This window comes from Phyllobacterium sp. 22552 (assembly GCF_052044585.1).
Classification (GTDB): domain Bacteria; phylum Pseudomonadota; class Alphaproteobacteria; order Rhizobiales; family Rhizobiaceae; genus Phyllobacterium; species Phyllobacterium ifriqiyense.
This window is the reverse complement of the sequence record NZ_JBQENG010000008.1, coordinates 1-57,431: the sequence shown is the minus strand read 5'-3', so window position 1 is coordinate 57,431 and position 57,431 is coordinate 1. Positions and strand designations below refer to the sequence as shown.

Sequence of the window (57,431 nt, the reverse complement as noted above, 5' to 3'; positions counted from 1 at the left end):
CTGTTATATTCTATATATATATGAGTTTTATCATCATATACGAATGAAAGCGCGATAAGTGTCTCGCGCTATCATTTTATAGTTATCTATTCAACCGGCTTCCCGATTAAGGAGTGGGTATTGCTTCCCTGAAGGGACGTTGGTTTGCGAGAAACGCCAAAGCCACAATCGAAGCGCATGAACACGCTGCCGAAACGATTAGAACTGCGCTGCTACCAAAATTTGTCATTAATGATATCAGCAATGGTGGAGAGATCGCAGAGATCCAATTGAGTGGAAGTGCGATGCGTGAAAGAGCCTTTGCAAAGTCGCTTTTGTCGTAAAATACGAGGGGAATAGTTGATCGCGCTACGGCGAGTGCACCGCTTCCGAGGCCATAGAGTGCAAGAAAAGCAACAATAGCTAAAATCGAACCATGAGCCACAAGCAGAACGATAAGCGAGAGGAACAATATCGCAGATGATGCAATTCCCATAGTGAGACCATCCCATCGCTTGCCCACAACGATGTTCAATCCTCTCGCGCTAATTTGCAGTATTCCAAGCGCGGAGCCGAAAGCAATGGCATTTGACGCGCTTAGTCCCTCTGCCTTAAGCAATTCGATAAGGATCGCACTGAAACCAAACGTGACGAATGCGTTGAGAGCTATTGCTGTGACAATCAGAACGAACGTTCGATCATTCGGACGTACCAATTGACTATCTGGTGCTGGGTTAACTCGATCAATCTTGCTGCTTCGTGGCAGGCCGAAGATGTAAAGCGGGAGGCAAATTACGAGCAGAACTGCTGCATACGTTACGCAAGTTCCGCGCCACCCAAGTTGTGCAGTCAGAATAGAAGTTAGAGGCCAAAATACTGTGCCATACAGACCAGTAACCAACATCAGCGTTGCGATGGCGCGCCCCGCATCCCGCCCGGCAATTTCGTTAAGGAGTATATGTGCCGGAGTCGTAAGAGTGGCGCTCCCTGCAACCCCCAGGATAAGCCAGGCCAAGAAATAGGTAATAGGTGAGTGGCAAGACGACAACAATCCTAGCCCGCATGCTGCAATGACAGTACCGCAAATCATAACCTGCCGGGCTCCAAAACGTCGAAACGTGCCCGAAAGAAAAGGGGCGCAGGTTCCCATCGCTATGTAGAACACAGTAGTTCCCGCGAATATTGTCGAGATATCAAGCCCCAAATCCGCCCCGATTTCGTGGCTTATCACTGCCAAAAAGCTGACTGTTCCCCATCCAATAAGTTGGGCGATAGATAGTATAACCAGTGGCCGAAGAATCTTTTGTCCCGAACGGGTCATTTGTGTTGCCTTCTACAATGCAATCGCCGCATCGTTACCAATCATTTGCTATCAATTTTGTGACGTTCTCAGTCGCTCGCTTCCGGCCATTTCCTCCACGCCAAGACAAAACCTCTGGAAAGCCAAAGAGAGCGACTGAAGTGGTTCGGGAGGCCTGCCGAGTTGCCCCCCTTGGTCGGCGGAAATCCTTACTTCAACGAAGGACGGCGTACCCGTTGTGCTCACCCACTTAGTGGTGCTCAGTTCAGCGCCATTTGAGATTTGCAGCGCAGATCGATATCCAAGTGCTGCTGCCAAATTCTTTAGGTCCGTTTGTGGAGCACATGTTGCCGTACCGCCTACTGAGCCATGCACTCCATTGTTGAAAACCAAGTGAATCAGATTAGGCAACCTCAATGCCCCAATAAGGGCTGCTCCACCCAGATGCATGAGGAAAGCACCATCTCCATCGAAGCACCAAACCCGCCTATTCGGTTGTGCTAATGCGAGGCCAGCGGCAATTTGTGATGCATGCCCCATAGCGCCAACACAGAGGAATGACTGATCGGTATGTCCCCGGGATTGAAGTTGCCCATAGACCTCCCGGCCAATGTGACCGGTTGTTGCAATCAAGGCGTCTTCAGGACCCACCTGTTCCAAGAGCCCCGAGATCGCATCAGTGCGAGACCAAAGCGCTCTACGTAATGATATCTCTTTCTTTCGTGAAGTGAGAAACCCAGGAGGCACAAGTACAATTGTTGGAGCGGATTTCCTTCGGGCCGTTGTAACCGCTGCAGCAATTACGCCGGCCGCGGTCGATTCGTCCTCAAGTACGTAGACTTCAAAATTGCAAAGATCGGCTAACGCCACCGTGATCTCGCCCTTGATCCGATGCTGAGGCTCGTCTTTATGGCCTGGCATTCCTCGCCATCCCACAAGGAGCACCATAGGTATGGAATAAACCCCCACGTTCTCATTGCATTGCGATGCAGACGGTTTGTCGCCATATTCGGCATATGGAAAACGCGATGGATGAATTGCGCAGCATTGTCATGCGCGCCGGAGACAAATGGACCGCCACCGGAATTCCGCGTGTTGCAATGGTGCGAAGTGAAGCTTGCTCGGATCAGGTATATGAGCCGATGCTTCACTTCGTACTGCAGGGTTCGAAGACTCTTTCGATTGGGGACCACGTCCTGCGCTTTGAGCCGGAAACCTATTTTGTCGTCCCAGTCGACATTCCGGCGATAGGTCAGATCAGCTCGGACAGACCAGGGAGCCCCTATCTTGCGCTAAGTCTGACACTGGAGCCAGCGATCATCGCCTCCATGCTTGCAGACCACGGTAGAAGGAGTTCGCAGCAGCAAACCCCTGATTTTGTGGTTTCAACCGGCACGCCGGAACTTGTCGATGCATGGCTTCGCATGATGCGTCTAATCGATCACCCTGGAGACGTGGAGATGCTGGCACCCATGATTGAACGCGAAATTCTGTTTCGAGTCCTGCAGGGTCCGCAGGGCGACATGCTCCGTCAGATCGCATGTGCCGACGGCCGGTTGTCTCAGGTTCGTCGCGCGATCGACTGGATCCGCGCGCGATACACCGAACCCTTTCGCGTCGAACCGCTCGCGGCGATGACGGGGATGAGCGTCGCCGCATTCTATCGCCACTTCAAGGCTATTACTGCCATGACACCAATTCAGTATCAGAAGAGGCTTCGTCTGCTGGAGGCGCGGAGGCAGCTTTTGTTCGAGCCTCGCGATGCGGCCGCGATCGCCTTTTCCGTCGGCTACGAAAGCCCATCGCAGTTCAGCCGGGAATACGCGCGGATGTTCGGCTTGCCGCCAGCCCGCGACATTGCCCGCTTTAAGACGCCGGTCTCAAAACCTGCTGCCATTATCGCGCCTTTTCATGAAAGCCTCGAACTGGCCTAACGATCTGCGATGATCAGCGGGAGGAACGACGCCTGCTCATCATAAATTCAAAAACAATCTCACCCAGCCACAGGCCGCTTGTTAACTGTTTGCCAACGACCCGATCCACTCCGCCCCCGATATCTGATAGCGATTACCCAACCTGGAAGCAATTCTAACCGTCTGCGCCGCCGTGAATAGGCCCGTCAACGTAGTCATGGGGCTAAAAGGCCCAATTTTCTCCATCGCCGAACTGTCGGATGCGGACGTGCGCCGTGTGAGCGTGGGCGGATCGTTCGCGCGGGCTGCGCTCGGTGCGCTGAAGCGGGCTGCCGAAGAGGTCAGAACCACAAGCACATTCACCTATGCAGCCGATGCACTTCCTGCCAGCGTAATTACCAAGCTTATGTCACAGGGAAAGCGCAGCGCGAGGAAATGAGCGAGGTTCGCCGTTCCGTCGCGAAAATCGCGAAACCTGCGATGACTTTAGCGCCTGGCTCCTGCGACGGAACAGACATCGTTGGATCTCCTGATTCGTTTTCGGTCATCCGCCATTGGCAAAACACCCGTATGTGCAGTTCAAGCCGATATTTTTTCCAGAGAATGGACCGTACCTGCCGTATCGATCAGGCAGGTCGACCGTTGCCCCTTCGCCTCGACGATGATCTGATACTTTCCACCCTCGACGGCGCTTGAACTGACAGGAAGCGCATTGGCATGGTCGGCCCCGAACTTTGCCGTTGCCGCACTGGCGCAGGCGAGTTGCAGGTCTGCAGGTGCCGTCTGCATTGTATTGCGCGCCATGTTGTCCGGCGTCGGGCCCGAGACGCATCCGGCAAAAGCCGGAAAAAATGCCAGAACCGCGACGCCCAATATCGATTTTTTGAACATGATCCCCACCTTGTTTTCAAACGCCCTTGTAAAGCGACGCGCCCTGCATGAGCACGATTACCTTCGCACCGACATCGATCTGTGAATGGAGATCGACGATGTCCTCGTTGTTCATTCTGATGCAGCCGGATGAGACGTTGAGACCAATCGACCACGGTTCGGGTGTGCCATGGATGCGATAGATCGTGTCCTGGTCGCCGTCGTAGAGATAGAGCGCCCGAGCCCCCAGCGGATTGTCCGGACCACCCGGCATTCCGCCGGCAAACTTTAAGGCGTTGGGGTCGCGCGCCACCATTTCTGCTGGAGGCGTCCAGGTCGGCCACTCGGCCACTCGCCCGACGCGCACGATTCCTGCCCAGCCGAAGCCGTCACGCCCGACACCGATGCCGTACCGCACGGCTTGGCCGCCACCTTTGACGAGGTAGAGAAAGTGCTGGTTGCCGTCGATGATGATGGTTCCCGGCTTTTCTGCCGTCCTGAACGTCACGGCCTGCCTGCGGAAAGCTTCAGGCACCTGTCCGTTAGCGGCGTAGTATTTTCGCGCCTTCTTGTTGTCGTAGCTCACCCAGGTGCGGGTTTTGGCGTCGTAAATCTGCGTTTTCGGCACTTGGGCCAAGGCAACGGCCATTCCGCAAATAAGCAGTCCCACTGCGATTAGAGCCGCGATCAGTTTCATATTGGCGTGAGACGCGTATCCCTTGCTCATTTTGCCGATCCCTTCAGCCATTGTGCAACCCGATCGGCGTTCTTCCCAACCCAAGCCTTTGCGTAATCGGCGGGAGACTGGCGATCGACTTCGACCGCATAACTCATTTGCGTGATCTCGTCGGCGGTAAAATCGATACTCTCAAGGAACGAGGCCACCTCCGGCTTACTTGCTGTTAAAGCCTTCGAATACGCAATGTGGAAACGCGCCGCATCCCAACCGACGGGAGCGCTTGACTTGCGCAACCAGTCGGGGTCGTCGGCAGGCAGGACAACGTGCCATTTGGCAGGGTCGTAAGTGGGCTCCTCCAGCTTGACGATATCGTGCAACTTGAAAACGACGTGCGGGCTGTAGCAGGCGAAGACGATCGGCCTGTCAGTCGCCGCCGCTGCATCGACCGCAGCCATGCCCATGTCCTCCGGCATTTCAAGAAGGCGCATGGTCTTGGCGTAACCATAGCTGTTTGCCCGAATGCGCTCTATGGGAGTCGACGACCAGGATGGCGCGCCTATCCATAACTCGCCCTGTCCGTCGCCGTCCGTATCAAGGGCTGCGGTCTTCTTCACGTCCAGAAGGTCAGCAACCGCCTGTATTCCGGTTTTCTCCACAGTCTGTCTGGTGGTGCAAATTCCTTGCCACGCCGGAACACCAATTTCCGCGAGCTGGACCGGGCCATCTTTGCCAGCATATTTTTCGGTCAGCGACTTAAGATTTGGGAGCCAGACCTCGGGATGAATGTCCACATCTCCGCTGGCCAATCCGGCGAAGGCGGTCATGGTACCCATCTCTTTCACCTCGACGCTGAGACGCAGGTTTTTCTCCATGCTGTCCTTGATGATGTTTGCCGTCACCTGCCCCGAAGGCCAGTTCGGCATGGCAACCACCAGATCGGCAGCATGCGCGCAGGCGGCAGACGCGATGCCGTGCACCATGACCAGGCCCGCCATTGTTCGTGATAGATATGTCACACACCAACTCCTTCTCCTGGATTCAGTAGGCATCGGTTCAAATCCCGCTCAACAAAACGGAAGCACGAGAACAGTTGAAATGCGTGTCACCATCGGAGACCTGTCCTTTTTAGTCATGTCGAAAACTGAAATCGTCAGTCTCATTATCTCAGATATTTCACATGCATGTTCTCGATCTTGCCGTTGAACTTGAACGGCGCTCTGTCAAAATATGCCTCTGAGACCGGCGAATAGCTGTCCATGCCGACGTCGAATGCGTCGTTTGGGGTGAACCCGATGGAGGCCGAGCGCGGCACTGTGCCTGACGCAATATCTTCGCCATTCGCGCGGATTACGATGGCAAGCGGGCCGATCGGCCCCTTGCTTTTGCGCGTCTCGATCTCAAGTTTCACCTTGCCGGTTGGTAGTGGTTTTGTACTCTCGATGCGCGTGCGTTCGATCTGAAAAGCATTGTACTCATATGTCAGCTTTCCATTCTCTACCCAAACACTCATACCCCCTGAGTAAGCCCCGACAGCATAAAGAACGCCCTTACTTTCCGGTGTTAACTCCAAGTTGATCGTTGCGAGATTACTGAGTACACCCACTTTCGCAGCTGATGCCTCGGGCAAGCCGAAGACGTCCTTTGTGTAGAAAAACTCTGTCGCTGGATTGTGGGGGGCATCCTCGGGGTGGAAGACCATGGACCAAAGGCCACCGCCCACTGGATACACCTTGTTATCGTATGCAGCCGCGTCGAAGCTGGATACCAGTTCCTTCAACTTCTCGGGGTTCTCGTCGGCAATATTCCGCGCTTGGGAGAAGTCCTTACTCAGATCATAAAGCTCCCATTTATCATTATCTGGAGACCAGTTGACGATCTTGGGATCAATACCCGGCTTCCAAGGAATGCGAGGCCCGAACACTGACGCGAACCAGCCATCCTTGTAATAACCTCGACTGCCCATGACCTCGAAATACTGTTCTTTCTTGTTCGCAGGCACCTTCGGATCGTTGAACGAGGCTACCATGCTGACTCCGTCGATCGGCTCCTGCGATACACCTTCCACAACCTTCGGCGGCGTGATCTTGAGCACATCGTAGATGGTAGGAACGATATCGTTCACATGATAGAACTGCGAACGTGGTTCGATGTCGTGCTTGATTGCTTTCGGCCACGAAATCGCGAGGGGAGTTCGCGTACCTCCGAAATGAGCCGCTACGAGCTTTGTCGACTGGAATGGAGAGGACCCCGCCCATGCCCAGCCGGCGTGATACATGTTGTCTGTTTTTGGGCCGCCCAATACATCAAGACCGCCGAGTTCATTAAGCACGCGGATGTGGTCCTTGATATCACTCGGGATACCATTTTGCGCCAACAATTCACTGATGGTCCCGTTTTGGCCCTCGGAGCTAGAGCCGTTATCGCCCCATACGTAGAAAATCAGAGTGTTGTCGCGAACACCCATCCTGTCGAGTTCTTCAAGCAGCCGCCCCGCCTGCGTGTCGGCATGCTCAACGAATCCGGCATACACTTCCATCAGGCGACGTTGGAACGGCTTCTCGTCGTCTGGGATGCTGTCCCAGCCAGCCAGTGTTCCCGGTCGAGGTGTCAGCTCCGTACTGGCGGGAACCCATCCTTGCTTCTTCTGGTTGGCAAAGACCTCTTCTCGCATGACGTCCCAACCGGCATCAAACTTGCCTTTGTATTTATCCGCCCATTCCTTGAAAATATGGTGTGGCCCATGGGCCGCGCCCGGGGTCCAATACATCATGAATGGCTGGCCAGGGCTCACTGCCCGATGGTTGCGCAGCCATGAAATTGCCTTGTCCGTCATGTCCTGAGTGAAGTGGTAACCTTCACGGTCATGCTTGGGCTCGACGACGGAGGTGTTCTCCACAATCGCTGGCTCCCATTGGGAGGCTTCACCAGCAATAAAACCGTAAAAGTAGTCAAAGCCGACGAGCCTTCCCGTGGGCCAACGATCATAGGGTCCCATGCGGGATATGTCGGTTGAAGACGTATTGTGCCATTTACCGAAAGCAGACGTTGCATATCCGTAGTAGCCAAGGACTTTCGCTACCGAAGCGGTCGTGGCAGGCCACGATCCCGTGTACCCCTCCCAAGCATTTGCGAATTCGGCAATCTGGCCAAACCCAACACGGTGCTGGTTGCGACCAGTGAGCAGAGCAGCTCGTGTGGGTGAGCACATGGCCGCATTGTGAAATCGGTTGTAGGACACGCCAGCATTCGCCACAGCCGAAAGGGTCGGCGTGTTGATAGGTCCGCCGTAGGTTGCAGGCAATGCCGGTCCGGTGTCGTCAAGCATGACAATGAGAATATTGGGAGCGTCTGCAGGAAGGTGGTTCAGCGCTTCAGGTTTGGCATATGTAGACAGTTCCATCGTCCGCTCTGCCTTCGGGCGTGGTGTGGGTGGGAATGGCAACGATTCCTGCGCAAAGCTTGTACTCGACATCGTCATGCTCAAGATGAGCATTGAACAGCATGTCGACAGAGACCGCCTACAGTACTTCATAGACATGATGGCTTCCCCTAATTTTTCTTCGTGTCAGGAATGTACTTGGCATAGACTTTGTCGATGGTTCCGTTAAACGCAAACGGCGCGCGATCATAGTAAGTCTCGGAAACGGGCGAGTAGCTGTCCATCCCAACGTCGAAGGTGTCGTTGGTGGTAAAAAAGAGGCTGGGAGAACGCGGTACGCGGCCGTCCGCTACCACCTTGCCATTGATTCGCATCGTCACCTCTATCGGAGCGGCTGGCCCCTCGACACGATGCGATTCCACTTCAATCTGCACTTTGCCTGTTGGCAACGGCTCGGACGTTTCGATCCGGGTGCGCTCTACCTGGAAGTTGTTGAACTCATAAATAAGCTTGCCGTTGTCTATGAAGAGAGAGAGCCCTCCGGAATAACTACCTAAGGCATATAGAACCCCTTCCGAGTCTGGTGCCAATTCAATATCGACCTGCGCTATCGTGCTTGATGAGCCGAGCTTTGGAGCATTGAACTCGGGAACTTCGGTGACATCGGCGTTGTAATGAAACTCGTTGGCCGGATTTCTTGGGCTATACTCGGGATGGAAGACAGTGGACCACAATCCGCCGCCGATCGGAAAAGCTTTGTTTTCTTTGGCGGCGTCATTGAACGCCGAGATCATGTGCTTGAGCTTCTCGGGGTGTTCGGAAGCGACGTTGCGAGCCTGTGAGAAGTCCTCGTTGAGGTTGTAAAGTTCCCATGTGTCTTTCTCGGGGGACCAGTCGAAGATCGCTGGATCGAATCCTGGTTTCCAAGGGATTCGTGGCCCGAATACCGAGGCGAACCAGCCGTCTTCGTAATAGCCGCGACTACCCATCACCTCGAAATACTGGCCGGTCTTGTTTTCCGGGGCTTTTGCATCGGAAAGTGAGGCCATCATGCTTACCCCATCGAGCGGGTCCTGCGTCACGCCGTCCACCAGCTTTGGTGGGACGATATCGAGGATATCGTAGATGGTCGGCACGATATCGTTGACATGATAGAATTGCGAACGGGGCACTGCGTCAGCTTTGATCTTCGCCGGCCACGACACTGCAAGAGGCGTGCGCGTGCCACCGAAATAGCTCGCGAGTAGCTTGGTCCCTTGAAAAGGGGTAGAGCCTGCCCAGGCCCAGCCACCGTGGTACATATTATCGGTCTTTGGGCCGCCCAATGCGTCAAGGCCACCAAGACCTTCCAAAACCCGCAAATGATCCTTGATCTCGGTCGCGATACCGTTCTGAGCAAGGAATTCCGCCACCGTACCGCTCTGCCCCTCGGCGCTGGAACCGTTGTCGCTCCATACGTAGAAGATAAGGGTGTTCTCTCGGATACCGAGTTCATTTAGCGTATCCAGAAGTCGGCCCGCCTGCGTATCGGCATGCTCGGCAAAACCAGCAAAAACCTCCATCAGTCGTATCTGGAATTCACGCTCATCCTTGGGGATATCCTCCCATGCTGCCATCGATGGATGACGATCGGATAGTTTCGTCTCCTTAGGAGTCCATCCCAGCTCCTTCTGCTTTGCCAAGATATCTTCGCGAAGAACATCCCAGCCCTGGTCAAAGCGTCCCTTGTACTTGTCGGCCCATTCCTTGAATATCTGATGTGGGCCATGGACCGCGCCCGGAGCCCAGTACATGAAGAACGGTCGTTCAGGCGCGAGCGCGCTCTGGCTCCGGATCCACTTTACGGCCCTGTCTGTCATATCCTCGGTGAAGTGGTAGCCCTTACGGTGGTGCTGCGGGGTCAGACGGATCGTGTTCTCGACAACCGCCGGTTCCCACTGTGAAGACTCGCCTGCCAAGAATCCGTAGAAATGGTCAAACCCAACAAGCTGTCCCGTTGGCCAACGTTCGAACGGTCCTACGGCCGATGTGTCGGTGGCCGGAGTGTTGTGCCACTTTCCGAATGCCGACGTCGCATAGCCATAGTATCCCAGAACTTTAGCGATTGAAGCTGACGTTGCCGGCCATGCGCCGGTGTAACCGTCCCAGGCATTTGCGAATTCGGCGATCTGGCCGAAGCCCACCCTGTGATGATTTCGGCCTGTCAACAACGCGGCGCGGGTCGGTGAGCACATGGCAGCATTGTGGAAGCGGTTGTAGGACACACCGTCCCTGGCAACCCGGCTCAACGTCGGAGTGCTAATTGGCCCGCCATACGTTGAAGGCAATGCGGGTCCAGCATCGTCCAACATCATAATTATGATGTTGGGCGCATCTGCTGAAAGGCGGCGTTGCGGTAGCGGCTGTGTGTAGGCTGCAGCAGATTCGCCCATTGTAAGTGCCGTTGGTGGCCCAGCAAGGGTTGGAAACGGCAGAGATTCTTGCGCTGAGGCAAGCCCGGACGAAGCTAGAGTAATGGCAAGGCAAGAGCAGCAGGCCAAGAGGCCAATGGTAATCCGATTGCATCGCATATGTAACCTCCTAGGCATGTTCATTGAACTCGAACCACGCAGCGAAATCCAACGTGGTTGGTGGATGTGTCGATCGGTTGGGCATATCGCGCCGCCGGACGGTAGCGTTGGCAGTAGTTTGCAGCGCAGAGATGCGATCCGCCCTTCAACACCTTGCGTGGCACCCTGATTTCCGGTTGGCATGGATCGTAGCTCTCTCGCTCTGGACCGCCGCGAGGGTTTTCCGGAATGCAACAAGCCTTTTGGGTTGGAGCATCGTGCTTCGGTCGATAGAAATCGCCGGTCCACTCCCAGACATTGCCAATCATATCGTAGAGGCCGTAGCCATTTGGCGGGAACGATCCAACAGGAGACGTGCGCTCATATCCGTCCAAGGTAAGATTCTGATGTGGAAACTCGCCCTGCCAAGTATTGGCCATATGGTGTCCGCCTAGAGTAAATTCATCACCCCAGGCGAATTCCACTCCTTCCAATCCGCCTCGTGCAGCAAACTCCCACTCGGCTTCAGTCGGCAGTGACTTGCCCGCCCATTTCGCGTATGCTTCAGCATCACAGTGGGCGATGTGCACGACGGGATGATCTTCTTGGCCATCGGTCGAACTATCCGGGCCCAAAGGGTGCCGCCAGTTGGCACCGAAGCAGAACGACCACCACTGTCCCCAATCTTGCAGCGATAGAACGCGGACTGGCGGTCGGAACACCAAGGAACCTGCCTGAAGCATTTCCGGAAGAGCACCAGGATACTCAGCCAGATCAGGTGCTAGTTCGGCAAAGGTGATATATCCAGTAGCATCTACGAAGGCTTGGAATTGCCGATTTGTAACTGGTGTCTCGTCGATGAAGAAGCTATCGACCGCAACGGGATGAACCGGCGCTTCCTCCGGATAGTGGTTATTTGAACCCATCTGAAAGATGCCGCGTTCAATCCGAACCATTCCAGAATAAATAGGCACCTCTACGGACTGTGATGACCGCTCACCGCTTTGAATACTGATCATTGTCCCCCCTCTGTGCCGGCGGCACTGCTACGCGGATACTGCGCCATCGTGGAGTCCGATTGCCATTGGTAAAACACCCTATTCTGGTGAAGAGTTTTCCCGTGTGCGGTGTTTTTCCAGAAAATTGGGCACCAGGTGCCTTGCGCAAACTTTCGCTGAATTGCGAACCATGGCAAAACAGACAGTTCAACCGGCGAACTCGCTATAGGGCCACTTTTATAGATAACCGCCGACGTGAAGTGATCTTCAATTCACCTGCAACGACATGAAACGAAATTCCGGCGTCAGGTAGCCACCCTGTCCGGGCCTGCATCTAAATCAACAACGCCTGATGAATATCCCTATTCAGGCGTATAACGTTTTGCCTATCAACAGGAGCAAGCTCACGTGTGTGGTTAAACCTTCCAGAACCATATCCGTTGCGGTCGAACAGAAATACAAATCACTCTCACCGCGTAAAAAGTTATCGGTCGTTAGTTTCACCATACTTTGCGCATGCAGTGGTTATCACGACCAATACGAGATAACTAACACTCAAACGATTTTCATTTTTTCGCCCTGCTAACTGGATTGGGCAACAGGGGTGGCTGTTTGCAGATTTCCTTGAGCTCGAACGTCATCTAGTGTCATGATGTCAGCTCCTCGCTTACTGAACCCGAGCATTCTGTAAGTTTGAGAGTTTGAAAATCGAAGTCGGCCATTCGCCTCGCATCTGTCAAAAACGCATAACCATGCCAAGAATTGGCCCCTCTTGAACGACATCGAACACAAATCCATCTCTGTTATAGTCGACACCGAGAGCCCGATACCCCGCAACGGCTGAAAACCGATCGTTAAATTGGTAGCCGATGGTTGCGGCGACATCCCAATCGAGATCGGCCTGCCCAGCCCCAATCAGACCCCAACCGCTCACATAGAAATTCTCCGTCACGAAGTATTTGCTGCGAATGCCAGCCATACCGTCGACCCAAGTGGCACTATCACTGGCCGAGACACCATCGAGCAGGCCTCCAGTGAACGACACTTCTGAACTGGCGTGCCAGACCCGGAGCCCGGCCACCAGGTCAAGATTTCCTCGCTCATCCTGAAGAACGGAATATCCAACTCCAAAAAGGCCAGCAAAGGTCTCCGACGTGAGATCGACGCTCCCAGCGACGATGCCCCTCGGCGTGCCGGAGCCGCTCGAGAGTTTCGTGTAAATGATATCCCCGAAAATGCTGACCCGTTGATTGCGGGCCTCACCAGTGGCCATGAAAGCAAAATCCAGATCTTTGAGAATGTCCTCGAAATCGGTTTCCAAATGTACGGCGGGAAGATTGAACTGACCGACATTGCCGGACATACCCGCGCCCCAGAAGTACGGGCTGACAGCGAAAGTCCAACCGCTGTTCTCAACTTGTCTGGACTCAGGGACCATGATTGGTTGCGCGACATCAGCGGCATATGTGGGCGTTACTGTCGCAACACCAAGCAGCAATCCAATTGCTAATTCTTTACGGGTCATGGTTTTCCTGTTCGATTTGAATTCTGGTCGCTATTTGAGCTGTCCATCGTGCTGCCATCGTGTTGGAAACGGCAGCGTGTTCATCGCGATCGAGCCGGTGCTCGCCACGGTACCGACAAGAAATGCAATCTCAATGAATTGATGTGACGCATTTGAACCCTACCGCCTGACCCAGAACAATATCCTAAATGCGAACCTTATCAAACGCCCGCCCTGCTCGCACTATCCCCGATGAGATCAGAAAGTGTATTGGTAGAAGGCCCTATTTCCGGCCGTAATTTCCCTCACGGGAGCGGATTCCGGAATTGCATCGGTCCCAACACTCCAGCGCGGAGAAGCGAAGTAATGTGTGCCCACGTTAATTCGGACAGGTGGTTCCATCGAATAGGTCCGATCATGGCTCGAGCATCTTGTTTCGAATGGCGTATCGAACGAGCGCTGCGGTAGAGTTGATCTGCAACTTTCCCATGGCGGACGCCCGGTGGGCTTCAACCGTCTTGCTACTGATATTCAGAATTGTCCCGACCGCTCGGCTACTGTTGCCTTCGGCAATGAGCTGGATGACCTCCTTCTCGCGTGGCGTCAAAAGTCCAAGTTCCCCTGTGTCCGTGGGCTGGGACAAAAAAAGCGCCAGAAGTGCTTCGCTGACTTGGCCGGTGAAGAAGGGCTTCCGGTGGGCAAGGGCGTCGAGGGCGGCATATAGAAGTTTGTCGACATCCGACTTGAGCAGAAAACCGCGGGCGCCGGCCGTCAGAACCTCACGCAGAATGTTCTCACTTTCATGCATGGTAAAGATCAACACTTGAGTCTTCGGCGATTCAGCGCAAATTCTGCGTGTCACTTGCGCGCCGTTCATCATCGGAATGCTGTAATCGACAATCGCGATGTGGGGCTTGAGGGAAACAGCCAAATTCAGGGCTTCCCGCCCGTCACGAGCCTCTGCCACCACCTCCCATCCTGGCCGACTTTCCACAACAGAACGAAGTCCGCGGCGGACGATATCGTGATCGTCTGCAATCAATACTCGCCGGACACTTTTTCCGCTACCATCCTGGGCCCATAGATCATTTGATCCGGTCATCATGTTGGCGTACCACTTGCTCCTATGCAATCCAGCTAAGGATATATTCATCAAGACTAAAGTCGACAATCAGACAAAGCACCTAATCACGGCAAGGGAAACACCTAGTTGCAGAATTTGGAAGATTCAATGGCAACTGAAATCGCTCGGGTGAGTGCGAGTTATAGAAAAATAATACTTTAATGGTATAAACTTAATCTGGAAAGTCCAATATTCTTGCACATTTGATAGTAGTGAAATTAAGTGTAGACGATGTATTAGATGTTAAACTAGCGTTGCGAATGGAACAAGCAAAAGGTGCCAGCGTTTTACCAAAGATCAGTCCGGCAACCTATTGCCAACGAGATCAAACCTCGCATTAGGCGATTAACGGTCATCATTGCGAGTGTCCTGTTTGTCGCTTTTTCGATCGTATCGACCTTCGTGATTTTGAGAGCGCAGCAGGAGCGACACGCCGGTACTGAAAAGTTGATAGCGGCCTCGCATGGCCTTTCGCAAGCGCTGGATCGAGAGGTGGCTAGTTCCCATGCGCTGCTGGTCGGGCTCGGATCCTCACCTGCTCTGCACGCTGATGATCTCCGACTGTTTCACAAGCAGCTCACTGAAACGTCGCTCCCGGAAGGGGCTTGGCTGGTCCTGTCCAACAAGGAGAAAGTGCTCCTCCATTCACTTTACCCCTTCGGAACAAAGCTACCGTCCCTTAGCGATTTCGCGCCTCAACCAGCGTTTTTGGAACGCATCGATACTCTGGAGTTTAGCCTGACGGGTCGGGTGCGGGCCGTTATGCTCAATGCGACAATGGTCACCATCAATATGAAGGTTTCCGATCCTGATGGGGGTTGGCGTTACTTTCTGACAACAGTGTTGTCCGATCAGCGTTTTGCATCATTCCTTAAACAGCAGCGAAACCCTCCGAATTTTGAGGGGGCCATTTACGATCAAAATAACAACGGCATTGTCTCTGCCAGCGGGGAAGATGTTGTCGTTGCGCAGCAGATGGCTGAGCCGGTTCGGGTAGCACTTTTGGCAACGCCAACCCCGGGGGCCGTGACCGGGATAGTTTATGCTGACGATCCGCATGGCGTTCCAAGCCTTATTGCATTCAATCGCTCTGAGGTTACACAGTGGACTGCCACGATGTCGATGCCGCAGGCTAGCTTCGACGGCCAATTATTCGGGACGTTGAGGTTCCTTGCCGTCATGGCGGGTGCGTTGATGCTTGCAGGCGGGTGCGCATTGTTTTATTTGAGACACTTGATCGAAGCTCCGATAGGCCTTCTCGAAACGTCGATCACAGAAGCGGGTGAGACCGTTGAAATGCTGACCGGGCGATTACTGCAAGCGCAGGAAGATGAGCATCAGCGGATCGCACGGGAACTTCATGATTCTACCGCACAACATCTGGTTGCCGCGCTCCTGGGAATGATGAGCATGGAGAAAAAGGTGTCGTCGGACAAAACGGCCGTTCGGATTGTGAGTGACGTCAAGTCTTCAATTGAATTAGCTTTGACTGAGATGCGGACCTTCAGTTATCTGCTTCATCCGCGGGATCTCGGAAAGCGCGGTTTGGCGACCACGCTTACGAGCTTTGTGCATGGGTTTATCCAACGAAGCGGAATACGCGGTGAGGTATCAATTGATCCTGCCGCAGATGACCTTTCTATTGAGTTGCAACGTTCGCTGCTACGGATAGGCCAGGAAGCGCTTGCGAATGTACACCGTCACGCTAAAGCGACCTCTATCTCGGTGACGTTCAGGATCGAGCCGGAGCGCATAGTGCTCACAATCACGGATAACGGCCTTGGTAGCGGAGCGCCCGGGTTTGTAGAGAGAGATGCCGGGTACGGCGTCGGGATTCCAAGCATGAAAGGTCGTCTCAATCCCTTCGGTGGAGCCCTCGAAATTGAGAGTTCGACGGACGGAACCACCGTTCGCGCAATCATCCCTCGGACGAAGGCCGCCACCGATTGAACTCGCGGCAGAATGCCTTGCCGCATTCCACGACGGTGTTGATTTTTGCAACGAGTTGATCCCGCACTTGTCCATTCAACACGACGAGAAGCTTAAATTGATTCTTTCTTAACGGTGATCAATCACAGTTGGGTAACCGATGATCTGCCAGGTCTTGTCATCCAGCTATGATCATAGCCGGGACCGCGCGATAGTAATCATACTGGCGTGGGCCTTTGGCAACCGTATCCAGAGAGATGACCAGTACACTCGGTTACTGCAGTTCTTAAGTAAAGGCCACACACACACTGCCCCGCTTACCCAAATTTGCCAAATTTGAAATTCAACGAGGCTAAGCGCCACGACTTTAACATCCTGTTTACGTTAATAATTTTCTCCACACGGTACTTAAGTTGCACTTAGCTTCGTCTTATCGGACTAAAGAAAGTAAATCCGATACCGCCGTGTAAGGTATCGCCGGCCGAAACTGTAACCGAGGTGCAGCCGACCTTCTTAGTCATCTAGAATGCCTGATTTCCTTGTATTTCGGACATTTCATCGACTGTAGAGTCGCCGTTTCGCCTATTATCGGCATTTTCAAACGACCGTTTTCCCAGGACTATCTATTTTGTACAGACCCATTCGATAATGAGATTTTTGAATTAGGTCCACGTTCGTTTGCTGGTCAACATTTCATTTTCTCCGCTTGATCTTGTCATTTAGCTCAATCCACACCGGCGCGTGATCGCTGCTATGGGCCCAGCCGCGCACGTGTTTGTCGACTTCGGCCTTTGCCAATCGTCCTGCAAGATCGGCACTGAGGAGGAAATGGTCGAGTCTCAGGCCCGCGTCGCGTCCATAGGCGTTGCGGAAATAGTCCCAGAACGTATAGATCCGTTCTCCCGGATGCATCTGCCGCAGCGCATCAGTCCAGCCCTGATTGATCAAGTTTTGGTAGGCCTCCCGAACTTCTGTGCGAAACAGGGCGTCGTCCTTCCAGCGCTCCGGTTTATAGACGTCCAGTTCCGTGGGCATGACATTGTAGTCGCCCACCAGCACGACCGGAACCTCAAGTTCCAGGAGCTCCGCCGCATAGTCATGCAAACGCCGGAACCAGCGGAGCTTGTAGTCGAATTTCGGGCCGGGATAAGGATTGCCATTGGGAAGATAAAGGCCGCCAATCACAATACCGTCCACGATGGCCTCGATAAACCGGCTCTGCTCATCCTCGGGCTCTCCAGGGAGATCTTTTCGCGTAAGGTGCGGCTGTTTTCCCCGGGCAAGAATGGCGACGCCGTTCCAGGATTTTTGACCGTGCCAAACCGCGCCATAGCCCGAAGCCTCGATAGCCTTGGCGGGAAATCTGGCGTCCGGCGCTTTCAGCTCCTGAAGAACAACAACGTCCGGCTCCGCCTCGCCGAGCCAACGGAGAAGGACATCAAGACGGCCGTTCACGCCGTTGACATTGTAGGTGGCGATTTTCACGTGGATCTATGATCGTTCTGGTTACGCGAGCCAGGGGTGGCGTCGTTTTTTACCTTGTACTGGTCGGAGGATGGGAATTGACCAACATTGACAGACAAAGTGAACGGGCTCTCTTCATTTTTCCGCTCACCGTGTTTGTCGGTTCCAATGTGGATGAGCTTGCGCTTTGACATCATGATCTCCCGTTGCCTGTGCACACCAAACCCTTGTTCTTCGAGATGGAGAGGCGATTTGCCAGCCCATTGCTACAGTGGTTCCTATTACCGATTTTCCCACAGCCTATACCATACTCGCTCATTTGACCCAGTCGATATTGCGCTCCGGCATGACCTTGATCTGCCGCCTCGCGGTACAATCTAACCGCTTCTGTTGGATTTACATCACAGCCGCGCCGTCCTCTTTTTAACAATCCCCTCAGAATGTGCGCATCGGCATTGCCCGACCCGGCTTCCTGGCTATTACAGCCGCGGTGATGTCGATGTTGTCTTGATGCTCAGGCCTTTCCTCGCTCTCAGGTTTTCCACAACATCAGTTGACTGTCTACCGTCGGGTAAATTGATGCCGACATGTTGCGAGCCATACGGAGGAATTATCTGCGTGGCCTTCGAGCATTGACCGAGTCGTTGATGCGCTCACAGTCGCCATTAAATTTAATAATCAACTGTTGGGCAACATCCTTGTTTAGCTTAAACGCCTCCATCGGGTGATCGACGGTGTAAGTCTCTCCAACCTTGCCGGGACCTCGGCCCTTCCAATTCGATGTTGGCTTGGTTTGGACTATCTGTTTGTCTTCGTTATACCAGCCTTATGTTTAACGGGCTAAAGAGATTGCTCATGCTTTCTAGCTCTCAGCAATGAATCAATAGCCATTTGAATTTCCATCAGGTTTTTAATCGGTCCAGGATTTGCACCATTTTGAGCAATCTGGATAATTTCCAGCCGACGAGCAGCAATAAGTTCGTTTATTGCTTCATCGATCTCTTTGACATGTTGTGCCGCCATATCGAAATCAGCCCGCAGGCTTGCGAGTGTGCGAAAAACCGCCGCCCGAACGTCTGAGTATATTGGACAATTCGGTCCAATCCGTCGACGGTATAGGTTCAAGACCGTGAGCGGCCCTCACGTTCGTGCTCGAGGCGATTAGTTTTCCGGAGCTGGTTTCGCTTTCCCGGCGCGTCGTCCTTTTAGGAATTGGAATGTACTTCATCGCATCCTCCTCAAATTGAATAAATACTGGCTGTGTCACTATGCTTATGCAAACCGGATGTGGCCGTGGCTCAATGATAACATGTTTGATACTGATCTCTGTCTCTACGGCCCTTTGAGAGCCCTTGTGAGCAAGTCTTGGCGTATCATGGAGTGTGTGGCTGTTGACGAAAAATTTTAAATGCTTCGCAACGAATGGTTTGCATTATGTCCCACTCATCAGGTGGGACATGGCTATGCGAAAATCTACTTAAATGCACATAACGAGCTGCGCCAGGCGAAAGCTCAAAGCACTCTCGAGCGTCAGTGGTCATAAATGCCTGACGACAATTGACTGTCTGACAATTGAGGTAGGGAGTCAATGCGAACCTGAAATATCCAGTTTGTCGATTGGACCGTCACAATATTCAGGTCATGCACCGTTGACTGGGTCAAAAGGCGGGAGTCGATTCGTCTCCTACCGGGCAACTAGCCCGTGCATTCTACGAAGCCATGAGTTATCGGCACTGCAAAGGTGCCGATAACGTACTGCGCAAAAACTTCCAAGTTACAGATGGATTCATTCAGAACCGAAATGAGAGTAGTGCAATGTTCAAGAAAATAAATGACAGCGCTGCAGCAGCCGATGGCGGTTCGCTGGCGTTATTTGTCGAGCGTGACGACGGCGAAGTCGAGACCTTTATTATCCTTCGTTCAATTGCCAGCCGCGGAACTCCAGACTTCAATTTGGTCACTTCAAATCTGAGGAAGCTGACACCAGACCTGTGCGCCAAAATAGCCGAGGATTTTGATCGTCTTGTTTCTACGACAGATTCAATCCATTCTTTGACGCAGTTCGTTCAGGCACTAAAGGGCCAAAGCAGGCCGAAAGATTGAGCGGCAGCCCGAAGACTGCCGCTCGTGCACCGGCGTCCGAAATTTGGATTTCTACCAGTTCCTCACGCACAAACCACGCGGCGTCAGGTGGTAACCACGTGCGCACACGCGAGCAACCGGCCTTACCCTAACACATTCACCGTATCGGTTCAGTCGCCATCCCCGACCACAAACTGATGCCCGACGATTGGGAACACAATCGCCATACCTGTTCATCCGCCAGCCACGGCCACAACGCCATCCAACAGCTTCAACTGGCCCGGAAATTTCGGGACTACCGGAATTATACGATAATGGTGCAGCTCCCGCCGGAGGAGCAAATGAGAAGAAACCCAGCGCAAGAATTAGCGCATAAAACCCTGATCTAAGTGACATCGCAGAATCCTCATTCTAATGGACCCCCGTGCCTTAGAAAATAAATCGCCAAGATGAATAGAAGGTGAATGAGATTGGTTGTGGCAGATCGGATCAGAGCAACGATCTTCTGGTCACGATCCAGACGAGACAGACCACTTCCCCTGTATGCGGAGCAGAGTTTAGGCAATTGGTTTAAACGGCGACATGCTATGAAGTTTATTCAACTTGCGTCCCGAAGGCTAAAAGAACATTTATGTTTATTACATGGCCTATACTGAACGGACGGTAATGATAATAACTGGGTGACGCACCTTTACTTGTGATTGCTTTTGTTGGGATTTGCTTATCGAATCGCTGGCACGGACAACAGAACGAGCCGTCTTGTCGATTTTTTTCACGCAATCCCGTCGGCAACTTTTGCGTCGGCCGTCCGGCTTTTGGAGTTTCGTTAGAAGTCAGGTTCGATCAGTCTAGGGCGTTAGGCCGCAAACCTTCCTGGCGGCAAGCCGTGAAGATTATCCCATGTGCCCGGCAAGTGTTTCGGTGCAAGGTGCAACAATTTGCATGCGCGCACGCCCCTTATACAATCACAACTTATCCCGCTCTATCTCGTGGGCATTGACTCGACGGAGCAAACTAACTCCCTTGACAGGCTAAAGAGCACGAACATGCAATCAATGAACATCCGAAGGTAGGACCGAACGACGACATCGCATTTCGCGAGATGAACGTCGTGTTTGCTCGGGCTTTCGGTGATCCGGCTACCTACACAGGCGAACCACCAATTTCGGCCTACATTTCAAATCTGCTGTCGATGGACCACGTCATCGTTCTGGTCTGCATACAAGATAACCACGTCATCGGTGGCTTGGTCGCCTATGAGCTCCAGAAATTTGAACGCCAGCGCCGGGAGATCTATATCTATGACCTGGATCTATGACCTGGCTGTCGATGAAAAACACCGCCGTAGGGGCGTAGCAACTTCTCTCATTGAGCAGCTTCGCAGGATCTCCCGTGACCGCGGTGCCTGGGTGATCTATGTGCAGGCGGACTACGAAGATGATCCGGCAGTGACTCTCTATACCAAGATGGGCAGCCGTGAGGATGTCATGCACTTCAACATCCGTGTTTGAACTTAACGCGGTGGGAGATCAAAAGCATGCAATACGTGCGCTGATCCGCAACCTGCCACGCGGCTTTTCCGCAGCCGAGGCAATGGCGCTGGCTGTTTCGTCGAGCTCCGTCAGGAGCGCGGCTGTCTGCTCAAAAAGAGCGCGTCCTTCCTCGGTAAGTTTAAGATTGCGCGCGCCGCACTCGAACAGCCTGAGATCAAGGGCACCCTCCAGTTCCGCCACCCGGCGTGACAGGGTTGCCTTCGGCCGCCCGGTGGCTCGTGCGGCTTTGCCGAAGCCGCCGTGGCGGGCAACAAGGTTGAAGTCAGCAAGCGCGACGAGATCCATTTTCTGTTCCAACAGTGAGACGGAGTGTCTAGATTAGCGATCTATTGGATAGATATTGATCCGTCCATATTCGGGGTGTCAAGTAATATCAACCCCGGAGAAAATCCCATGACTATCCTCGTGACCGGCGCCACCGGCAATATCGGCAGCCAAGTCATTCAACACCTTGTCGATCGTGGCGCAGACGTTCGCGCTCTCGTCCGTGATCCCTCGAAAGCAAACTTCCCGGCCGAGGTTGCCGTCGCCAAAGGCGACTTCCTCGATGTCGACTCGCTTCGGAGGGCCTTCGAAGGCGTCTCAACGCTCTTCCTACTGAACGCCGTGGTATCCGATGAATTCACCCAAGCCTTGATCGCGCTCAATGTTGCCCGCTCGGCCGGCGTTGAGCGGATCGTCTACCTGTCGGTTATTCACTCCGACATCTACGTCAACGTCCCGCATTTTGCCGGCAAGTTCGGCGTGGAGCGGATGATCGAGCAGATGGGCATGAATGCCACTATCCTGCGCCCGGCCTACTTCATCCAGAACGATCTGACAATCAGAGACGTCATCACGGACTATGGCATCTACCCGATGCCCGTCGGTGACAAGGGTCTCGCCATGATCGATGTCCGCGATATCGCGGAGATTGCAGCAATTGAACTGCTGCGTCGCGAACAGGCTCCTCAAGTGCTTCCGACCAATCGCATCAATCTTGTCGGTCCTGTCACACTCACAGGAACAGATATCGCCGCCATCTGGTCCGACGTTCTTGGCCGCCAGATCAATTATGCAGGCGGTGACACTCTGGTCTTCGAGCAGAGCCTGAAGCAGTTCATGCCGCCGTGGATGGCCTACGACATGCGCATGATGGGCGAGCGCTTCCTGACCGACGGCATGCTGCCCGAGGGCGGCGACCTCGAGCGCCTGACAACACTTCTCGGCCGCCCGCTCCGCTCCTATCGCGACTTCGCCAAGGATACTGCTCCCTCTGCCTGAGGCTGCCGTCTACCGTTTCCAAACAAGGAACATCGTCATGATCTATTCAACCGCTACCATCCCCGTAAATCCCGAAGGCGAAATAAAGCTGACCCGCGAGCAAGTCTGGAAGGGCCTGGAACTGAAGGCACGCGATGCGCGCCTCTTTCTCCCGGCTGGCCTCTGCACCCGCTGTGATGTCATCGAGGAAAGTGCGACGCATTTCGTGCGCGAAGCCACCATCGCGCACTTCGACATCAGGGAGATCATCACCCTTGAACCCCATAGCAAAGTCACCTTCTTCCAAGCCACTGGTCCACGTGAGGGCGCGATCATCAACGAAATCTTCGAAGATGAAACAGGGGCCTTGCAGCTGAAATTCTACTGCTACATCGGCCTGCGCGGCAAAGTTCCAAATGGTCCGGAAGAACAGGCGGAACAGAGGCAATTCGACAGCGAAAAGGGATACAAATCGGCCCTGCTATCGACCCTGAAACGGACACGAGAGCTGCTTGCGGAGGGTAGCCTCTGACGGCACGCGTCAGCACCGCGCCAAGGCGCCGTGAGACATCTCGGCGCTCTGCCATTTGTGCAGAGCTTGCACCTCTTGATTATTCGGCAAGCCCGGCATCGTTACTCAAGAGGAACCTTATTACAATAAAGTTCGTCCAGACCGTTATGGATATTTCTTTGGAAGGATTCCCAGTCTCGTAGTCTCATTCTTCGAGACACGCGGGATTTGCGTCGTCCAGTCGATCGGGTGGCTGAAGAGCCACTTTTCAATTTCCCGGAACAAGCGTCGCCTTCACGAGATAGCGCATTGGACCGGACGTGATGCTGTCGAATGGCCAGCAGGTAGCAAGCACGAGATTTTTGCCGAATGCCTCGGCGTTGACCCCGGATTGATCCCACCGAACGATTGCCGTTTCCGTTACCCGGTAGTGGAAGGCTTGGGCATCCTTTCCTGTCACCATGATGTCATCGCCGATACCCACATTCTTCAGGAACGCAAAATGTGTATCGCGATGTGCGGCATAGACTGTCGTGCCATCGCCGCCGGGCTCAGCGCTTCGTTCGAGATGACCGGGGCCAAAAGCCAGGGCTTGACCACTTGCACCATGCAGCACGATAGCGCTCTCAGCCAGGCGGGGAACCTCTATGCGGGCAACAGGCCATGTGTCAGCCCAGGACCAAGGTTTTACAGTCTTGCCAGTTGCGAGCGTTTCGGCAAATGCGCGTTCCAGGAGTATCTGCGCGAGCTCAGCCTTCGCATGTATCCAAATGCCCTGGCCGAAAAGCAGGAAACCGGTAAGAGCAGCCATCATAGTTACGAGCCGAAAGGCCGGGCGCAAGACCGCCCAGCCCTTGGGCGTTTCTGGCGTCGCGATCATGATGACTTGCGTCCGGATTTACGGTTGAGCAACAGACCGGCACTGGCCAGGAGAAGCAGAAGGCCGCCGAGCATGCGTAGTTCAGCATCGGTTGCAGTTTGAGGCAGAGGTAGCTGTCCTTGCAAGTCTCCGGCCACCTCGGACGCTCTGTTCAAAGCGATCTGCTTGATATTTTGTATATCGATATCAGCTTTGCGGTCCGCGTGCTCTCCGAAGACCTTGTCGAAATCCCAGCCCGCCGGAAGATTCAGCGGAACGTCAGAGCGTGTCAAAGGCTGGTCTTGAGTGCGTGACGGTGTCTTGTCGATCGCAACCAGGCTGGTAAGACGGGTTACGAGACCATGGTCAAGAGCCAGCTTGAGAATGCGCTTGTTGGTTTCGTCGATGCCAGAGATGCCAAGCGTATTCTCGACTTCCGCATCGGAAATCCTGCGACGCGCCCAGAGCTTAGACAGGCCTTCACCGGTCGCAGCATTAGCTACTGGAACCGTCAGCTCCCAAGGCTGCCTGCCAATCGTTCCCTTTACAGTAAGAACTCCTGAAAGTGAGCCAAGCTTTGCTGCGATGACCAAAGGCTCGCCCTGATAAAGATCAGGCAATTGGGATGGTGTCATGTCCCCATTGCCGGACGAGAATGTTGCAACAAGGTTGGTTACGACGGGGTTTTCCAGTTTAACGAACAGATCACGCATACGGTCATTGACCTGTTCGCCCGAACCAATGAATGTAAAACTGCCACGACCGAGCTCAGCAGCGCGGTTCATCAGGTAGTTGTTCGGAGCCGAGCCGATGCCGACCATGAAAACCCGTGAGCGACCGCGTTTTGCGGCAATTGTATCCAGGAGTTGCTGTTCATTGCCAACAGCACCATCGGTGAGGAAAACAATCTGGCGAATAAAAGACTGATCAGCCGGACGTGGGTCATTCAACGCCGCCCGTAACGGCTCAAGCATTTCCGTACCGCCGGATGTCTGAAGGCTGCCAACAAATTCACGAGCCACGGAAACGTTCCTGGCATCGGCTTTGACGGTGTCAACAAAAAGAAGGTTCATTGTGTCATCAAAACGGATGATGTTAAATTGATCGGCGGGTTTTAAACGGCTCAATGCATAATCCAGGCTGGCCTTGGCTTGATCCATGGAAGGTCCGCCCATGGAGCCGGAGTTGTCGATGACGAAGACGATCTCGCGGGGACGTGCATCTTTCTGCTGCTGGATGGCGGGAGGTGTTACGTAGGCAATGGCATAATCTTCGTCGCCGACATGTTCCCGGAAAAGTCCAACTGCGGGAATCTTGCTGTCCTTCGGCCTCCAGGTCAGTTCAAAATCTCTATCGGCATGGGTGCCGTCAAGGAGAGTGATAAGCCGCGTCTGGGCATCGATGGTTTCCGTCTTTACAGAATGGAAATGGCTCTTGACTTCGTTAAGGTTAAATCCCGCCTGTAGACGAACCTTGATACTCACCGGATTTACTGGTGCATTGATACGGCGATCGAGCACAGGAGATGTAATCTTTTCGCGGTCAGGAACGGGATCAGCCACAACACTCCAACCCTTGCTGTTGGCGGAGACATCCGCTGATTGCGTTACTGGGGCGGGATTATAGCGAGGTGCAACAACCAGCGGCACGCGAAGGGAAAATACATCGTTGGAAAGGCGGACAGGCTCCTGTAGATCGATCTGTACGACGACCTGTTCGTGCGGTCCGATATTGGCGAGCGAGTTGGTAAAAAGATTAGGTCGCGCCGCTTCCACTAAGCTAGCTTTCTGACCAACTGCCTTTGCATTCTCGTAGATGGCTTTCGCCTCCAGCCGCTCCTTGATTTCTCCTATGATAACGCGTTTGCCGACAACCATCTTAAGCCCGTGCACTGCACTATGCTCCGGCAGAGGATATGCATAGACAGCCTCGACCCAGTCATTGGAAGGGTTTGTGAATATCTGGGTGATGCGAGTGCGAGCCGTCGGGCCGCTGACAACGATGTCAACATCAGTCGCCACGCGGGTGGCTGCCACATAGTGGCCTGGCGCGGTGCCCTGCAACAGCAACGAACCGGATTTTACGTCATCAAGCGTCATTTGTTGTGTTCGAGAAGAAGAAACTTCTGCACGCGAAGGAATTGCAGAAAACAGGGTCGCAGCAAGCGCAATCAATGGCAGAACGAGAAGGTTGATCAGGCCAATTGCTCGGCAACTGTGCCCCACCCAGCGGGGTATTGATCTTTTTTTGCGGTTGAGTGTTAAAGGGTTCATCGGAAAGCTCCTGTTGATGCTCCCGTCGGGAAGCTTTCCCCATTTCATCCACGTGCCATTTTGCCGCCAGCGTAAGCTTCCGTGATGTTCCGCACCCATGCGCCATCTCCAGCCTTGCCGGATGCCACGATGTGTGGATATGTGACGGAATGTGCGGACCCTTACATATTCGGGCAGGTGAATGGATAGCGACGAACTTTCCGAAAAACAGAACCTGGCTGTTGCCGCGCGAATTCGTGAAGAATTGGCGCGTCGCAGAATCTCTAGGCAGCATCTGGCCGATCTTGCGAAGATAAGCCTTTCAACGCTGGAAAAGGCCCTATCAGGCCACCGACCGTTTACGCTGGCAACGACGATACGATTGGAAGAGGCGCTTGCCATGCGCCTGCGGGCTGCAGACATGCAGAATGTTTCGTCTCCCGTTTCAAATGGCCAGGCAGATGAGCAATTGGGGGCATACTCACGGGCATCGGTGGCGTGGATAGAAGGTCTTTATCTGACGATCCGCCCATCGTTCGGCGACAGGCAGGCGATCTTTGCCTATTGCACCGAGATTCATTGGAGCAACGCCTCTTCCAATCTCCGGTTCAATGAAAAAGACAGGTTAGACGCTGCTTTCACCCAACAGGGTACAGTGGCAATCCCCAATCTTTCCGGCCATATTTATCTCTCTACCAACACATCCGGTCAGCAGAGATTGATCATTGTGTCCCGACCTTCCATTACCGGTGAAATGTACGGAATACTTACCACGTTGCAGGCCGGTCGCGGCGCACAACTCACACCCGTGGCTGCCCCGATAGTCTATATTCCAATGAAGGCGCTGGCCGAGGCTCCGATGGGCCGAATAGGTCCTGATCAAGCAGGTTTCGCACCTTATGCCGCTTTTCTCAAGCGCGCTGTGGAAGAACCGTTCGCCATGTTTTTGCCTGGCGTAGCAGCGCAATGATCGGTTGTACGGGATAATTGAAAAGCTGAACCAACCGAGAAACCATCGTCTTTACTTCCACTGCGTGGCGTTTTCGCCAGCGCAACCATATGGTGGTACGGACTTGGCAAAACGGGTTTCAAGCATGGCACATCCCCATCTATTGATTGGGTCTGGCGCGGCATTGTTGAGGGTGATACCAATTTCATCGTAAGGGCTGTCCGTGTTGCTGACGTAGCGATACCAGCGAGAGCCAGCAAGAGCCATCACCGCAATAATAATCGTCAAAAAAACGAGAAACAATTTCTTCATAACGCTTCCTTAAACTACAGCCCACCCGCTTAGCATTAATGTTGCAAGGCCGAAACGAATTCTTCCTTTTGGCTGCAAAGCGTCGTGTGAGGCCTAGCGGCCAAATTGCCTGCTTTGCGAGAGGAACTGAAAAACCTGGTGGGTCCTTCCCTGGAATCTTGTTCACGGGAACCATCGGACCAGGACAGTTTGCGGAGGCGACTGAAGCAATAGGAGAGCCTGTGCTGGTTTGATTTTCGTGTTATTCTGCGCTCAGGTGAATTTTGGGGAGGATGACCTTGGCACAAGATCGTTTGGAACCCGAACCAACGCGCACAATCGGCGATGATGCTCTGCGCCAAATTGGGACAGTTGCATTGCTCTCAGTCCTGTTGGGGTTTGTCATGCAAGGGTTTATACTTGCCGCCAAACTAGCCGGAGGCAGCGCCCCTGCGGGTGTTTTGTTTATCTCTGATTTGGCTCAAGGCGTCACATGGTCATTCTTCGTCTGCACAGGTGTCAGCATCGGCGTATTCCTGAGCAAAGCTCGCGCGTCCGTGGCGGGACTCATCGCACTGGCATCAGCGCCGATTGCAGTTGCCTTCGCGAAATCAGCGCAGAAAACCATGAATGGAATATTGAAGGTAGCGGATCAGCCGGCAGTACTTTCCCTGGCGACAATCAGTATTCTTCGCGCAATTGAATACGGGATATTGGGTTGGCTTTTGGCGAAGCTTGTCCAGCAAGATTCTCTAAAAATCGACCGATACATCGGATCAGGGGTATTGATCGGCGTTGTATTTGGTGGAGCAATTGCCTTTCTGACTTATTCGTCTTCTGTAACAATGGGGACAGCTCTTACGCTGCCGAAAACTTTGGGTACAGTCGTGAACGAAGTGGGCTCGCCCATCGGGTGTGCACTGCTCATATATATTGGTCAATGGATAACCCATCGCCATAAATTGATCAGCGAACGGGATAGCTAGAAGTGGTTTTTGGAAGTGCGCGATAATTTTTGCGCCTGACGTCGCAGGCCTGCAGTGAACCGTTGCCGCAAGGGACAGCCAGGGCTTTCCCACGCTGTGGCTTTGCCGATCCTTGCCCGGCTGGTTCATGGACTGATCGGCATAGGCAATTTCTTCGGTTTTAGCCGTCGCGCATATTGGCTCAACCACTCCAGCGAAGTGCAAAACACCGTGCCGCAGAGCTACGAGAGGTCTGGTGTGGGCAAACTACCCGAAATAAGCCTCTGAACGTCCTCGCCAAGAACTGCATAAGCACCGAAGCTCGAGTGTTGCCTAACGCGGCGATGCTTGTCGGCCCTCAACCAACGGAGGGCGTGAGGACCAACCCAAACATTGGAATCAGGCATGCCTGGATTTGCCGAGCGGCCCGGCGCCGCCGGCAAAAACGGAGCTAAGCTGTACCAGCAAACAGCAGAGTTCCGATAATTGGATTTCATGTGCTTGAAATAGGAGTGAAAACGTTTCTCTATCCGCCTCGCCTCGGTCTGTGTAGCCGGGTCAGTGCTGATGGAAAGCGAACCCTCGGTAAGCAGATCGCCATGTATCCTGCTCCGGAGAAACTGAATGGTCGCCATCTCTGAATCGCAATGCCATTCATCTCCCTTGTACTGCGCACTCAGGGATGGACGATCCAGCGTGGACCAAATGATGCAGTAGTTTCCTATCCGATCAAGTGAGTTCAATTTGGCTGGCGAATCGGATGTCCAGATCGGCCCATCAACCAATACGACACCCTCTTCTGCGAGCACCTCCTGTTCAAAATCCTTTTCATCGTCTGGATGCATGATGAACCGCTTCTGCTTCCTCAAGCCCATAACCTCCGCATTAACTGACTCGCCGATAGCTCCATGGAGGGTACATTCAACGAGCTTGAATAGCTGCGCAAGGCCAGTCACGGCGCAGGGTAAAATGACGATATTCAGCGACTAAAGATATGTCCGGGGACAGCTTACAACGTTGGCAAAGAGATTTGACTTCGTGTGAGTACAGCAAGCTCTCTTATTCGTAATCGGTCCAAATAACGTTTCGAACGAAACCGCTGAGTGGACACTGCCCAGTTGCGCCGCAGCTGAAAACCGTGAGGCATGTTCGCTCAAGCACTGACGTGATATCCGTGATTTGATGACATTGTTGTCACAGGCTCAGACATTCGCAGTCGTCGGCATTTGCTGAGTCGGCGCACTGCTTGCGTGCGCAACTCAGGATCGAATATCATCGCTCAAACAAGCCAAATCGGCTCCTGGAGGGAAAGCATGTCCATAATGCGACCACGCATCGACCGCCGCCACCCCGAGCGCTTTGCAGAGTGTCAACGTGCTGTCGAAGATGAAATAATCAACATCATCGGTGATGCCCAAGAGGCCGGTTGGGACCGGGATGAAATCCTGTCCGCCATAGTTGAAGTGGCCGATAGGATGGGACTGGCTCTTGGGGCCAATACACTACGCTCAGTAGAAACGGAGCTCGGCCGGTTACGAAAACGTAAAAATATCTGATAGGTCAATGAGGAATGTGGTGAAGACAACTAAGCCTTATAAATGACGCGTGTCCATTGGCTTTTGATTGTCGGAACTTTTACCATCTTCCCGACGTTCTTGGCCCCGTTTGCCGAAGCACCATCCGACCGCATGGCGCCAGGCATTCCTAAATCCACTACCCTTCAAAGTATATTGAAAACTTTTTGTCTCCAGGAGACATGGGGCTTGTCGCCAAACATACGATGGCCACTGCGCTATCGCCCACCGCGTTGATCAGACACAGGCTTCTCCTTGTCTGCTTTGGCATCAATTAAAGGATGTCTCAGGGCACCCTCAACTGATCCATCACGTTCCTGGTGTAGGCGTTCCTTTGGCCTTCCAAGCCCTTGAGTTCATGAAACTCAGCTTCGTATCGGGCCGCAGTGGAGATCTTGGCGTCAGTTTGGATCTCGCGGTTACCATGTGATGAACGGCGTTTTCTTGAGCCATGTGCTCGAGGTGACTTGATCGAGCAGGAAGGTGGCAACGTCTTTACGCGAGATCGTACCGCCATGTACGTCGCTGAGATCGGTCAGAGCTCGGACCGGTTTGTGCTCCTGTTTGTTGTTCAGGATCGAAGGACGGACAATGGTCCAATCGAGATCGCTGCCCTTTACGATTGCCTCCTGGCGGTTCTTGTCAGCGTAGACCTTCCGCAAAAGCAAAGGATAGATCAGGTTATCGAAGAGAAAGCCGCCATGTCCCTTGCTGTCGCCGGCGCCAAGCCCGGTAACCGCGATAAGCCGTGAGACCTGCTCTGCCTTCATGGCATTGACGAGGGCGCGGGTCGCGGTGGACAGAAGCGTGACTTCACGAAAAGGGCTCGCTGGCGTACCAAGGGCGCTGATCACCGCATCGCGGCCTTTGATGGTCTGGCGAAGCGCCTTTTCGTCGCGGGCATCGCCAACGACAATCTTGGCGCCCTTGAGTTCAGCTGCCTTCTCTGGCGAACGGACCAGGACGGTGACGTCGTATCCGCGGGCCACAGCTTGGGCTACGATATGGCGACCTGTCGGGCCGGTGGCACCCAGGATGACGATTTTCGGGGAAGCGGCCAGATTTGACTGAGGAGCGGACGTTGTCATTGGATGTCTCCGTGTTGGATTTGCTTGACACCCCGAATATGCACGGTTCATTGTCCGGCCAATAGACTCCCAATCTGGTCACTCTGTCTCATAATTGGAACACTCATGGATCTCGTCGCACTTGCGGATTTCAATCTCGTGGCCCGCCACGGGGGCTTTGGTAAAGCAGCGAGAGCCTCCAATCGCCCGAAGGCGACGCTGTCGCGGCGGGTAACGGAGCTGGAGGCTGCGCTTGAGCTCCGGCTCTTCGAGCGCGGCGCCCGCAACCTGAAACTCACTGAGGAAGGACGCGCCCTTCACGAACGGACAGCGGCGCTTCTCATAGAGATCGACGAGACGGCATCCGCCATTGTCTCAGGGGCGGAGAAACCCCGCGGCCGGTTGAGGGTAAGCGCGCCACTTCTTCTTTCGCAGACCGCCATGGGCAAGATCGCCGCGGGATTTGCCCTCAAATATCCGGACGTGAAGCTTGAAGTCACCACGGAGGATCGGGCCGTCGATATGATTGAGGAAGGTTATGACCTGGTTATTCGGGTCAATCCGGATCCGGATGAAAGCCTCGTTGGTCGCGCCTTCCTTCATGATCGCCTGGTCGTCGTCGCGAGCCCTGATTTGCCTCGTCCCGCCGGAGACAATGCGGCTCCGGGAGTCGTCCGTGGGTCTGGCGACCGGCAGACCTGGAATGTCACGACCCCAAAAGGACCCACGCAGATAAAGATCGAGCCGGTCCTTGTCTTGTCGTCGCTGATCATGGTCCGGGACGCCGTTCGCGCCGGTGTCGGTGCGGCCCGTCTGCCGATTTCGCTGGTGACCCACGATCTGAATGACGGCAGCCTGACCCATTGGGGAGATATCAAGGGATCCGATATCGCGCTTTGGGCGCTCTACCCCTCGCGGCGACTGCTGAGCGCTCGGGTCTCCGCCTTCCTGGATTTTCTGAAACAAGCGTTTCCCAATGGGACGCCAGATGAACTGGCGTCCTATATCGGAAGATAGGACAGCCATGCCCTGCATACCTTCGGGAAACAGATAGGAGAGCTTGATTGTGGGCCGCCCAGCTCTCCGCAGCCTGCTCGAAAGATTGACAGCCCACAAATGAAGGTTGAACCAGCGGCCGTGAAGCGTCCGTAGGCACGTGTAATCTCTTGACCAGCGGTAAAATGCGCTCGAGTTGTCTTCCGAACGCTTCTGTTAATCAGCATCAAGTCGCGTACGAGGCGAGTGAGAAAGCAGCACGCCACGCAGATCCTGGCGGGACTGCTGCAACGACAAAAGCGTTCGTCAGGCCCGGCTAAACGCGGATCTCTGGCCAAATCTGTTGATCATCGGGAAATGAAAAGATGGTCAAACTGATACCATAAACAGCAGGATTTGCACTGAGTGGCTGATAACGTCGAACGCCTTGATCGGAGGCGAACCGCCGACTATTTCATGCAGTTTTACAAGTGCTGCGTTGTTCCAGAGGAACAATTCCTGATTTTACCTAGCCGCAAGTCGCTCCAACAACGCGGCCGGATGCTGGATCCGTTTCGATCGTAACCCGTTCTTGCCTGTAGTCGTGGGTGACCATCTGGCCCGGCTCTATCTGCCGCACAAGCTTTGAATTTGACAGACGCATTGCTTCTGCGTCTGTCGGCTTGGGCTTCCCGACCAGTTTCCGGGCGGCATCGGCACTACACAGACCTTGAGCCGGTTGAAGCGATACGGATTTGTCGTTGCACGATGCAAGCGCTGGTAAGAGCCCAATGAGAAAGATGGAGATGGTCCGGTTTGCTCTCGACATGTGATCTGACCTCGATGTATTTATCCAAACTCGATCGCGGGCGGATCCATGCCTCACGAATCCGCTGTCATTGTGGATTTTTGGTTTAGTCTAGCTGACATTACCATGCCAACAGCTGTGTGGCCTTTTCAAGATAATCTAGAATGCTCGAGAAAGTTTCATCGGCTTGTGCCTGTCACCTCGCTTGCGGATCGATCTGCCATCCATCTCGGTTTCGGTACCGCACTCAGCAGTGCTTGCGTATAGGGATGCCGAGGGGAGGCGAACAAATCCTCCGTATCGTCTTCTTCCACGACCTTTCCTTGCTGCATTACGATCACGCGGTCCGCAAACTCGCGCACGATCGGTAGATCATGGGTGATGAAGAGGTAGGAAAGGCCGAGCCGCTGTTTCAGCTCGCTCAACAGCTCGATCACCTGCATCTGGATGGAGACATCAAGAGCGGATACTGCCTCGTCACAGACGATCAGCTCCGGATCGCTGGCGAGCGCTCTTGCGATAGCAATGCGTTGCCTCTGGCCGCCTGAAAACTGGTGAGGATGACGGTCGGCGTGCTCCGCTTTCAATCCGACAAGCTGCAGCAACTCAACCACCCGATCATTCCAGCGCGAACGCGGCAGGATGTCCGGGTGGATCACCAGCGGCTCGCAAATAATTGCCCGCACATTCATCCGCGGATTCATCGAGCCGAAGGGATCCTGGAACACCATCTGGACCCGCCTGCGAAAACCGTTGAGTGCCTTGCCCTCGAGCTGGAATATATCCTCGCCCGCAAACAGGGCCCTGCCCGACGTCGGATCGTTCAGTCGCAAGAGCATGCGCGCGATGCTGGATTTTCCCGATCCGGATTCGCCGACGATGCCAACCGTTTGGCCCCGGCGCAGGACAAAGCTGACATCATCCACCGCCCTGAATTCCCGCTTGGGCATGAAAAGGCCCGAGGTCAACATATAGTGCTTGCTGAGGTTCTCGACCTGTAAAAGAACGTCGCCCTTGACCCCGGTAGGCGCGCGCTGCCTTCCGGGGTCCCGTTGTGGTACCGCCGCCATCAGGCGGCGTGTATAGGCGTGGCCCGGACTGGTAAAGACCTCCTCGGCATTGCCGCTTTCCACGACCTTGCCGCCATTCATGACGATAATACGATCCGCCATGGCTGCCGCAACCTCAAGATCATGGGTGATCATGATCATGGCCATGCCGGTTTCGCGCTGAAGATCGCGCAGCAAGTCGAGGATTTGCGCCTGGACGCTGACGTCGAGCGCGGTCGTCGGTTCGTCGGCGATCAGAATATCCGGTTTAAGCGCAATTGCCATGGCAATCATTACGCGCTGGCGCTGACCGCCGGAGAATTGATGCGGGTAATGGTCAATGCGCTTTTCAGGTTCAGGGATGCCAACCCGCTGCATGAGTTGCACGACCTTGTCGCGCACCGATCCGCGCCCATGTTCGCTGTGGCTCTCGAATACTTCTGCGATCTGCCGGCCGACCGTATAGACCGGGTTAAGATAGGCCAGCGGATCCTGAAAAATCATGGCGATGCGCCGGCCGTTCAACGCACGCCGCTCTTCCTCGTCAAGATTGGAAAGATCGATACCGTCAAACACCAGCGAACCGCTGACAATATCGCCAGGCGGGCAGTCGATCAGCCCCATGGCTGTTCCGGTACTCACGCTCTTGCCCGATCCGCTCTCCCCGAGAATAACCAGCGTTTCACCCGGACAGACATGGAAAGAAACATCGTCGACAGCCCGTACCGGGTCACCCTCGGACAGGAAGTCCACTGTCAGATTTTCGATCCGGAGAATGGGTTTGCCCGTACCGGTCATCGGGGAGCCTTTCGCAGCGATTGCAGACGCCAGCGTTGAAGAGGATCGGCAACAGTCCGGGCCCAGCTGGCGAGAATGTTCAGGGAAAGGGTCGTCAGGAGGATTGCAAGGCCTGGCCAGAAGGCGATCCACCATGCCGAGGCCAGATAACCGCGTCCGTTGGCCACCATCGCGCCCCAGGTGAAGTCCGGAGGTTGAATGCCAAGACCGAGGAAACTTAATGAGGATTCAGCCAGGATCACTGTTGCAAAGTCGATGGCCGCGATCGTGACCAGCGTCGGGAGAACCAGAGGCGCGATATGCCGAAACAGGATGCGCCGGGAGCTTGCGCCCATGGACAAGGCAGCACTCACAAACATGCGCTCGCGCAGTTCGAGCACTTCTGCCCGCGCGGTTCGTATGAAAATGGGCATGCGCGTGATCGCCAGAACGATAACAAGGTTCATCATGCTGGGGCCGAGCGTATAAAGAACGATCAGCGCAAGCAGCAATGAGGGAAAACTCATAATGACGTCCGCCAGACGCAGTATGGCGTGGCAGTACCAGCGTTCCGAATAACCGGCCACGAGTCCCAGCGCGCCGCCGACAGACATCGAGAAGAACACGGCAGCAGCCGCGATTCCAAGCGTGTTCTGTGAACCCACGATCAAACGCGTCAGGATCGGCCGGCCAAGCGTATCCGCACCGAGAAAATAGATGAATCCGTGATCGAGAGAAAAGGGCGGCAGATTGCGCTGCCTCAGGCCCAGTCTGCTTGCCGATTCGCCGACAAGCAGGGGTCCGAGGGCCACGCAGGCAATCAGCAGGATCAGGAAGAGCGCTGCGCACAGTGCAAGCTTGTCGCGCCTGAGGTAAATTGCCAGCTGACGCAGATTTCCAGGCAGTTTCGGCAGCGGCATCGTCACGTCGGCCATATCGAGCTCCTCAGTAGCGAATGCGCGGATCGAGAGCGACGTAGAGAAGGTCGATCGCGATATTGACGATAAAGATGGCAATGGCAGTGACCAGAATTGTCGACTGGACCACAGCAAAATCGCGCTGAATGATCGAGTCGATCATCAGTTTGCCGATGCCGGGCCAGCCAAAAATTGTCTCGACCACCACCGCGCCGTTAATGAGACCGGTGGCAAGATCGCCGGCAACGGTAATGACGGGCAGCAGGGAATTGCGCAATGCGTGTCCAAAGATGATGCGCCGTCGCTTTATCCCCTTAGCGTGAGCCGTTTTGATATAGGGGGCAGCAAGTGCCGAGATCATTGTGCCGCGCACCACCTGGACCAGAAGACCGAACGGGCGAAGCATGAGCACGATGATCGGCATGATCCAGTGCAGGGCCGTACCGGTACCGGAGGTCGGCAGCATACCAAGGCCAACGGAAAAAACGAGAATCCCGACAATCGCGATCCAGAAATCGGGCATGCTGGCGCCGGTGAGCGAAACCAGTCCGGCTACGCGGTCGAACAGGCTTCCGGGGCGCGCCGCGGCCAGCGCACCAACAATCACGGCAAGAACCGTAGAGAGCGTCATGGCAAGAATTGCGAGCTTCAAGGTAGCCGGGAACGCCTCCAGTGCCACCTCTATGGCCGAGCGGTTCTGGCGCAGGGATTGTCCGAAATCCAAAGAAAGGAGGTTGCGCAGATAGTGCAGGAATTGTGTATGGATGGGCTGGTCGAGGCCATTGAGGCGTGCAAACGCCTCGCGCGCCTCAATGCTTGAGTCCAGCGGGAGATAGAGCGCCGACGGATCCCCGGTCAAACGCGTGAGGAAGAAGACAAGCGTCAGAAGCCCAATTACTGAAATGGTGCTGTGATAGGCGCGCCTGCCCATATAGCCTAACATCATACGAAGCCTCTGGATTCATCTGGAGTGGGAACGAGCGCGAAAACCGCGCCCGCATGGTCCCGGCATCGGAATGGGTCAGTTCCTCAGGCCGATATTGGCAAGCGGTATTTCACTGTTGGTGGTGATGTCCGGCTTCCAGTCCAGCCTTGTTCCCACCCTGGTGTAACCGATCATGTGGAACATCGGGATATCGACAGCCAGGTTGTCGTGAACCTTGGAAAAGATTGCCTTGAACCTTGCTGTCCGGTCGTCACCCGTCGCAGCCATAGCATCTGCCACATCCTTGTCGAGCTCTGGATTGTTCATGGTCGAATAGCTGCCGACCGAGGTATAGAAAATCGGAATCGTGAAAGCAGCGTCGCCCTTGTTGTTGTCGTGCATCATCTGCAGGAGATTGGGGCCGCGCCCTTCCGGGAAGGGCTTTTGCAGATAACGCAACCAGTCATTCACGTCGAGCATTGTCAGTTTCACATTCAGTCCGACATCCTGCCACATCGCCATCATTGCTTCCATGGCTTCCGAGCCGTTCGGATAGATGCCGTTGCGCCCGATCAGCTCGATTTCGGTATCGACCGGAACACCGGCTGCCCTGGCTTCGGCAATCAGCTCGCGGGCCTTTGCTGCATCGAAGGTCCAGGCCGCAAGGGCATCATTGTGACCATTGATGCCCTTGACGACCATTTGCGAGGCGCGCTGCGCATCCTTGCCGAAGAGCTGGGACAGGCCTTCCCAGTCGATGGCCAGGTTGAGCGCCTTGCGGATACGAACGTCATCAAGCGGGGCGAAGCCTGCATCAATGCGGATCGCCGTGGTCTCCGAGTTCAGATAGGCGAAATCGGTATCCGGATTTGTTGCATCCTGGATCGCGATGGACGGTGTCAGATCGGCCTCGCCCGTCTGAACCATCGCCGCACGGATGGACGATTCGGGACGCCAGACATAGCTTGCTTTGGCAATGGCCGGTTTCTTGCCCCAGTAGCCGTCAAATGACTCCAGTACGACGGTCTGGGACGTAAAGCTGGAGAGCTTGAAAGGACCGGTACCGACGGGGTCGTTTACCGCCTTGTCCGCCGGTGTGTTTGGAGAGACAACCATGATCACGCTGAGCAGGGTCGGCAAGATGGGCTGAGGCGTGTCAGACTTGATTTCAACGGTCAGGTCATCGATTGCAGTGACGGTAAGCCTGGCGTCGCCAAACTTGGCAATATTGCTGCACGTGACCTTGCCGCTGGTCATCCGTTCGATGGAAAACTTGACGGCCCGGGCGTTGAAGGGGGCGCCGTCGTGAAACGTCACGCCCTCGCGCAGCTTGAATCTCCACGTATTGGGATCGACCTGCGTCCATTGTGTTGCCAGACTGGCGACCGGCTGACCGCTGGCTGGATCGATGATGGTCAGCGGCTCGACAACATTACGGCTCAAGATCTGGCCGACATTGGTGATAATGGTGCCGCATGGTTCAAGATTTGCCGGTTGTTCAGGCAGAACGATATTGATCTGAGCGCCATTTTGCGCCGCCGCAGGGCCGGCCCAGCCGGCAATTGCCAGTGCTCCTGCGATAATGCGAATAGATGTCTTTTTCATTACATTCCTCCCAGATGAAACGATGACGATATCAGGATCGGGGCACCGTCTCCGGGCGCCGACCGAACTTGCCGGTCAGCCGCCCGCGGCGGCAATCAGTTGGCGCAGTATTTCCCGTTCCTCGCCATCGAGGTCGATCAGCGGCGGGCGTACGGGACCGGGTCCATAGCCGACGAGATCGACGCCGGCCTTGATGATGGAAACCGGGTACCCGGCCTTGCGGTCGCGCAAGGCTGCAAAAGGAAAAAAGAAACTGCTAAGTATCTCTTCCATGACGGCCCTGTCGCCCGCGCGCATCGCGCGATAAAAGCGCTGTGCGAGTTTCGGGACGAAATTGAAAACCGCGGAGGAATAGGTCGTTACGCCGACCCCGTTGAAACCTTCTGCGAAGAGCTCATGGGTCGGCATGCCGCCAATATAGCAGAGCCGGTCACCCAGCTTGGCCGTGACATGACGCACTAGGTCCACTTTGCCGGTTCCGTCCTTGAACCCGATCAGGTTGGGACAGGCATCTGCCAGGCGCGCCACCGTATCGGCATTGGCCACCGAATTGGCGCGGTTGTATAGAATGACGCCAAGGCCGGTTGCATCGCAGACTGCTTTGACATGCGCGAAGATGCCCTCCTGCGGCGCTTCAGTCAGATAGTGTGGCAGGAGGAGAATCCCGTCTGCGCCTGCGCCTTCGACGATCCTGGCCGTCTCATGGGCAAGTGACATGCCATAGCCGCACCCGGCGATGATCGGAACCTCGCCCGACACTTCCTTTGCTGCACGCGTGACCTGTCCGACCTCGGCCGGTGAAAGCGAGAAAAACTCACCGGTCCCTCCGGCTGCAAACAGGGCAGCAGCTTCAAAACCCGACAGCCATTCAACGTGCCGTTGGAAACTGTCCAGATTGAGGTGGTAGTCCGATGTGAAGTGTGTGACGGGGAAAGACAAAAGCCCTGAACCGACTCGCGACTTAATTTCTTCAGGCGACACTCTATTTCCTCCCAACAGATGCATTCTGCAGGAAGTCATATGATGACTTTTAAGATGAGTCAACCAGACTCATCTTCTTTTTGTTCATTTTGCCATGGCGTGAGCGAACGATAGCGCTTGATGCCTGTAACGAGATGGCGGCGCATGGCCTCCCGCGCCCGATCCGGATCTCGCGCCATGATTGCCTCGGCGATTTTGCGGTGCTCATCAAGGATAGGTCCGTCCCTGCTGGGCAAAGGATCGACGCCGCCCATAACGGTGCGAAACTTCACGCGGGGGATCATGCGCCGGCCGATATGCTCCAGAAATGTGCGGAACCGTGCGTTGTTCGTGGCCGCTGCAATCGCCATATGGAACTGGAAGTCGGCTTCATCCGTTGGCCTGCCTTCTGCGACGAGTCCCGCAAAGATGTTGACCTGCGATTGAATCTCGGCCTCCTGCGCCGGAGAACTGCGCACTGCGGCGAGCGCAGCAGCCTCCACCTCGATGCCGATACGAAGTTCCAGCTCCTCGATAATGTCGGAAATCTTGCTTGTTTCCTCTGTGAACAGACGCAGGCCCGGATCACTCTGGCGCGGCCCGATCACGAACACGCCCGACCCATGCCGGGATTCCACCAGGCCGTCGGCGCGCAGCGCCGCGATCGCCTCGCGTATCACTGTCCGGCTGAAACCGAATTTCTCAATCAGCGCCGGCTCGGTCGGCAATTTGTCACCGGGGGCATAGTAGCCGGCCTCGATTTGTCCCCGTATCGCATCGGCGACCTGAAAGGACAAGGAAGGGCGCCCGCCGCTTCGCTTCATGTTCAGCATCTGCCCGCGTATATCCGATTTTACTTCAGTCATCATATGACCTCGACCCGTTCCTTGTGATTTCATCTTATGGGAATGGTCGATGTTGGTACAGAGGCAGCCGGGGAAATATTCAATCTCTGTCGACGCATGCGTTGCACCTCTCATGCTGCATGCTAATGCAAGTCAGTAAACTGGCCGGAGCGACCAACTTCACGGCGTCATTTGCGTCAGCGGCAGCAGGGGTGGTGTCCGAAACCGATCGCTGCAACCGGAGGCATAAACGGCATCGCGAGAAACCTGATCGGAGTGTACGTGCGATGTCTTTGGTGGGGGGCTCCATGCGTCAGCGAATTAAAACTGAGAGGGCCAAGGCATAGCCGGAGCCCGTCTTGAGTATCGACTGCCGGTGCCATGTCGCCGGGTTTGCTTGAACAGTCGCACCTTAAACCTGGAATATCCGAACCTTTATATGCGCGCGCGCCATACCCACAATTTTTGTGAAGGAGGTATCAAATCGCAACCTGGAGCGGCTTGATTAACCTTGGGCGCATCGATTATCTTTACTATCAGCACTCGATTTGTTCCCGGCTGGCGCCAAAGATCTGCAATGCCAAAAGGAGACCCTAGGTTTGGACGGACAACTTCAATCGCTCATTGACACGCTCGATGTCGCTATCGACGAACGCATGATTGAAAGCGCAATGAAGCGTTTCACGATTGCGTGCGGGTTCGAGCGTTTCGCCTATCTTCAAACGGCCGGAACAGAAATCAAGACTTTCAATTCCTATCCTGCGGAATGGCAGTCAATTTATTTTACAAATCGATATTCCCGTATCGATCCGGTTGTAACGACAGCCAAACGGCACATGAAACCCTTTGCATGGTCGGCAGACGCCTGGCCTCGCGGCGATCTGTCGAGGGAAGAAAAACAGTTTCGCTCCCAGGCGCTCATGTTTGATATTCGATCTGGCATTACAATTCCGGTTGAAGGCAGCTACGGTTCCACCCTCATGCTCACCTTCGCTTCCTCTCAGCCGCATTGCGATGCAACCATTCTCGGCGACCCGAGGAGGGCAGAACGGGCGGTGCTCTATATCCACCATCGCTGGCGCACAGTGGCGCAGCGTCCCCTCAGTATGCCGAAGCTTCTGCTCTCACCAATGGAACTCGTCTGTCTCAAATGGTCGGCGGAAGGCAAATATATGCCGGACATTGCCGAACTGACAAACAAGCGGCATCGTACGGTTCAATATTATCTCGATAATGTGCGCGCAAAGCTTGAAGCGACCAATCTCAATCACGCAATCGCGCTTGCGAAAGACATGGGTATTCTTGAACCCGATTGACTTCTTCAGGCCCCTCCTCCGGCACCTTCGGTATATATCCCAACAGATCGAGGAGTTCGGACAAGTGATTTTGTTGAGCAGCGGTTCTTTCCTGACGCGAAAGACATTCTGCAGCAAGTCTTTCTATCTGCTCCGTGGATACCTGGGGGTTAGCCCTGGCTCTTTCCCATTCTTCATAGATGATCTGATCGGACTCCAACAGGCGCCGATGTTCGCGAATGGCGTCGATAACGCAGAGCTCCAATTCAACCTTGCTCATTGATGTAAGGCTTGTGCGGTCAAAATTGATACTTGTTTGATTATTGGATTTTGGTTTCACGCGTATCTCGCCAGTTTTGATCTTGATTTGTTTGGCCAGCAACGTTGTACGGAAGCTGGATCAACGGAACCTCTGAATCGTGTACCAAACATATGTAACACTTCAATGCATACAGCGTCACTCATGATCTTCAACATGATCGCGTCAGTATGATGTGCCGAGTTCGCAGGTTTCCAGGTCTCTCGTTTCCGTCCATCGGTGTCGATTCCCCATTAGAACTTCGTGCTCAACCATTGAACGAGTTCGCCGTTTGCGAAGACGAGGCCCACGCAGCGGCGGGCGATACCGATTGCAGAGTATACTCTGTAGCTGAATGCACTGCAACGCGCATGACTCCGGATCATGGATATTCGAGAGATCTTTGCGCTCAATCTCAGGACGCTGCGACACGCCAGGGGGCTTTCGCAAGAGGAACTCGCGCACCGTGCAAACATCCATCGCACTTACATCAGTTCCCTGGAAAGATGCGTTTACAGCCCGACCATCGATATGGTGGACGGCATCGCAAAAATCCTTGAGGTGGAAACATTCGAGCTCCTCGTTTCCAGGCACCGTTCCGCTGCCAGCAAGACAGCCAAATCGGAATTCAATCCATCCTCCGATGTATGATTCCAACGCGTGTAAACTCACCGCTGTTTCAGAGAAACTCCGATCATCGTGCTTAATCATGAACCTCGCCTATCAACGCTTTGGAGACCGAGTGTCTGCTGCCCTCTTCTGCTGCGAGGGTACACAGCATGAGAGCGGTCTTGTAGGATTGTTCGAACGCTGGAACGGGCAGAAATTCGAAGCGCGAATGGAAATTACAGGCGCCGGTGAAAAAGTTGGGGGTTGGCAGACCATGGGCTGACAGCGCCGCCCCGTCGGTTCCTCCACGCATCGGTACAAGCTTTTTTTCAATCCCGAGATTTTCGAGTGCGCGAAAGAGCAATTGTGCCGGGCGAGGGTCTGCATGCAGGTGATCAGCGATGTTATGGTAGGTGTCAACGACATTAAGCTGCACCAATCCGGAAGTGTACTGTGATCTTATCTTTTCGGCGATGTTGCCGATGCGCCGTTTGCGCCGCTCGAATTCTTGCTTGTCAAAATCACGGATCATAACTTTCAGGTGCGCTTCTTGTTCATTGGCGACGATATCCTTGAACCAGTAATAGCCTTCGCGGCCTTGTGTGCATTCAGGTGTTTCGTTGCGATCAAAATGAGAGATGAAATCGAGAGCCATCAGCAGCGGATTGACGAGAACGCCTTTTGCCGACATTGGATGCGCGGTGACACCGGTAAAGACAATATCGGCTGATGCGGCATTGAAATTCTCGACGACCACTTCGCCGAGGGCGCAGCAATCAATTGTGTAGGCGAAATCGCATCGGAATCGATCAAGATCGAGCGCGCTCGCACCGCGCAATCCAATTTCTTCATCGGGAACAAAGGCGACAAAAATGTCTCCGTGGCGCTTTGACGGCTCCAGCCGTGCCACCAGGGTCATAAGAACCGCGATAGCTGCCTTGTTATCGGCACCAAGGACGCTTGTTCCATCGCTGACAATAATGTCCTCATCCTTCCAGGGAAGAATCTCCGGATGTTCGCCGACACGCAACCAGATGTCCTGCCCGGGATTGAGACAAAGGTCCGATCCTTCGAAACGCTTGATCTGCGGGCGGATAACCGGAGAAAGACCGACATCGACGGTATCGAGATGGGCGATGAAGCCGACAGGCGGTGCGGCCGGGCAGTTACCGCGTTTCACCCCTGTGACGATGGCGTGCTCATCGACGATGACCTCCTCAAGGCCGAGATTGCGCATCTCACGGGCAAGCAGTCTGGCCAGTTCAAGCTGGCCCGGAGACGATGGCAGATCGGGTGAAGCAGCATTGCTCTGGCTTTCTATCGCTACATACCGGAAGAAGCGGCTGACAAGTTCATCGCGGACGCCTGTTGTTTGTCGGGTGGGGGGCATTTAATTCTCTCTGCTGGTGTGATCGAGATGATGTTTGGCAGGCAGTTGTCTTCGGGCATCCGTGGTTCTCTTGTCCCTCTCCTTGCCAGCCTATGGAAATCTCAAGGTCTGTTCAGGCAGCTTACGATTGATCCTTTCAGGCAGGCTGCTATCCCGCCCTGCTCAGACGCGCAGGATGCCGATCCCGTCAGCAAGGTCGATCTCGGCGCCCATATCTGCCGATTGGCGCTTGAACCGCTGCAGGATTCGTGTCGCGCTTGCTCCCGTCGCAAGGTGAGGAACCAATCGGCCCTCGAGTGAGTGACCGCCAAGGCTGTCTTCTCCACCGATCACAATGGGATAAAACCGGATGTCGATCAGCGAGTTGTCGTCTCCGTAGGCGCACAGGCCAACAACACTCTCCCAGACCTCGGGTGCATGCCACGCGGTCGTTTCTGACCTGACATGGAAGATGAAATTGCCAAGGCTGTAGAAAATCGGGCGCTGGCGATAGATTTCCACCGGTTGCAGCACGGGCGCGCCATGGCTGACGAACATGGCAGCGCCTGCGTCAATACATTGTCTGGCAACGGCGCCGACCCAGTCCGGTACCTGATACCAGTTTGAGGCCCAGTGATGATGGTGCAGATAGGCCATGACAAGGCATCCATCGCTTGCAGCGGAATTTATTGCCGCAAGGTTGCGGGCCAGATCGTCTTCATCGATTTTAACGCTCCTGCCACACCTTGGCGCCCGTTTGAAGATTGCACGGCCAAGTCCGATCTCCTCATGCGGGTCTACAAAGGGTGGATCATCAGGCTGACTGTCATTGGTAAGGTCGATCGCCGTATAGCCGACTTTTTCCCTGACGACCCGCATCTGGTCAAAGGCTTTGTGATCGAGCTCGATGATCTGTGACAGACCGAGCCTGTTGACACCGGGCCTTTCCGGTCGATTTTTGCCGGCATTGGCTGCATACATGAAATCTGGACCTGGCCCGCCATCCATCGCGACGATGGCAACAGATCTTCCCCGGATCGTCGCCCTTCCTGCCCGCGACGCCTCGCTCTGGTTGCGTCCGAGGCCGGCATGGAGAAAGCCGCGCTTCTCCACTTCTTCGAGGGTTGAAAGCACACCGGAAGGGCCAAGGTCGAAAGCGTGATTGTTGGAAAGCGAAAGCCCGCCGAAACCGGTTGCCTGCAAAGCATCGAGAACGACGGCGTCGCTGCAGCCAAAGAATGACCCTTTCAAAGGCCAGCCGCCATGGCTTCCAAGGATCGTCCCCTCGAAATTGGTAAATGAAAGATCTGCGTGATGCAGCAGTTGCCGGACCTCATCAAATGCCGGGGTGCCGAGACTGCGAATATCGTGTTTTATAAGCGACTGGCCTGTAAGGGCCAATGTGAACCTGTCATTCATGAGTTGCCTTCGTGGAGTGTTGTTTTGATATCCGCAACGCGGGTGTGGGAACGTTCTGTCGATGCATGTTTCCTTGTCCCTCAACAGGTGAACCGGGCGGGCCGGGCGTCGATGAGGGTGCGTGTGTAGGGATGTGTGGATTGTGTGAAGACGAAGTCGGAGGATCCGGAGTCCACAACCTGCCCGTCCTTGAAGATGTAGACGCAGCTGCACAGCTGCTGCACGACGGCAAGATCATGGGAGATAAAGACCATCGTCATGTGCTGCGCTGTTATGGTGTCCTTCAAAAGCTCGATGATTTCGGCCTGTACGGACACGTCAAGCGCCGAGGTCGGCTCGTCCGCGATGATGATCTGCGGGCGTGCCAGCAGCGCCCGCGCAATACAGATGCGCTGCTTCTGGCCGCCCGAGAGCTGATGGGGAGAACGGGAAAGCAAGCTGCGGGCCAGACCGAGCCGGTCCATCATGGTGGCAGCGTCGGCGGGCTCGTCTTCGGGACCGGGGCGTGCACCGAAGCGAATGGCCTCGCGCAATGTCTCGCCGGCACTCATCCTCGGATTGAGCGACACCGAAGGGTCCTGGAAAATCATCTGAACCCGGCCAAGAAGGCCGTTGCGGCCGCCTCGTTTCGAAACATCGAATGCGTCTTTGCCGATCGTGACCGTCCCTGCCGGCGCCGTATCGAGACCGGCGATGATCCGGCCGATCGTCGTCTTGCCGCTTCCGCTCTCGCCGACAATGCCGGTGATCGCGCCACGCGGCAGCTCAATACTGACATTGCGCAATGCGAAACTTGCCTTGTTGCGGGACAGGCCCCACGCGAACCCTTGGCGACTGAAGGTTTTGGAAACACCCTTTGCCACGAGAAGCATGGTGTTGTCCGCGCCTGCATTGGTGGAAATGGACCTGTTGCCGTTCTCTGGACCGTTGCCGGCAGCCGCCGAAATCCGCAATCGCGGAACTGCGGCAAGCAGAGAACGCGTATAATCATTTGCGGGTGCATCAAGAATGACCGAAGTGCGATCCTGTTCGACCACCCTGCCCTTTCTCATGACGAGCACCCGGTCGGTGATCTCCGACACCACGCCCATGTCATGGGTGACGAGGACGATGGAAATACCGGTGTCATCGACGAGAGTTCGCAGGAGCTTCAAAATCTGCTTCTGTACTGTGGCATCAAGTGCCGAGGTCGGCTCGTCGGCGATGATGATGTCGGCAGATCCCGCCAGCGCGACAGCGATGACAGCGCGCTGTCTTTGTCCGCCGGAGAATTGATGCGGATAATTGCCGTATCGGCGCTCAGGCTCCGGGATCCCGACGCGGGCCATGAGCTCGATAGCCCGGGCGCGTGCCTGCCTTCTCGAAACAGAAGCGTTGATTGCCAGGATCGTTTCCTGCACCTGTGCGCCGACGCTCATCAAGGGATCGAGTGAGGCAGTGTGGTCCTGGAAGATGGCGGATATCCTGCGGCCCCTGATGGCATCGCCACCTCCTGCCATGGTGTCGCCCTTCCCTTGCATGGCATTGATTGGCCTGCCATCCAGTTCGATCGATCCCGACACCCGCTGGAACCCGGGAGCAAGCAGACCGAGAATGGCGTTGCCGAGGGTCGACTTTCCGGCACCCGACTCGCCGATGATGCCGACGATTTCGCCGCGCCCGAGTTCGAAACTCACATCCTGCAGGATCGTCACGGGTCCGGGCGCAGAAGAATAGCGCAGATTAAGGTTCTTCACCTGAAGAAGAGGTGCTGTTCGGCTCTCAAATGTCATAACGGGCGGCTCCTTGGATCAAGACGGCGCCGAAAATCTTCTCCGACGAGGTTGATGCTGGCGATCAGGCCGAACAGCGCGAGACCGGGAAAGAGGCTGGTCCAGTATTGTCCGGTCAAAAGGTACTGGAACCCGTTTGCGACGGCCGAGCCGAGCGAAGGCTTGTCGATCGGAACGCCGAGGCCAAGAAAGGACAGTGTCGCTTCAAGCGCGACTGCATGACCGATCTCGATGGGAATGAGGGTCACAGCCGGTGCAATGCTGTTGGGCAAAAGGTGGCGAAAGATAATCCTCGACGTTGGCAGCCGCATGAGGCGGGCGGCATCCATGTAGGACTTGTTCGTCTCGCTCAATGCGACGCTGCGCGCCAGTCTGGCATAGGTTGCCCATTGCGCGATGATCAGGGCCAGGATGATCCGGTCGATCCCGGGGCCGAGCGTGACAATGGCGACCAGGGCGACCAGAATGGTCGGAAGGCTGAGCTGAAGATCGACCAGTCGCATGATGGCGATATCGACCCAGCTCCCGAACCAGGCAGCGCTGACGCCGGCTGTCAGTCCGATCAGGGCGGCAATGGCAGCGCTTGTGACTGAAACCACCAGGCTGATGCGCAAGCCATAAACTATGGTGCTGAGGATGTCTCGTCCCAGCCCGTCCGTTCCCAGCAGATAGAGATAGCCGCCGGTGCCGGGCGTGCCCGGAGCAGACGAGGCTTCCCATCCATAGATCTGCAGCGGATCATAGGGGTTTTGCGGCGCGATGACCGGTGCGACAATTGCAAGCACGATATAGGCTGCAAGCACGATCATGGGAATGGTCAGGACTTCACGACAGCGGTGCCTTTTCAGGGCCGGAAGGATTTCGGTTTTCATGGGACTTCACCTTTATGAGGACAGGCGCACGCGCGGATCGAGCACGGCATGAAAGAGATCGACAAAGGCATTGAGCGCGACGAAAATCACCGAAATGAACGTCAGCGTCGCCATCACCACCGGCCGGTCGAGGAGCTGGATGGAGTCGATCAGGAGTTTGCCGATACCCGGCCACGCGAAAATCGATTCCACCACGACCGCAAAGGCCAGCATGCCGCCGAACTGCAGGCCGATGATCGTCACAATCGGCACGCTGATGTTCGGAAGGGTATGGCGAAGCAGTATTCGCCTGGAGGAAAGTCCCTTGGCACGGCAAAACCGGGTGAAGTCGAGACTTTCAACTTCAATCGTGCCCGAGCGCGAAAGCCGCGCGATCAGTGCGATATTGGGAATGGCAAGCGCCAAAGCGGGAAGGACAATATGCCAGACCCCATTGCGGGTGAGGATACTCCACTCCTGCCCGAGCAAACCAACCGTCGCGCCTCTGCCGCCGGACGGAAACCATCCGGTCAGGACAGCGCCGCCAAGGATCAGCATCATGGCGAGCCAGAAAGACGGGATGCTTAGGGCAAACACACTGGACTTGAGAACAATCCGATCGAATACGGTTCCGCTTTGCCTGCCGGCGAGAAGCCCCAGACCAATGCCGATGGGTGCTGCAATGAGCATTGCGACACAGGCAAGCTCGAGCGTTGCGGGCAGCTTGCTGATGACAAGCGCGAAGGCCGGCATATGATAGATATACGAGGTCCCGAAATTCCCCCGTACCACATTGCCGATGAACACGCCGTATTGGTGCCAGATCGGTTGATCCAGTCCAAGCGCGATCGTGGCATTGCGGATATCCTCGGGCGTCGCCGTTTCGATGTTGACGATGTTGAAGACCGGGTTGCCGACACTGTGAATGCCAAGGAAGCCGATCACCGACATGGCGAAGAGAAGAAGGATGGCTTGCGACAACCTTCCCAGGGCAGCTGAAATGAGGGCCATGATCGCTTACTCCGTCACGGCAGATGTCTGCATGGCGGTCGTCCAGCCGCGGGGATGCATCGCATAGGAGGCAACCCGCTTGCCGTAACCGACAATATGGTGGAAGTGATAGAGCGGGATGATGGGTTGGTCGGCCATCACCAGATCCGTCGCCTCGGCAAGGGCCTTGTTGCGCGCGGGGCCTTCCGGAGTGCTTTGCGCCTTTGCCAGCATCTGGTCAAAAGCCGGGTTACGATAATGCCCGAAATTCAAGGCGCCGCTGCCGGTCTGCGGACCTGGTGAAGCAAGGAGTGCGTGAAGGATGACATCGACCGCCTCGCCGGAGGTGCCACCATACCAGAGCCCATAATCGCCGGCGGCACGCTTGGTGTTGAAAACAGAAAAGGGGGAGGCAGCGGGCCGGACGGCCACCCCGATACGGGCCCAGCTTTGGGCGATTGCCTGGATGCTCTCGCCGTCACCCGGATAACGGCCCGCGGGACCTGCCAGAACAACGCTGAAACCGTCGGGAAAGCCGGCTTCAGCCAGAAGGGCTTTGGCCTTGTCATAATCTGGAGCTTCGGGCTTCAGATTGGCGGAGGTGCCGGGAAGCCCGTTCGGAAAAACCTGTGCTGCAGCGGTGCCGTAACCGGCAAGAATCTTGTCGACGAGAACACCCCGGTCCGTCGCCATGGCAAGCGCACGCCGCACCAACGGTTTCCTGAAGGGATTGGGTATCTGCTCTCCCGTTTTGCCTGTCACGCCGGGGAGTGTGTTTCTTTCCACATCGAACTGGAGGAAATTGATGCGGGCTGCACCGACGCTCGCAATTCTGGCGCCGCGCTGTTTCAAGGATGCCACATCGCGGGCCGGAATGGCGTCGGCAACATCGACATCGCCGGTGGTCAGGGCAGCAACACGGGCAGCGGGGCTTTCAATAATCCTGAACGTGACTTCTGGCCAGGCAGGCCTGTCGCCCCAGTAGTCATTGTTTCTCTCAAGCTTGAGCATCTCCCCGGAACTCCAGCTTGCGAACCTGTATGGCCCCGTGCCGACGGGTGCGCCCGTACCGACGGGTGCGCCCGTACCGACGGGAGCGCCCGCGCCTGAGGAAGCGCCGCCGGCATTGAGTTCCTCCGTCGTCTGAAACCCCGGCCCCGGCCGGTGCATGATGAAGATCGAGGAAAAGGACAGCGGCAGATTGGGAACGCTGCCGTTGGTATCGATGACGACAGTCAAGGGATCGGGCACTGACACCGACTTGATTGCGCTGACATAGGAGCGAAAGCCGCCACTCGGCGATTTTACGAAGTCCCGGATGCGTTCGATCGTGTACACGACATCATCCGCCGTAAACGGCGATCCGTCATGAAAGCGCACATTGTCCCGCAGCTTGAACTGCCACCGCGTTTCGGATGTCGCAGCCCATGAGACGGCAAGGCCAGGCTTCAGGTCCAGATGCTCGTCTTGATAGACGAGCCGCTCGTAGATATGGGAGAGCAGCGAGGTATTCTCGTTGAGGTTGGCGTAATGCGGATCAAGCGTCATCAACTTGTACGATGTCGCGATCCGAAGTCCTTCCTGTGCCCGTGCCGCCCCGGAAAAACTGATCCACGACAGGATCACAATCAGCAGGGCCGACAAAAGACATGAACGAAACGGGTTTCCTGATTTCATTATAAGTTCCCTCTTTTTTAAGATTCTGAACGCAGTTGGCCCACTGCGGCGGAAGGGCTTCCACCACATGTCGGCGCGATACCGGGCCGTTGCTTTGATATTTTTGAAGAGTATTCTCTGTAGATGAATACGCTTCAGTACGGAATCACTCCCTTTGTGAAGACGGACAATGCGTTATTCGGAAACTGAAGAAGGCGCCCGCATTGACCGGGTTGAAAGGGCTATGACGATGAAGAAACCCATACGTTTTGCTCCGCCGGACGAAATGACTGTTGCCGGCCGCGGGGGACATGCTAACCACCCCCGGCCGCTCTTCGCCTTCCCGGCGGCGACACCTGATCACGCCCGTTTCTCTGAAGCGACATTTGCGCGTCGATCTTCAAAAGGTCGGCAATGACAGCGCGGATTTGCAGCCAGGGATATTCGTCGCAGGCAGCATCAGGCTGCCACTTGTCGACGATGGCGTGCAACTTGGCAGTTGCGCCCATGATTGTTTGGGCCGGTGTGTACCACAGGATCTCTGCAACTCTGTTCTCAGCGATAAATGCCTTCCGCTCCCGGTCGAGGGCTCTGCTGTACCCTAGCTTCTCATCGCTAGCCTTCCAGGCATCGGGTGCACTCTGCCGCGAACCGGCCATTGAGATGAGTTTCGCTTCAAGCTTCTGCTGGCGCCGGCACGATTTACTTGCGTCCAGCCGTGCAGCGCACCATTCGCGCCACGTCATGACCGCCGGATCGTCATCGCAAGCCTCTGCCGGTGCGGTAATCCCGGCAGCAAGGTGCGGATATGTGGGTAAAGACGCCGCCAGCACCAAATGGAAATCTCTCCGCGTGACCGGAGGCAAAGTTCTGCTATTGTCGGAATCAGCCATGATCCGAGCTCCTTACAGCTTGGTAGTGGTTAGGCTGCATCCAGTGCTCGAACACTGGGTGCAGCCGGTGTGAGTGTTTAAGTGCCATATGAACTAGAAAAGTTCAACCAGAAAATGACAATTATGAGAAAAATAACGGGAGCGCAAATCCGTGCGGCAAGAGCTTTAGTTCGATGGACCGCTAAAAGACTAGCAGATTCAGCTAGTGTAGGTGTCTCTACAATACGACGTGCAGAAGAGGACGATGGATTGCCCTCAATTACGACAGCAAACCTAAAACTAATTCAGATTGCCCTTGAAAATGCTGGAATTGAATTTATCCCGGAAAATGGCGGAGGCGCTGGCGTGCGCTTCAAGAACAATGACCAATCGTAAGCCGTTTTACAATGGAGCGATCCGCTCAACGAGAACCAATGTGACTGCAGCTAGCTTGAAACGGTAGCTAATGTGACAGGCAATCGCTAATTTTCTATGCGAGGCCCCATCCGCCGATTAGCAACAACATCGCAAGCTGTTCGCCTTTATCTAGTTTAGGTGCCTTAATGATACGGGAGATGGCATGACACCTACACATTCGGACGGCTCGGTTACAAAATGGAGGCCTCGCCCGGAAGGGATTTCGTGAGGGATATCAGTTACTTGCCATAGGGTGTGGCAGGAACTTTCATCAACACAAATCAATAACTTAGCTGGCGCGCTGCCACACCTTTGTCCAGCCCAAATAGGTTTGTTGCATGAAAGAGGAGAACATCGTCATGGCTGGGAAGTTTAACGAAGAATTGGAAAATTATTGTTCGACAATAACGCAGCCAAGGTGGCGCACGAAAAGGAATTAGCACAACGTCGAGACGAACGGCACCGCTTAAACAACTCATTCGTACAAATACGCGACCAAGTGATCTTGCCTGCTCTTAATGAAATCCACGCAATTCTAAGGGCGAGAAACGTCGAATCCTCCGTATCAAAATCTCCAGACGCGATGAGCAATGGTTTCTACACAAAAACTGGACCCGCGACCATTCGCTGGAAACCGGACGGTTCTGCACCTTCGCAGGTCAGTTTCGGGCTTACGCCGGAATCAGACCAAGTGATTGTAGAAGCTGAGCAAGCCATCGGGTCAACCTCTACGTCGCTCCGCCTTGGGGAGTTGGCCTACGCGAGGTAACGACAGATGGAGTTCAAGAGAAAGTTATGATAATTCTCAGGGAGGTCCTCTCTCCCAAACAGTAGGCCGCGGGTATCCCTCTGCTAATGGCTGCAAATGTTAAGGTTCTTGTCAAAAATTAGAAAGGCTCTTTTGATCGGCCCAGAGAAAATTGCAACAATTCTGCAGAGCGCCGCTGCATCTCAAATAGATTCTATTTCCAAATCCCACCTGCAAGATTATTTGCAATATTACATTTCGTTGGACCGTCCCGGTTACGCGGTTTTGGTCACCGGAGAATGGGGCACTGGAAAAACATTTCAGGTTACAAACTCTCTATCTGCCGAGAAGTATTACTACGTTAGTCTGTTTGGCATCCAATCAGTTGAACAGCTTCACGCGGAAGTGCTCGCAGCAGCTTTTCCAACGCTCGACAAAGCCGGTAAATTCTTCAATTGGGTCGGCGAAACGTCAAAGGATGTAGGCGGAATATTCGCACTGGGAGGAGCAGCTCCCGGAGCATTTAATGCCTTGTTTCGTCGGGAACTTAAACCAGAACGCGCGCTGATATTTGATGATCTCGAGAGAAGCAACCTCCAATTGGCCGATGTACTTGGAGGTATCAACTTCTACGTTGAGCAGCAAGGGTTTCAGGTAATTGTAATCGCCCACGACGAGAAGCTGGCAAATGGTTTTCTCAGCATGAGGGAAAAGACGTTCGGCCAGGCGATCCGAATCGAACCTCAGATCAATCTCGCGTTCGAGAGTTTCGTTACGGGATTAAAAAGCACGTCTGGCGCAACATTTGTTAGAACCCATCAAGATACCATTCTCGGCATATTTGCGGAATCGAGGGAAAGATCTCTACGAATTCTTCGACATCTAATTGAAGATCTTGACCGGTTACATCGCGCCCTGACCATGGAACATTTGGCACATGAACCGGCGATGAGGCACCTAGTTAAATTGTTTTCCGCATTCAACATAGAAATGCGTACGGGAAATTTGTCTGAAACTAACTTGAGAAATCGAAAAAATGCCAGACTAAACGCAGCAATTCGCTCCAGAGGGAAGACCGATGCGGAAGAAGTTGATCCACTCGTAGTAGCGGATACAAAGTTTAAAGAAATTGATCTTGAGGACGGTTTACTTAACGATCATGTGCTCATAGCGATGTTTGTGGACGGTCGCTATGAACCAAATGAAATACGTCGGTCACTCGACAATTCAGTTTACTTTCTACGACCCTCAGAAGTTTCGCCTTGGAAGGTAGTGATCAATTTCGACGAACTCGACGATGAGGTTATTGGCAAAGCCGTAGACGAAATGGATGTGCAATTTGCAGAACGCTCGGTAACGGATACCGGAGAGCTACTACATATTTTTGCTCTCCGCTTAATGATGGCCGACAATGGAATCATCAAGCGCTCACTGGAAGAAGAACTAAGAGCCTGCAAGGACTATATCGATGACTTACTGAAGGACAATCGCCTTCCCGCTCGACCAACGCGTTGGGATTGGCGAAGCAGTTTCAACAATGGATATGATGGTTACGGTTATTGGATAACTGAAAACGCAAGGCCATCCTTCACGAAGATACACGAGTATCTTATGGAAGCCCGCGAGCAAGCACTAACTAATACCTTTCCGGCGATACGCGAGCACTTGCTTAAGACAATGTCCCATGATTCGAAAGCTGTGTTCGAAATGATCTCGCCCACTAACAACGGCGAAAACCCTTACGCGCATATAGCTTTGTTACACGGTATCGCACCAGCAGCCTTTGTTGACGCATGGCTTTCAGCACCAATAGATCAGTGGCGGATGATTCAGTATGCTTTGCAAAATCGATATGAACACGAACGCATCAATCGAGATTTAAGCGTTGAACGGGACTGGGCTCGTAGTGTCCATCAAGAGTTGCTCGACAGAGCTGAAGCTGCAACAGGTTTTGCATCCCTTCGAATTCGCCGCCTTATTCCAAGTGTCCTTCGAGGACTTACTGAAAACGCCGATTCATAACGGATTGTTTCCTATCAATCGTCTGCTTCTACTGGAGTATTGGCAGCCTCCCGCCTAACCGTTTTACCAAGAGATTTTCTCGGATCGGGCCAAGGTTCAGCCAGAACTTTTCGCGCGTTGTTAATGGCATCTCTGAGCGCAACCTGCCCCTTAATCGATGTGTATTTATTCTTGAGATTGGTTTGTCGCTCAAAATCCAATAGAGCCACCGTAAATTTAAGGATGAAAGAAACATCTTTAAAATCTTCATTATTAGTTTCCCCGATTTCCTCAAGTATATGGTTTGCACTCTCGTGGAATACTCCGACTAATCCGCTCTTCTGTTTTGCGCTGACTGAAAAATTCAAGTTATGAGCGAAAGTATTACGCAATGAATTTATTTTAGTAATAATCGTAAAAAGTGCATCGCTGATGAGACCGTTGGCTAAACAAATCTCCAACTTATCGAGAACGTACTTCCTCCTTTTCTCATTTATTATCGCGTCCGGGCGAGCTAAACTTTCTGAAATCATCTGATTAAGGATGTGGTCGATATAGATATGGGCAATAATTATTTTGACCCATTCATCATGATTGTCCATCCTTTGCGCAAATTCGTCATGATCGTAGGATGATATGGCAGCGGTTGCCTTAATTTCCTCTTCCGTTATCGATCTCCAGTCGATGTCGCCAAACTTCATGCTATCGCAAGTCCTTTCCAGATTGATATTTTGCAAGACTCCCAGGCACGCCCCCCCAGCTTATTACCACCACAACATGTTTAGCATTCGCTGAGAATACAGCCGAGAGACTTCAAAAATTGGCAGAGGTGGTCGATAGCTGGGCCAATGAACATTCCCCCAATCCTACATTGCTGATTACGCTACTAGTATAGATTTTGTAATGTGGTACGGACGGGTCGCTTCACCATAAAACTCCATCCTCAGCAATTACTGGGACGCGCCGGGCATCTTGGCGCAATTGGGAACGATATCGGGCACAAATTCCGGTTACATTTCACAGCCGGTAATGGGTATGCAGTCTGGCGGCGGTGTATGCGTGGCGAACTCTCAAAGCTGCTCATTTGAGCGCAGCAAAGACTAGCGATAGGTTGCAGCTGATCGACGGACGTTAATTTTTGAATAGCCTTGGCTTATAACGAAAGTTTTGATTATGTCCTCAGGCGTCGTATGTTTGGGGCCGAGTATTACCTCATTCAGGATGGCTGGGTGGGTGCTACGAAATTCGACGGTTTCAAAAGGTTTTAGCGCGCTTCGAGTCGGTCGAACCTCGAACTTGCGGTTTTCATTCGAAGTGAATGGCGCCAGCAACCGCCATTCATGTTCTTCTGAGAATGCCGGGTTTTTGAATTTGTACATATCGTCGGTCAGTTCGAGTAACCAAAGCTGAAATTCTCTGAACTCTGCGTTGAGTTTTTCAATGTTACGTAGGGTGCTCTCAGTTGATGCTCCTGGAGTAATTTGAAGCCGGGAAAAAACTCCTGATTTTGAATACTCCATAATCTTCCTAACATAAGGTGCTAAGGTCGACTCAGCTTTTGTCTTGCTGTACTCGATACGTACAAGGTCAATTACTTTAGGCATTTGTTCTAGCCATTCGTTCACGATGCTTTCAGAAAAGCCTAAGCACAGGCCGAATCCATCGTCCGCATACCCCCGCCACTGACTTAGAAGATCGGGAATTGCTGAGAAGCAAATGCCCAACCCATCCTGCATGGTGGGCAACTCGTCTAATTCTTCTTTGACGAGTGCAATTTGTGATTCAATCAGTCCTTCATCTCGACACATGGCCAATAGAAGGTCTGTTAGCCATCGTCCCTCGGCAGCATCGTTCGACATGGTCATTGAAGAGAGCCTCAGCGTTCCAGAAGTGATAATTGCGTGGAACGCCTCGCTTGAACAGTAATGATAGATCATTTCCCCTCCGGCTCTGAAGCGACCCTTACTAAGAGGTTATCAACCGCTGTGAATTTGTCGATACTTGCTGATTTGAAAGATATCGGCTTTGCTCCGATGCAGGGGCAAAAGATGGCACAACAATCAACCAAACCAAATTGGTCTGCGGAAAAACAAAGACGTAACTGGCTGGCCATAATGGCGGCAGTAAGCATCGGTTACATATTGGTGTTAGGAGTGCTGTTTCATCTGGTCACACCAAAACCCTACGATTGCGCTTACGGCTATTTTCCTTGTTTATCGGCCAATGAGTTAGGTGACCTGGTTGCCGGTGTATTTGCTCCATTGGCATTCCTTTGGCTGGTTGCCGCTGTTCTCGTGCAATCCCAAGAGCTACAAGAGCAGCGTAAAGAGCTCGCGTTAACCCGTGAGGAAATGAAGCTTCAGCGCGGAGAGTTTGAGCAAAGCAGGCTCGTGGCCATCGAGAGCAAAGGCGTGGCCGAGGCTCAAGCGAAAGCAGCTGATGCGCAAGCCCAAGCTGCTATTTTGAATGCTAATGCGGCTGAAGTTCAGAATACAATTCTGCATGAACAATTGTTGGCACAACGTCAGGAGCGGACAGATCAACACATAGTCAGTCTAATTTCAGAGTTGCATTCAATGTTCTCTTACAGATTGGCTGATCATTTGTTTCTGTCAAAAGAGCTGGGACCATCTTCCATTCATACCATCGATGTGTTGCTTTGGACTAACACACGCACATCTGATCCAATTTCAGCTTTGTTGGGCATCCTTCCCCATGCAAACCTGCAGATGAAGAAGATAAATGACCTTAACGAAGGTTATAAATTTGACCCGGGACCGCAGTATAGCGACTTGAAGAGGACGTTGACGATACTATCCAGCATTATCGAACTCTCTGCCAGTGCATCACCTAGAAAAAAGCAACTCATTGCTGACCTTGATGTAATTCCAGTGCGCGACCAGCTCCACCTGCTGATGCATTAGTTTATCTCAACACCATCCCCTCCGTTTCCCCGTCCAGGGCCGCACCAAACGCATTTTTACCAGGAGTCGGCCGACGTCCTTCCCACCGGCAGAGATCATCGCAAGCGTGCGGCCATATTTGTCTATCAACCGGCCGCTCTTAGGGTCGCCGCGCTGAACGGTAAAGTCACCGGCCTTTAGCAGCTCGTTCAGCACTAGTTTTGCTTCCAGCCCCTGCTTGAACTCCGATTCGCATTTTGCCTGCCGCGTTTCGGGCGCATCAATATTGGCAATGCGGATCGTCTCGCCGTTCAAGCGGATCGTGTCGCCATCGATGA

The 57,431-nt window shown here is 54.2% G+C and carries 52 protein-coding genes and 2 pseudogenes; 16 read left to right on the top strand and 38 right to left on the bottom strand.

The window, feature by feature from the left end:
* Positions 1-106 precede the first annotated feature (106 nt).
* Together ACTJI9_RS18255 and ACTJI9_RS18250 are read right to left on the bottom strand one after the other, a co-directional pair.
* Positions 107-1,300 carry an MFS transporter gene (locus ACTJI9_RS18255; RefSeq protein WP_440809934.1) on the bottom strand — a complete coding sequence of 398 codons (1,194 nt, stop codon included), beginning with the start codon at positions 1,298-1,300 and terminating at the stop codon, positions 107-109.
* A 51-nt stretch (positions 1,301-1,351) separates the two neighbouring features.
* Positions 1,352-2,200, bottom strand: coding sequence for a thiamine pyrophosphate-dependent enzyme (locus tag ACTJI9_RS18250; protein WP_440809932.1), 849 nt, complete (start codon positions 2,198-2,200; stop codon positions 1,352-1,354).
* 107 nt (positions 2,201-2,307) lie between these two features.
* On the opposite strand from ACTJI9_RS18250, the gene ACTJI9_RS18245 reads away from it, so the two are divergent.
* Complete coding sequence (locus ACTJI9_RS18245; protein ID WP_440809929.1) at positions 2,308-3,213, top strand: AraC family transcriptional regulator N-terminal domain-containing protein; 906 nt, start codon at positions 2,308-2,310, stop codon at positions 3,211-3,213.
* 142 nt (positions 3,214-3,355) lie between these two features.
* Positions 3,356-3,631: an isocitrate lyase/phosphoenolpyruvate mutase family protein gene (locus ACTJI9_RS18240; RefSeq protein WP_440810407.1), complete on the top strand. Its 276-nt coding sequence runs from the start codon at positions 3,356-3,358 to the stop codon at positions 3,629-3,631.
* A 140-nt stretch (positions 3,632-3,771) separates the two neighbouring features.
* Here the strand turns inward: ACTJI9_RS18240 and ACTJI9_RS18235 are convergent, their stop codons facing one another.
* From ACTJI9_RS18235 to ACTJI9_RS18200, 8 genes are all read right to left on the bottom strand, one after another.
* Entirely contained in the window at positions 3,772-4,083 is a 312-nt protein-coding gene (locus ACTJI9_RS18235) for a hypothetical protein (RefSeq protein ID WP_440809927.1), read from the bottom strand.
* 16 nt (positions 4,084-4,099) lie between these two features.
* The gene (locus tag ACTJI9_RS18230; RefSeq protein WP_440809925.1) at positions 4,100-4,810 is read right to left on the bottom strand and encodes a L,D-transpeptidase; all 711 of its coding nucleotides are present in this window, start codon (positions 4,808-4,810) and stop codon (positions 4,100-4,102) included.
* Positions 4,786-5,736 carry an ABC transporter substrate-binding protein gene (locus tag ACTJI9_RS18225; protein ID WP_440810405.1) on the bottom strand — a complete coding sequence of 317 codons (951 nt, stop codon included), beginning with the start codon at positions 5,734-5,736 and terminating at the stop codon, positions 4,786-4,788. Before ACTJI9_RS18225 ends, ACTJI9_RS18230 begins: the two co-directional genes overlap by 25 nt.
* A 164-nt stretch (positions 5,737-5,900) precedes the next feature.
* On the bottom strand, positions 5,901-8,282 hold the full coding sequence (locus ACTJI9_RS18220; RefSeq protein ID WP_440810404.1) for an arylsulfatase: 2,382 nt from the start codon (positions 8,280-8,282) through the stop codon (positions 5,901-5,903).
* Between the two features lie 8 nt (positions 8,283-8,290).
* Positions 8,291-10,552, bottom strand: coding sequence for an arylsulfatase (locus ACTJI9_RS18215; protein WP_440809922.1), 2,262 nt, complete (start codon positions 10,550-10,552; stop codon positions 8,291-8,293).
* Positions 10,553-10,710: 158 nt separating this feature from the next.
* Positions 10,711-11,625, bottom strand: coding sequence for a formylglycine-generating enzyme family protein (locus ACTJI9_RS18210; RefSeq protein WP_440810402.1), 915 nt, complete (start codon positions 11,623-11,625; stop codon positions 10,711-10,713).
* A 778-nt stretch (positions 11,626-12,403) separates the two neighbouring features.
* Positions 12,404-13,192, bottom strand: a complete 789-nt coding sequence (locus ACTJI9_RS18205) for a hypothetical protein (RefSeq protein WP_440809920.1) — start codon at positions 13,190-13,192, stop codon at positions 12,404-12,406.
* Positions 13,193-13,586: 394 nt separating this feature from the next.
* Positions 13,587-14,276 (bottom strand): response regulator, encoded by a 690-nt coding sequence (locus ACTJI9_RS18200; protein WP_440809918.1) that lies wholly within the window; start codon positions 14,274-14,276, stop codon positions 13,587-13,589.
* A 510-nt stretch (positions 14,277-14,786) separates the two neighbouring features.
* Here ACTJI9_RS18200 and ACTJI9_RS18195 point away from each other — a divergent pair.
* A complete protein-coding gene (locus tag ACTJI9_RS18195) occupies positions 14,787-16,244 on the top strand; it encodes a sensor histidine kinase (RefSeq protein ID WP_337352825.1) in 1,458 nt (485 codons plus the stop codon).
* Between the two features lie 672 nt (positions 16,245-16,916).
* Here the strand turns inward: ACTJI9_RS18195 and xth are convergent.
* The 3 genes from xth to ACTJI9_RS18180 form a co-directional block, all read right to left on the bottom strand.
* Positions 16,917-17,708 carry an exodeoxyribonuclease III gene (gene xth / locus ACTJI9_RS18190; protein ID WP_307278136.1) on the bottom strand — a complete coding sequence of 264 codons (792 nt, stop codon included), beginning with the start codon at positions 17,706-17,708 and terminating at the stop codon, positions 16,917-16,919.
* A gap of 172 nt (positions 17,709-17,880) precedes the next feature.
* Positions 17,881-18,117, bottom strand: coding sequence for a tetratricopeptide repeat protein (locus tag ACTJI9_RS18185; protein ID WP_440809915.1), 237 nt, complete (start codon positions 18,115-18,117; stop codon positions 17,881-17,883).
* Between the two features lie 410 nt (positions 18,118-18,527).
* Positions 18,528-18,710, bottom strand: coding sequence for a hypothetical protein (locus ACTJI9_RS18180; protein WP_336441160.1), 183 nt, complete (start codon positions 18,708-18,710; stop codon positions 18,528-18,530).
* A gap of 792 nt (positions 18,711-19,502) precedes the next feature.
* Here ACTJI9_RS18180 and ACTJI9_RS18175 point away from each other — a divergent pair.
* A complete protein-coding gene (locus ACTJI9_RS18175; protein WP_440809912.1) occupies positions 19,503-19,790 on the top strand; it encodes a hypothetical protein in 288 nt (95 codons plus the stop codon).
* Positions 19,791-19,841: 51 nt separating this feature from the next.
* Here the strand turns inward: ACTJI9_RS18175 and ACTJI9_RS18170 are convergent, their stop codons facing one another.
* A complete protein-coding gene (locus ACTJI9_RS18170; protein ID WP_440809910.1) occupies positions 19,842-20,165 on the bottom strand; it encodes a GCG_CRPN prefix-to-repeats domain-containing protein in 324 nt (107 codons plus the stop codon).
* Between the two features lie 706 nt (positions 20,166-20,871).
* Here ACTJI9_RS18170 and ACTJI9_RS18165 point away from each other — a divergent pair.
* A pseudogene (locus ACTJI9_RS18165) lies at positions 20,872-21,280 on the top strand (GNAT family N-acetyltransferase).
* A gap of 36 nt (positions 21,281-21,316) precedes the next feature.
* Here the strand turns inward: ACTJI9_RS18165 and ACTJI9_RS18160 are convergent.
* A pseudogene (locus ACTJI9_RS18160) lies at positions 21,317-21,607 on the bottom strand (LysR family transcriptional regulator); the annotation flags it as partial.
* Positions 21,608-21,715: 108 nt separating this feature from the next.
* Here ACTJI9_RS18160 and ACTJI9_RS18155 point away from each other — a divergent pair.
* Together ACTJI9_RS18155 and ACTJI9_RS18150 are read left to right on the top strand one after the other, a co-directional pair.
* Positions 21,716-22,585 carry an SDR family oxidoreductase gene (locus ACTJI9_RS18155; protein ID WP_440809907.1) on the top strand — a complete coding sequence of 290 codons (870 nt, stop codon included), beginning with the start codon at positions 21,716-21,718 and terminating at the stop codon, positions 22,583-22,585.
* Between the two features lie 37 nt (positions 22,586-22,622).
* Complete coding sequence (locus tag ACTJI9_RS18150; protein ID WP_440809905.1) at positions 22,623-23,096, top strand: SRPBCC family protein; 474 nt, start codon at positions 22,623-22,625, stop codon at positions 23,094-23,096.
* Between the two features lie 247 nt (positions 23,097-23,343).
* Here ACTJI9_RS18150 and ACTJI9_RS18145 read toward each other — a convergent pair whose 3' ends face one another.
* Positions 23,344-23,955 carry a class GN sortase gene (locus ACTJI9_RS18145; RefSeq protein ID WP_440809902.1) on the bottom strand — a complete coding sequence of 204 codons (612 nt, stop codon included), beginning with the start codon at positions 23,953-23,955 and terminating at the stop codon, positions 23,344-23,346.
* A complete protein-coding gene (locus ACTJI9_RS18140; protein ID WP_440809900.1) occupies positions 23,952-26,207 on the bottom strand; it encodes a marine proteobacterial sortase target protein in 2,256 nt (751 codons plus the stop codon). Before ACTJI9_RS18140 ends, ACTJI9_RS18145 begins: the two co-directional genes overlap by 4 nt.
* A gap of 181 nt (positions 26,208-26,388) precedes the next feature.
* On the opposite strand from ACTJI9_RS18140, the gene ACTJI9_RS18135 reads away from it, so the two are divergent.
* The gene (locus ACTJI9_RS18135; RefSeq protein WP_440809898.1) at positions 26,389-27,156 is read left to right on the top strand and encodes a helix-turn-helix domain-containing protein; all 768 of its coding nucleotides are present in this window, start codon (positions 26,389-26,391) and stop codon (positions 27,154-27,156) included.
* A gap of 51 nt (positions 27,157-27,207) precedes the next feature.
* Here ACTJI9_RS18135 and ACTJI9_RS18130 read toward each other — a convergent pair whose 3' ends face one another.
* Positions 27,208-27,447, bottom strand: a complete 240-nt coding sequence (locus ACTJI9_RS18130) for a hypothetical protein (protein WP_440809895.1) — start codon at positions 27,445-27,447, stop codon at positions 27,208-27,210.
* Between the two features lie 278 nt (positions 27,448-27,725).
* On the opposite strand from ACTJI9_RS18130, the gene ACTJI9_RS18125 reads away from it, so the two are divergent.
* Positions 27,726-28,412: a hypothetical protein gene (locus ACTJI9_RS18125; RefSeq protein ID WP_440809892.1), complete on the top strand. Its 687-nt coding sequence runs from the start codon at positions 27,726-27,728 to the stop codon at positions 28,410-28,412.
* Between the two features lie 221 nt (positions 28,413-28,633).
* On the opposite strand, the gene ACTJI9_RS18120 is transcribed toward ACTJI9_RS18125, so the two are convergent.
* Positions 28,634-29,260, bottom strand: a complete 627-nt coding sequence (locus ACTJI9_RS18120; protein ID WP_440809889.1) for a hypothetical protein — start codon at positions 29,258-29,260, stop codon at positions 28,634-28,636.
* A 444-nt stretch (positions 29,261-29,704) separates the two neighbouring features.
* On the opposite strand from ACTJI9_RS18120, the gene ACTJI9_RS18115 reads away from it, so the two are divergent.
* The gene (locus ACTJI9_RS18115; RefSeq protein WP_307278109.1) at positions 29,705-29,947 is read left to right on the top strand and encodes a hypothetical protein; all 243 of its coding nucleotides are present in this window, start codon (positions 29,705-29,707) and stop codon (positions 29,945-29,947) included.
* A 437-nt stretch (positions 29,948-30,384) separates the two neighbouring features.
* Here the strand turns inward: ACTJI9_RS18115 and ACTJI9_RS18110 are convergent, their stop codons facing one another.
* On the bottom strand, positions 30,385-31,053 hold the full coding sequence (locus ACTJI9_RS18110) for an NAD(P)-dependent oxidoreductase (RefSeq protein ID WP_440809886.1): 669 nt from the start codon (positions 31,051-31,053) through the stop codon (positions 30,385-30,387).
* 105 nt (positions 31,054-31,158) lie between these two features.
* On the opposite strand from ACTJI9_RS18110, the gene ACTJI9_RS18105 reads away from it, so the two are divergent.
* Positions 31,159-32,049, top strand: coding sequence for a LysR family transcriptional regulator (locus ACTJI9_RS18105; RefSeq protein ID WP_440809883.1), 891 nt, complete (start codon positions 31,159-31,161; stop codon positions 32,047-32,049).
* A 487-nt stretch (positions 32,050-32,536) separates the two neighbouring features.
* Here the strand turns inward: ACTJI9_RS18105 and ACTJI9_RS18100 are convergent, their stop codons facing one another.
* The 7 genes from ACTJI9_RS18100 to ACTJI9_RS18070 all read right to left on the bottom strand — a co-directional run bounded on the left by ACTJI9_RS18100 (position 32,537) and on the right by ACTJI9_RS18070 (position 39,881).
* Positions 32,537-32,836: an I78 family peptidase inhibitor gene (locus ACTJI9_RS18100; RefSeq protein ID WP_440809881.1), complete on the bottom strand. Its 300-nt coding sequence runs from the start codon at positions 32,834-32,836 to the stop codon at positions 32,537-32,539.
* Positions 32,837-32,994: 158 nt separating this feature from the next.
* Complete coding sequence (locus tag ACTJI9_RS18095; protein ID WP_440809879.1) at positions 32,995-34,662, bottom strand: ABC transporter ATP-binding protein; 1,668 nt, start codon at positions 34,660-34,662, stop codon at positions 32,995-32,997.
* Complete coding sequence (locus ACTJI9_RS18090; protein WP_440810400.1) at positions 34,659-35,561, bottom strand: ABC transporter permease; 903 nt, start codon at positions 35,559-35,561, stop codon at positions 34,659-34,661. The genes ACTJI9_RS18095 and ACTJI9_RS18090 overlap by 4 nt, the downstream gene beginning before the upstream one ends.
* 25 nt (positions 35,562-35,586) lie before the next feature.
* The gene (locus ACTJI9_RS18085; RefSeq protein ID WP_440810398.1) at positions 35,587-36,501 is read right to left on the bottom strand and encodes an ABC transporter permease; all 915 of its coding nucleotides are present in this window, start codon (positions 36,499-36,501) and stop codon (positions 35,587-35,589) included.
* A gap of 78 nt (positions 36,502-36,579) precedes the next feature.
* Entirely contained in the window at positions 36,580-38,088 is a 1,509-nt protein-coding gene (locus ACTJI9_RS18080) for an ABC transporter substrate-binding protein (protein ID WP_440809877.1), read from the bottom strand.
* A gap of 75 nt (positions 38,089-38,163) precedes the next feature.
* The gene (gene kdgD, locus ACTJI9_RS18075; RefSeq protein WP_440809875.1) at positions 38,164-39,069 is read right to left on the bottom strand and encodes a 5-dehydro-4-deoxyglucarate dehydratase; all 906 of its coding nucleotides are present in this window, start codon (positions 39,067-39,069) and stop codon (positions 38,164-38,166) included.
* A gap of 59 nt (positions 39,070-39,128) precedes the next feature.
* A complete protein-coding gene (locus tag ACTJI9_RS18070; RefSeq protein WP_307279000.1) occupies positions 39,129-39,881 on the bottom strand; it encodes a FadR/GntR family transcriptional regulator in 753 nt (250 codons plus the stop codon).
* Between the two features lie 611 nt (positions 39,882-40,492).
* Between ACTJI9_RS18070 and ACTJI9_RS18065 the strand changes: the two genes are divergently transcribed.
* Positions 40,493-41,209, top strand: coding sequence for an autoinducer binding domain-containing protein (locus ACTJI9_RS18065; protein ID WP_440809872.1), 717 nt, complete (start codon positions 40,493-40,495; stop codon positions 41,207-41,209).
* Here ACTJI9_RS18065 and ACTJI9_RS18060 read toward each other — a convergent pair.
* Positions 41,157-41,528, bottom strand: coding sequence for a transcriptional repressor TraM (locus ACTJI9_RS18060; protein ID WP_440809870.1), 372 nt, complete (start codon positions 41,526-41,528; stop codon positions 41,157-41,159). The genes ACTJI9_RS18065 and ACTJI9_RS18060 overlap by 53 nt on opposite strands.
* Positions 41,529-41,870: 342 nt before the next feature.
* Here ACTJI9_RS18060 and ACTJI9_RS18055 point away from each other — a divergent pair, with 342 nt between their 5' ends.
* A complete protein-coding gene (locus ACTJI9_RS18055) occupies positions 41,871-42,137 on the top strand; it encodes a helix-turn-helix domain-containing protein (protein ID WP_337352912.1) in 267 nt (88 codons plus the stop codon).
* A 52-nt stretch (positions 42,138-42,189) separates the two neighbouring features.
* Here ACTJI9_RS18055 and pepT read toward each other — a convergent pair whose 3' ends face one another.
* The 7 genes from pepT to ACTJI9_RS18020 all read right to left on the bottom strand — a co-directional run bounded on the left by pepT (position 42,190) and on the right by ACTJI9_RS18020 (position 51,045).
* Complete coding sequence (gene pepT, locus ACTJI9_RS18050) at positions 42,190-43,485, bottom strand: peptidase T (protein ID WP_440809868.1); 1,296 nt, start codon at positions 43,483-43,485, stop codon at positions 42,190-42,192.
* Positions 43,486-43,647: 162 nt separating this feature from the next.
* Positions 43,648-44,883, bottom strand: coding sequence for a CapA family protein (locus tag ACTJI9_RS18045; protein ID WP_440809866.1), 1,236 nt, complete (start codon positions 44,881-44,883; stop codon positions 43,648-43,650).
* Between the two features lie 80 nt (positions 44,884-44,963).
* Positions 44,964-46,655, bottom strand: coding sequence for a dipeptide ABC transporter ATP-binding protein (locus ACTJI9_RS18040; RefSeq protein ID WP_440809863.1), 1,692 nt, complete (start codon positions 46,653-46,655; stop codon positions 44,964-44,966).
* A complete protein-coding gene (locus ACTJI9_RS18035; protein WP_440809861.1) occupies positions 46,652-47,527 on the bottom strand; it encodes an ABC transporter permease in 876 nt (291 codons plus the stop codon). Before ACTJI9_RS18035 ends, ACTJI9_RS18040 begins: the two co-directional genes overlap by 4 nt.
* A gap of 12 nt (positions 47,528-47,539) precedes the next feature.
* A complete protein-coding gene (locus ACTJI9_RS18030) occupies positions 47,540-48,517 on the bottom strand; it encodes an ABC transporter permease (RefSeq protein ID WP_440809859.1) in 978 nt (325 codons plus the stop codon).
* Positions 48,518-48,523: 6 nt separating this feature from the next.
* Positions 48,524-50,173, bottom strand: a complete 1,650-nt coding sequence (locus ACTJI9_RS18025) for an ABC transporter substrate-binding protein (protein ID WP_440809857.1) — start codon at positions 50,171-50,173, stop codon at positions 48,524-48,526.
* Between the two features lie 293 nt (positions 50,174-50,466).
* On the bottom strand, positions 50,467-51,045 hold the full coding sequence (locus tag ACTJI9_RS18020) for a hypothetical protein (RefSeq protein ID WP_440809856.1): 579 nt from the start codon (positions 51,043-51,045) through the stop codon (positions 50,467-50,469).
* Between the two features lie 123 nt (positions 51,046-51,168).
* On the opposite strand from ACTJI9_RS18020, the gene ACTJI9_RS18015 reads away from it, so the two are divergent.
* Both ACTJI9_RS18015 and ACTJI9_RS18010 read left to right on the top strand, forming a co-directional pair.
* Positions 51,169-51,420, top strand: coding sequence for a helix-turn-helix transcriptional regulator (locus ACTJI9_RS18015; RefSeq protein WP_336441319.1), 252 nt, complete (start codon positions 51,169-51,171; stop codon positions 51,418-51,420).
* A gap of 898 nt (positions 51,421-52,318) precedes the next feature.
* Positions 52,319-54,211, top strand: coding sequence for a hypothetical protein (locus ACTJI9_RS18010; protein ID WP_440809854.1), 1,893 nt, complete (start codon positions 52,319-52,321; stop codon positions 54,209-54,211).
* A 14-nt stretch (positions 54,212-54,225) separates the two neighbouring features.
* Here ACTJI9_RS18010 and ACTJI9_RS18005 read toward each other — a convergent pair whose 3' ends face one another.
* On the bottom strand, positions 54,226-54,891 hold the full coding sequence (locus ACTJI9_RS18005) for a hypothetical protein (protein ID WP_440809851.1): 666 nt from the start codon (positions 54,889-54,891) through the stop codon (positions 54,226-54,228).
* A 399-nt stretch (positions 54,892-55,290) separates the two neighbouring features.
* Complete coding sequence (locus ACTJI9_RS18000; protein WP_440809848.1) at positions 55,291-56,127, bottom strand: DUF2971 domain-containing protein; 837 nt, start codon at positions 56,125-56,127, stop codon at positions 55,291-55,293.
* Here ACTJI9_RS18000 and ACTJI9_RS17995 point away from each other — a divergent pair.
* A complete protein-coding gene (locus ACTJI9_RS17995; RefSeq protein WP_440809845.1) occupies positions 56,116-57,114 on the top strand; it encodes a hypothetical protein in 999 nt (332 codons plus the stop codon). The two genes, ACTJI9_RS18000 and ACTJI9_RS17995, sit on opposite strands and share 12 nt — an antisense overlap.
* A gap of 6 nt (positions 57,115-57,120) precedes the next feature.
* Here ACTJI9_RS17995 and ACTJI9_RS17990 read toward each other — a convergent pair.
* Positions 57,121-57,431, bottom strand: a 311-nt coding sequence (locus ACTJI9_RS17990; RefSeq protein WP_440809843.1) for a thermonuclease family protein, incomplete at its 5' end; no start/stop codon positions are given.

What these genes read in the sequence shown, in the direction of transcription:
- ACTJI9_RS18255 (WP_440809934.1), bottom strand. Translation starts at nt 1,300, where the DNA reads ATGACCCGTTCGGGACAAAAGATTCTTCGGCCACTGGTTATACTATCT.
- ACTJI9_RS18250 (WP_440809932.1), bottom strand. Translation starts at nt 2,200, where the DNA reads ATGCCAGGCCATAAAGACGAGCCTCAGCATCGGATCAAGGGCGAGATC.
- ACTJI9_RS18245 (WP_440809929.1), top strand. Translation starts at nt 2,308, where the DNA reads ATGGATGAATTGCGCAGCATTGTCATGCGCGCCGGAGACAAATGGACC.
- ACTJI9_RS18235 (WP_440809927.1), bottom strand. Translation starts at nt 4,083, where the DNA reads ATGTTCAAAAAATCGATATTGGGCGTCGCGGTTCTGGCATTTTTTCCG.
- ACTJI9_RS18230 (WP_440809925.1), bottom strand. Translation starts at nt 4,810, where the DNA reads ATGGCTGAAGGGATCGGCAAAATGAGCAAGGGATACGCGTCTCACGCC.
- ACTJI9_RS18225 (WP_440810405.1), bottom strand. Translation starts at nt 5,736, where the DNA reads ATGGCGGGCCTGGTCATGGTGCACGGCATCGCGTCTGCCGCCTGCGCG.
- ACTJI9_RS18215 (WP_440809922.1), bottom strand. Translation starts at nt 10,552, where the DNA reads ATGGGCGAATCTGCTGCAGCCTACACACAGCCGCTACCGCAACGCCGC.
- ACTJI9_RS18210 (WP_440810402.1), bottom strand. Translation starts at nt 11,625, where the DNA reads ATGGTTCGGATTGAACGCGGCATCTTTCAGATGGGTTCAAATAACCAC.
- ACTJI9_RS18205 (WP_440809920.1), bottom strand. Translation starts at nt 13,192, where the DNA reads ATGACCCGTAAAGAATTAGCAATTGGATTGCTGCTTGGTGTTGCGACA.
- ACTJI9_RS18200 (WP_440809918.1), bottom strand. Translation starts at nt 14,276, where the DNA reads ATGATGACCGGATCAAATGATCTATGGGCCCAGGATGGTAGCGGAAAA.
- ACTJI9_RS18180 (WP_336441160.1), bottom strand. Translation starts at nt 18,710, where the DNA reads ATGGCGGCACAACATGTCAAAGAGATCGATGAAGCAATAAACGAACTT.
- ACTJI9_RS18175 (WP_440809912.1), top strand. Translation starts at nt 19,503, where the DNA reads ATGTTCAAGAAAATAAATGACAGCGCTGCAGCAGCCGATGGCGGTTCG.
- ACTJI9_RS18170 (WP_440809910.1), bottom strand. Translation starts at nt 20,165, where the DNA reads ATGTCACTTAGATCAGGGTTTTATGCGCTAATTCTTGCGCTGGGTTTC.
- ACTJI9_RS18155 (WP_440809907.1), top strand. Translation starts at nt 21,716, where the DNA reads ATGACTATCCTCGTGACCGGCGCCACCGGCAATATCGGCAGCCAAGTC.
- ACTJI9_RS18150 (WP_440809905.1), top strand. Translation starts at nt 22,623, where the DNA reads ATGATCTATTCAACCGCTACCATCCCCGTAAATCCCGAAGGCGAAATA.
- ACTJI9_RS18145 (WP_440809902.1), bottom strand. Translation starts at nt 23,955, where the DNA reads ATGATCGCGACGCCAGAAACGCCCAAGGGCTGGGCGGTCTTGCGCCCG.
- ACTJI9_RS18140 (WP_440809900.1), bottom strand. Translation starts at nt 26,207, where the DNA reads ATGAACCCTTTAACACTCAACCGCAAAAAAAGATCAATACCCCGCTGG.
- ACTJI9_RS18135 (WP_440809898.1), top strand. Translation starts at nt 26,389, where the DNA reads ATGGATAGCGACGAACTTTCCGAAAAACAGAACCTGGCTGTTGCCGCG.
- ACTJI9_RS18130 (WP_440809895.1), bottom strand. Translation starts at nt 27,447, where the DNA reads ATGAAGAAATTGTTTCTCGTTTTTTTGACGATTATTATTGCGGTGATG.
- ACTJI9_RS18115 (WP_307278109.1), top strand. Translation starts at nt 29,705, where the DNA reads ATGTCCATAATGCGACCACGCATCGACCGCCGCCACCCCGAGCGCTTT.
- ACTJI9_RS18110 (WP_440809886.1), bottom strand. Translation starts at nt 31,053, where the DNA reads ATGACAACGTCCGCTCCTCAGTCAAATCTGGCCGCTTCCCCGAAAATC.
- ACTJI9_RS18105 (WP_440809883.1), top strand. Translation starts at nt 31,159, where the DNA reads ATGGATCTCGTCGCACTTGCGGATTTCAATCTCGTGGCCCGCCACGGG.
- ACTJI9_RS18100 (WP_440809881.1), bottom strand. Translation starts at nt 32,836, where the DNA reads ATGTCGAGAGCAAACCGGACCATCTCCATCTTTCTCATTGGGCTCTTA.
- ACTJI9_RS18095 (WP_440809879.1), bottom strand. Translation starts at nt 34,662, where the DNA reads ATGACCGGTACGGGCAAACCCATTCTCCGGATCGAAAATCTGACAGTG.
- ACTJI9_RS18090 (WP_440810400.1), bottom strand. Translation starts at nt 35,561, where the DNA reads ATGCCGCTGCCGAAACTGCCTGGAAATCTGCGTCAGCTGGCAATTTAC.
- ACTJI9_RS18085 (WP_440810398.1), bottom strand. Translation starts at nt 36,501, where the DNA reads ATGTTAGGCTATATGGGCAGGCGCGCCTATCACAGCACCATTTCAGTA.
- ACTJI9_RS18080 (WP_440809877.1), bottom strand. Translation starts at nt 38,088, where the DNA reads ATGAAAAAGACATCTATTCGCATTATCGCAGGAGCACTGGCAATTGCC.
- ACTJI9_RS18070 (WP_307279000.1), bottom strand. Translation starts at nt 39,881, where the DNA reads ATGCTGAACATGAAGCGAAGCGGCGGGCGCCCTTCCTTGTCCTTTCAG.
- ACTJI9_RS18055 (WP_337352912.1), top strand. Translation starts at nt 41,871, where the DNA reads ATGGATATTCGAGAGATCTTTGCGCTCAATCTCAGGACGCTGCGACAC.
- pepT (WP_440809868.1), bottom strand. Translation starts at nt 43,485, where the DNA reads ATGCCCCCCACCCGACAAACAACAGGCGTCCGCGATGAACTTGTCAGC.
- ACTJI9_RS18045 (WP_440809866.1), bottom strand. Translation starts at nt 44,883, where the DNA reads ATGAATGACAGGTTCACATTGGCCCTTACAGGCCAGTCGCTTATAAAA.
- ACTJI9_RS18040 (WP_440809863.1), bottom strand. Translation starts at nt 46,655, where the DNA reads ATGACATTTGAGAGCCGAACAGCACCTCTTCTTCAGGTGAAGAACCTT.
- ACTJI9_RS18035 (WP_440809861.1), bottom strand. Translation starts at nt 47,527, where the DNA reads ATGAAAACCGAAATCCTTCCGGCCCTGAAAAGGCACCGCTGTCGTGAA.
- ACTJI9_RS18030 (WP_440809859.1), bottom strand. Translation starts at nt 48,517, where the DNA reads ATGGCCCTCATTTCAGCTGCCCTGGGAAGGTTGTCGCAAGCCATCCTT.
- ACTJI9_RS18025 (WP_440809857.1), bottom strand. Translation starts at nt 50,173, where the DNA reads ATGAAATCAGGAAACCCGTTTCGTTCATGTCTTTTGTCGGCCCTGCTG.
- ACTJI9_RS18020 (WP_440809856.1), bottom strand. Translation starts at nt 51,045, where the DNA reads ATGGCTGATTCCGACAATAGCAGAACTTTGCCTCCGGTCACGCGGAGA.
- ACTJI9_RS18015 (WP_336441319.1), top strand. Translation starts at nt 51,169, where the DNA reads ATGAGAAAAATAACGGGAGCGCAAATCCGTGCGGCAAGAGCTTTAGTT.
- ACTJI9_RS18005 (WP_440809851.1), bottom strand. Translation starts at nt 54,891, where the DNA reads ATGAAGTTTGGCGACATCGACTGGAGATCGATAACGGAAGAGGAAATT.
- ACTJI9_RS17995 (WP_440809845.1), top strand. Translation starts at nt 56,116, where the DNA reads ATGATAGATCATTTCCCCTCCGGCTCTGAAGCGACCCTTACTAAGAGG.
- ACTJI9_RS18000 (WP_440809848.1), bottom strand. Translation starts at nt 56,127, where the DNA reads ATGATCTATCATTACTGTTCAAGCGAGGCGTTCCACGCAATTATCACT.